The organism is Konateibacter massiliensis (assembly GCF_900184995.1).
GTDB lineage: Bacteria > Bacillota > Clostridia > Lachnospirales > Lachnospiraceae > Lachnotalea > Lachnotalea massiliensis.
In genome coordinates this window covers 5001-62671 of the sequence record NZ_LT860098.1, presented here as the reverse complement: position 1 = coordinate 62671, position 57671 = coordinate 5001, and the positions used below count along the sequence as shown (strand labels likewise).

The following is a 57671-nucleotide window of genomic DNA, read 5'->3' as shown; positions in this document are numbered from 1 at the left end:
TTGGTGGAATGAGGCTTTACACGGCGTAGCAAGAGCAGGTGTAGCAACAGTATTCCCACAGGCAATCGGTCTTGCGGCAACCTTTGATGAAGAGCTTTTAAGTGAAATCGGTGAGGTGGTTTCTACTGAGGGCAGGGCGAAGTTCAACATGCAGCAAAAGTACAATGATACGGATATTTACAAGGGGCTGACCTTCTGGGCACCGAATGTGAACATTTTTCGTGATCCAAGATGGGGAAGAGGACATGAGACCTTTGGTGAGGACCCGTATCTGACATCCAGGCTCGGTGTGAGCTTTATCAAAGCGATGCAGGGAGACCAGGAATTTATGAAGACAGCGGCATGTGCGAAGCATTTTGCGGTTCATTCCGGTCCGGAGGACGTAAGACACAGCTTCAATGCCATTGCAACGCTTCAGGATATGCATGAGACATATCTTCCGGCATTTAAGGCATGTGTGCAGGAGGCTGATGTAGAGAGTGTGATGGGAGCCTACAACCGTCTAAATGGGGAGCCCTGCTGCGGAAGCAAAACCTTGCTGCAGGATATCCTGAGAACCGAGTGGAAGTTTGAGGGACATGTGACGAGCGATTGCTGGGCAATCAAGGATTTTCATGAGTTTCATCATGTGACGAGCAGCCCGGTGGAATCTGTGTCCATGGCAATGAACAACGGCTGCGATTTAAACTGCGGTAACATATTTATTTACTTGAAAAAAGCAGTGGAGGAAGGTATGGTAGAGGAAAGCCGTCTGGATGAGGCAGTCGTAAACCTTCTGGTGACAAGGATGAAGCTTGGACTTTTCGAGGAAAACGGTACGGTGTTTGATCAGCTTGACTATGATTTGGTGGATAGCAAGGCAAATACCGAATTTAACAAAGAAGTGGCAAAGAAAGCACTGGTACTTCTAAAAAATGAAAATAACCTGCTTCCGCTTGATAAGAGTAAAATAAAGACAATCGGTGTCATTGGACCGAATGCCAATAACAGAAAAGCCTTAGTGGGCAACTATGAAGGAACCGCTTCCGAATATGTGACGGTTTTGGAGGGAATCAAGGATTATGCTGGAGATGACATGAGAGTATTCTATTCGGAGGGCTGTCACTTACATAAGGAGCAAATCAGCGGCCTCGGTGAAAAAAATGACCGCGTATCAGAGGTTCGGGCAGTATGCGACAAGAGTGATATTATCGTGGCATGCATGGGCTTGGATGCCGGTTTGGAGGGCGAAGAAGGGGATACCGGAAACGAGTATGCCAGCGGGGATAAGCCAAACATAAGTCTTCCGGGCTTGCAGGAGAAGATTTTAAAGGTGATTTGTGAAAGCAAGAAGCCTGTTATCCTTATTCTTTTGTCAGGAAGCGCTCTTGCGGTTAACTTCGCGGAGGAAAATATTCAGGCAATCATGCAGGGGTGGTATCCGGGGGCACAGGGCGGCAGGGCAATCGCAGAGGTTTTATTCGGAGAAGGCGCACCGGAAGGCAAGCTGCCTGTCACCTTCTATCAGAGCACCAAGGAGCTGCCGGAATTTACGGATTATTCCATGAAGGGCAGAACCTACCGCTATATGACGAAGGAAGCACTCTATCCGTTTGGTTATGGATTGTCCTATACCGATATTGCAGTGACAAAGGCAGCACTTGATAAAGAGATAATCGGCAAGGGCAGTGAAATCACACTGACCGCAAATGTGAAAAATAACAGCAATGCAGCGGGAAGTGAGATCGTTCAGATATATATCCGCTGTGAACGAGAGGATGCACCAAACTTTTCCTTGAAAGGCTTTCGGAAGGTACATCTGGAAGCGGGAGAAGAAAAGGAGATTACGTTTACATTGGCTGCGGACGCGTTCGGTTTGTATGACGAGGAAGCATATTTAAGGCTGTATGAAGGGGAGTACCATATTTATGCCGGTACCTCACAGCCTGATGAGAGAAGCTGTAAACTTACCGGAAAAAGACCGGTTTGCAAGACAATAAAGTGCATGACTGATGAAGTATTATATCATCCGTCCATCTACGAATAGGAGACACTGCATATGGAATGGGAGCAGGCATGGTTAAACTATCATAGGGTAAAAAATGATTTTTGCGCAGGTTATTTTAAAGCAGTTTATACGGCAGAGACCGGTAATGTGATACAGAGCGCAATCGAGGAACTAAGGCTGGCGACAGAGGAGATGTTTGGACAGACAATCATAAAAAGCAGTAATGAAATAGAAGAGGGAATCTGTCTAAAGCTTGTGCAGGAGAAGGAGCTTTTAAACGAAGGCTATCGATTGAGTGAGAAGAACGGATTACTTACCGTCAGTGCAAATACGCAGGTGGGACTTTTGTATGGTGTGTTTGGATTACTCAGACTCGTTATCTTGGGCGATAAACTTGAGAAAGTATCCTATCGCTCTGTGCCGGATAAGGAGCTTCGTATGCTAAATCACTGGGATAATACAGACGGAAGCATCGAGAGAGGATATTCGGGAGATTCGTTTTTCTTTGAAAACGGCGAACTTATTATAAATGAGCGGACAAAAGATTATGCAAGGCTTTTGGCAAGTACGGGCATCAATGCAACCGTGATTAACAATGTAAATGTGAAGAAGAAAGCAACCTATTTTATTACAGAGCCGTACCTAGCCCGCTTGTCAGAACTGGCAGAATTGTTTGCTTCCTATGGGATTAAGCTGTTTTTAAGTCTGAATTATGCAGCCTGCATCGATATCGGAGGGCTTCCGAATGCTGATCCGCTGGACAATCGGGTGATTGCGTGGTGGGAAGAGAGAATGAAAATAGTGTATGATTTTATTCCAAAGCTAGGGGGCTTCTTGGTAAAGGCAGATTCGGAGGGAAGGCCGGGACCCTTTACCTATGGAAGAAATCAGGCGGATGGTGCCAACCTGCTTGGGCGTGCATTGAAGCCCTATGGCGGAATTTTGATATGGCGCTGCTTTGTGTACAACTGTCAGCAGGATTGGAGAGACCGGACAATCGATAGGGCAAGAGCAGCCTATGACTATTTTTATGATTTGGACGGTGCCTTCTTGGATAATGTCATCTTGCAGATTAAAAACGGTCCTCTTGATTTTCAGGTACGTGAGCCCTTTATGCCTTTATTTGGCAAGTTAAAAAAGACACGCCACCTGATGGAAGTTCAGATTGCGCAGGAATATACAGGGCAGCAGATTGATTTGTGCTATTTGATGCCTTGGTTTTTGGAGCTTTTGAAGACGAGAACTTACTGTCAAGAAGAAAGGGATACCATCGGTGACTTGCTGGAAGGAAATTGCTGTAATCAGATGGGATGCGGTATTACAGCGGTTGCAAATACAGGAAATAATCCAAACTGGACTGGAAATGATTTGGCGGCGGCAAATTTCTATGGCTTTGGGAGATTGGCGTGGAGCAGCCGATTGAGTGCCGAGGAAATCGCAAGAGAGTGGATTGTACAGACCTTCTCAGATGAAGCGGAGGTAGTGGATGCCATATCCAAGCTTTTGATGATGTCGTGGAATACCTATGAGAAATATACGTCACCTCTTGGTGTCGGCTTTATGGTGACCCCTCATTATCATTACGGGCCCAATGTCGACGGCTATGAGTATTCAAGATGGGGAACCTATCATAGGGCAGACCATCTTGGAATTGGGGTGGATAGAAGCAAGCAGGGAACCGGCTATGCCGCCCTCTACCACCCGGCTTTGGCAGAGCAGTATGAAAGTGTGAAGACCTGTCCTGATGAGCTGTTGCTGTTTTTTCATCATGTGTCTTATGAGCATATACTGCATAATGGAAAGACTGTAATTCAGCATATTTATGATACTCATTTTGAGGGTATAGAAGACGTTCTGAACATGATATCCATGTGGGAAATGCTTGAAAAATATTTGCTGGAGAAGGAGTTTTGGCGAGTTTTAGAACGTTTCAAAAGACAGCTTGAAAATGCGAAGGAATGGAGAGATCAGATTAATTCTTATTTTTACCGGAAGAGCGGAATTGAGGATAAGCATAGGAGAATGATTTATTAGGAGTGCAAGGAGGCAGGCAAATGCGGCTATCAAGTATTTTTAGTGACGGCATGATTCTACAGAGAGGGAAACCGGCACTGCTGAAGGGGCATGCAAGAGGCAATCAGGTCACCGTTACTTTTGCAGGGAATATATATAAAACGGAACCATTGCAGGGAGACTACTTTGAGATCTCCCTGCCTTCTTTTGATGCCGGAGGACCATATGAAATGGTTATCTACGACGGCGAGCGGACTGTTATATCGGATATCATGATTGGAGATGTATATCTTCTTGGCGGACAGTCTAATATGGAACTGCCTGTCTCACGGACAATGGATGTTTCGGAAGCTTATATTGCAGGCGATGATTATCCCGATATCCGTATGTTTCAGGTGCCAAAGGAATACTGTTTTGAGGGCCCGTGTGAAGTGCTCTCAGACGGAAGCTGGAGAAAAGCAACCGCAAAAAACATTATGGACTTTAGCGCGGCTGGCTATTTTCTGGCAAAAAATCTTTATGAGGCCTATCAGATTCCCATCGGACTTATCCATGCGGCAGTCGGGGGAACTCCGGTTGAGGCTTGGATGAGTGAGGAAGCACTGCTTGAGCTGGGGCTTTGCGAGGAAAGATTAAGGAAAAATAAAGATAAAGAATGGGTGGACAGTGTGATTGCCTCGGACAATGAAAGAATATCCGGCTGGCATAATACTCTTAGAAGCAAGGACAAAGGAATTGCAGAGCACTGGGAGAGACAGGAAAACGCGGCATTTTCCAATACTTTTCTGATACCGGGTATGTGGGAGAATACGGAGCTTGACAGCTACAAGGGAAGCATCTGGTTTGCCAAGGAATTTGAGGTGCCGGAGGAGTGGGAAGGTAAGGAAGTGCTGCTTCGCCTGGGTGCCATCATTGACGGAGATACAACCTATGTAAATGGGGTGATGGTTGGGTATACAGACTACCGCTATCCGCCAAGAAAATATCTTTTGCCGCCAGACCTGCTTCACTCCGGTAAAAATGTTGTGACAATCCATATGTTCAGTGACGCTCAGCCGGGCGGCTTTATGCCCGGAAAAAAATATGGACTGGAATATAGGGGGAAATTTATCTCCTTGGAGGGGGAATGGAAATACAAAATCGGTGTTCCGATGGAGAGACTGGAGCCGCAGACTTTTTTTCAATATGAGCCGGCAGGGCTGTTCAACAAGATGATTGCACCGCTAAAGGGGTTTGGTATTGCGGGGGCTGCATATTATCAAGGTGAGTCGAATAAGAGAGAGCCAAAGGGTTACAGCGAGAAGTTTGAGAAAATGATAGCGGTATGGAGAGAGCAGCTCGGTCAGGGAGAGGTGCCGTTTCTCTATGTTCAGCTCCCCTATTTTGCAGAAGGAAGAGAGGGATGGATAGACGAGGATTGGGAGGCATTGCGAAGAGAACAGAAAAAGGCATTGCGAATACCGAATACGGCGATGATAGATGCCTATGATATAGGAGAATACAATGATTTACACCCGCAGAATAAGATGGAACTTGGAAGAAGACTATTTATGGCGGCGAGAAAACTTATTTATAAGGAAGATATTTTGTACTAAAGTACCAAGAATTTCACACTTATTTCAATAATTCGACATTTTGGTTTCACAATACATAGGCATAATATGGAATATGCTAAAACAACGGAATACAGATTAAGGCACAATATTTTGCAGCAGTGCAAGGCATCTTAATCACGACAGGTATTGATGTGGCAGATAAAGGAGACATGAATTGTGAGAAAAAAAATAAGCGTAAAAATTTTTGGATTAGTGGCAATTTTAATCATGACAGGTTTGTTGAGTAATGTATTGTCCTCATACGCCCTTATGAGTGTAAAGGAAAGGGCGCAGGCAATCTCAACGGACAGCATAGATGCGGTCAGCATATTGGCAGAAACTTCGCGAAGTGTAGAGCGAGTGCAAAAGTTTGCCAATAATTCGATGGGCAATACGACTTCATCGACAGACGGCAGCAACACTGACTATCGCGAAAATATGAATGCGGAGGCGGAGTCTTTAGAGAGCATGTTTGATCAGCTAGAAGCAATTGTGAAAGAATTTAACAATGAAGAAATGACAGCTGCTTTAACTGCATACGAGGAAGCTTACCAGGCATACAGCAGTTCTGTCACAGAGGCTTTTGGTGATACGGGTGAACAAGGTACAGGTGGTGCCGCGAATATGGATGGTGAACAGACACCGATGATGAACGACAGTATGATAGCCGCGACAGAGACGCTGGACACGGCATACACCAACTTAAATACCTTGATTCAAGAACAGGTCGATATGACAAATCAACAATTTGATGTTCAATACCAGATTGCGCATAATATCAATTTAGTTTTATTTATTCTTCTGATAGTAATCGGAATTGTCATCATTCTTGTCACCTTATTTACAATTGTAAAGCCGATTAAGGACGCAAACAAGGCACTTAAGCAGATTATCAAAGAAATAGATGAAGGAGAAGGCGATTTAACGCAGCGCATTGAAATTAAAAGTAAGGATGAAATTGGAAACCTGGTTCTTGGTATTAACAGCTTTATCGAAAGATTACAGATTATCCTGCAAAAGATTCAAGGTGAGTCCTATCATCTGGAGGAGTCTGTTGAATTAGTACTTCAAAAAGTACGCACATCCGACCGAAACGTAACAGATGTGTCCGAGACAATGGAAAATCTGGCAGCAGGCATGCAGGAGGTGTCTTCAACCTCGACTGAGCTTGGAAACGGTGCGACAAGCGTTGCAAATTCTATCGCAAGGATTGCAACTCAGGTAAATGAAGGCTATGTACTTTCCGGTGAGATACAAAAACGCTCTGAAGAATACCGAAGTAATGCAGAAAACGGCAAGATAAATACCACGAGAATCATGTCTGAAATTAAGAGTGTACTGGAAAAATCCATCGATAACAGCAAGTCTGTTATTAAAATACAGGAGCTGACCGATGAAATATTAAATATATCTTCCCAGACAAACCTGCTTGCGTTAAATGCTTCGATTGAGGCGGCAAGGGCAGGAGAAGCAGGAAAGGGCTTTGCGGTTGTGGCAGGAGAAATCAGAGGTCTTGCGGAGAATACAAGGACGACTGCCAACAACATTCAGGATATCAGCTTCATGGTGACGAACGGTGTTGAAAATCTGGCAAGTGATGCCAAGAAAATGCTTGATTTTGTGAATACAGATGTATTAAATGATTACGATAAATTTGTGGATACCGCGGATCATTACCAAGAAGATGCGATGAATATTTATCATATTTTGCAGGAGTTTTCAGAAAGCACGAAAACCTTGGAGGAGACGGTGAGTGAAATGAGCATAGGAATCAATGAAATCGCCACGACCATTGATGAGAGTGCGATGGGTATCACCAATGTGGCAGAAGGCACAAGCAGCCTTGTGGAGGATATCCAGGATATTAACAAGCAGGCGGAAGAAAACCGTATGATTAAGGAAGCACTTTTGAGTGAAGTAAATCAGTTTGCAAATATATAAGGTAAATTTTTAGAAAAATAAGTCCGCTGTTTGTCTGAAATATAAGACGGCAGCGGACTTTACTTGTTTATGGTCTTTTTGCTTCCCCGGTGGAATCCCGGACAATAAATTCCGGTCGAAGCTCAATCCGGCTGATATGAATATCGTGAATCAGACTGTCAAGCAGAACAAAGGCACTTGTGCCAAGCTCTGTGCGGTTTTGCCGGATGGTGGTGAGGGCGGGAGTCAAATACTTGGCGAGCGGAATGTCGTCATAGCCGATTACACTGATGTCCTTTGGAACCTGAAGCCCCCTGTTATTAAGCTCCTTTATCACGCCCGAGGCAATCAGATCACTGGCACAGAGGATGGCGGTTGCCCCGTTTTCGATAAAATGATCCACATGATACTGCGCACAGTCCTCCAGGAAATGTCCGTATGCCATCAAATTTTCATTGGCAGCAAGCTCTGCATACTCCATTGACTGAAGAAAGGCATCCCGTCTTTTGCTCGTAATCATGGAATTTTTCGTACCGTTTAAAAATGCAATTTTCTCATGTCCCAAAGCCTTTAGATGAAGAAGGGCATTTTTGATACCCTCGTAGTTATCTGTTCCGACATAGCCTACATTTTTGTTATCTGCAATGAAATTATCCAGCAAAACGGTTGGAACCTTTGTTGAATCCAATTGTTTTACATAGTCGTCATGTAGCTCAAAACCCAGCAGAAATGCACCGCAGTAGCCGTTTTTAAGCATAAAGGTATCGTACTGCTCCTTTGTCTGCAAGGCAAGATTAGTCGGAACAATGGTCACCTCATAGCTCTTCCGTGCGGCGGCTCGCTCAAAGCCCGAAATAATTTCATAGCCGAACTGGTCGATTGAATCGTAGTTCATATTTTCGACCATGATGCATACTTTTCGGCCATATTGTATATTTTTAGGTTTATACCCTAGTTCAACGGCTGTGTCCAAAACGGATTGCCTCATCGCTTCACTGATGTCGCTTGCGCCGTTTAGTCCCTTGGATACCGTTCCCGGGGAGATACCTAGTTTATTTGCAATGTCTTTAATTGTTGCCATGTTGCCTCCTATATAAATATTTCGTAACCGTTCAGTACCTTCACAGTGAGACGAGAATGAATTGTTATCATATTTCCTAGTTGACAATATAACATAATGGTGATAAAATTGCAATATAAAGTTTCGAAAAGTTTCGAAAACAAAAAACAACATTTAAAAATATACAATATTGGGAGGTTTCAATGGAAGAGAAGAAGTTACAGGAAATTGTGAAACAAAGATATGGAAAAAGCATAGCAAAGTGCAGCAACGAAGAATTATACTTTGCACTGCTGGAGTTTACCAAGACTTCAATCAACTCAAAGGAGAGGAATCGCGGAGAGAGAAAACTCTACTATATATCGGCTGAGTTCCTGATCGGAAAACTGTTGTCGAACAATTTAATCAACCTTGGTCTTTTTGATATCGTGAAGGAAATATTGGAGAAAAACGGAAAAGATATTACAGAGATAGAAGAGGTTGAGCCGGAACCATCTCTTGGAAACGGCGGACTTGGAAGACTTGCGGCATGTTTTTTAGATTCCATCGCAACACTTGGACTGAACGGAGACGGCATCGGACTGAATTATCACTTTGGTCTGTTTAAACAGGAGTTTGAAAATAATCTGCAAAAGGAGACAAAAAATCCATGGATTGAGTCAGAGAGCTGGTTAAATAAAACAAATATCAGTTATGAGGTACCGTTTAAGGATTTTACGGCGGTTTCCAAGCTGTATGAAATTGATGTGACCGGCTATGAAAACGGATGCAACAAACTGCGCCTTTTCGATATCGAGACGATAGACGAATCGATAGTAGGAGAGGGAATTAGCTTTGATAAAGAAAAGATTGCGAAAAACCTGACACTCTTTTTATACCCGGACGACAGTGATGTAGAGGGCTTGCTGCTTCGTATTTATCAGCAGTATTTTATGGTAAGCAACGCGGCACAGCTTATTTTAGATGAATGTGACGAGGCAGGATATGATATCAGCAAACTGCATGAGCATGTAGTAATCCAAATCAATGACACGCATCCGTCCATGGTTATTCCGGAGCTTATCCGTCTGCTGACAGCCAGAGGAATCAAAATGGATAAGGCGATTGAAATTGTATCCAAGACCTGTGCTTACACAAATCACACAATATTGGCAGAGGCACTGGAAAAATGGCCGCTTGCCTACTTAGAAAAGGTAGTTCCGCACCTTGTACCGATTATCAAGGAGTTGGATAAGAGGGTGAAGGCAAAATATAAGGATAAAAAGGTTGCAATCATCGACGAGAATAACAGAGCGCATATGGCACATATGGATATTCACTATGGTTTCAGCGTAAACGGTGTTGCGGCTCTTCATACGGACATTTTAAAGGAAGAGGAATTGAATGCTTTCTATAAAATATATCCGGAAAAATTCAACAATAAAACAAACGGCATCACATTCAGAAGATGGCTTATGCACTGCAATCAGCCATTGACAAAATATATTGAAACATTGATCGGAAACGATTTCAAAAAGGACGCTTCCAAGCTAAAGGACCTCTTAAAATATGAGGATGACAAAAAGGTGCTTGATAAGCTTGAACAAATTAAATATGAAAACAAGCTGGCATTGAAGACATACTTGAAGGAAACACAGGGTGTTGAAATTGATGAAAACTCTGTCTTTGACATTCAGATTAAGCGTCTTCATGAGTATAAACGCCAGCAGATGAATGTTCTATACATCATCTATAAATATTTGGAGATCAAAAAAGGCAATCTTCCGGAAAAGCCAATCACAATGATCTTCGGTGCAAAAGCGGCACCTGCTTATGTGATTGCAAAAGATATTATTCATGTTATACTATGCTTACAGGAGTTAGTGAACAATGATCCACAGGTAAGCCCGTATCTCAAGGTTGTAATGGTAGAAAACTATAACGTGACAAAGGCGGCAAAATTAATTCCGGCATGCGATATTTCAGAGCAGATTTCCCTTGCATCCAAGGAGGCATCTGGAACGGGAAATATGAAGTTTATGCTGAACGGCGCAGTTACACTCGGAACAGAGGACGGAGCAAATGTGGAGATTCATGAGCTGGTAGGCGATGAAAATATCTACATCTTCGGAGAGAAGAGCGAAGAGGTAATTGAGCATTACCGCAAGGGAGACTATGTTTCCAAAGAATACTATGAGAATGATCCGCTCATTCATGAACTCGTAGAATTTATCTTAAGCCGTGATATGCTGCTAATCGGTGAAAAGCAGAACTTAATCCGCTTATACAACGAGCTGATTAACAAGGATTGGTTTATGACCCTGCTGGATATTAAGGAATATATTGCGACAAAGGATAAGATGCTGGAGGACTATCAGGATAGAGAGAGCTGGAATAAAAAGGTGCTGAACAACATTGCACAGGCAGGCTTTTTTTCATCAGACAGAACGATAGCACAATATAACGAGGATATTTGGAATTTATAGAAAATTAAGTTAAGAATAGAGGGATAGGGAGAAGGCGATGAGAATTAAATCAAAAGATATAGCTGATGCATTGGGCATTTCCCCTTCCACCGTATCCCTTGTTTTAAATGACCGGCCGGGCGTGAAGGAGAGTACGAGACGCAAGGTGCTCGCCTATATGGAGCAAATCAGTGAGCAGGAATACAGGCAAAAGGCTCACAGTGACAAAGAGGGCACAGTTGTGATGCTCAATTATATCAAGGAGGGTATGGTGCTGGAGAGAGCGGTAAGCGGTCAATATCCGGCGCCTGCCCAGATTGAGGAAGCGGTGAAGTCGGCAGGCTACCGCTTTTTAAGTCTTGCATTCCGAGAGGGAAAAATGAAGATGGAGACCCTGTTAAAACGCTTGAAAAGTGAACAGGTGAAGGGGATTTATATCATGGCTTCCGATATGCAGCAGGCAGACATCTATCCTTTTTTGCAGCTTAAAATTCCGCTGGTCGTTGGGGATAACCTCTTTAATGAACAAGGAATTGACAGCTTCTTGGTGGACAATCAGGAAGGGATTGCAAGAGGTGTCAATTATCTGATTGAAAAAGGGCACAGCAACATTGTTTATCTGGCAGAAAATATAAAGATTTTTAATTTTTTGGAGCGCAGGGAAGCTTTTATCAGTGAGATGGCAAAAAGGCAGGGCATGGATACAAGCCGAAAGATTCGATATCTGGGCAGTAATGTCGACGAGGTTTACGAGTCTATGAAAAAATATCTGGATGAGGGCCTTAAGAAGACAACCGCTTTTATTTTGGAAAGCTCAGTGGTTTCCCTAGGCGTCAGCCGGGCGATTTTGGAACGGCAGATTCGAATACCGAGAGACATCTCTCTCATCGGTTTTGACGCACTGCCTCCTGTGAGCCTTTTGAAAATAGATTTGACTTTGATAAAAGGAACGCACACGAGAAGGCATCTGGCGGCAATTAAGCATCTGATGCGCAGAATCGAGGACAATGAGACGGAAATTGTCAGAACCTATTACAAGACAAGGCTCTTGGAAGGTGACAGCGTATTTGACAAAACAAAATATATTTACCACACCTGACGTGTTTTTAAAGAAAATTTAAAAACACGTCATTTTTAACAAATTGCCTCCGTCATTTATATGTTTTTAAAGTGGATTTTAACAGAGTAGTAGAAAAATGCGAGGGGGATTGTAACTGAATCTCAAAACAGTTAAGATGAACTCATCAAAAAAAGTGCGCATTTTTTGAATAAAACTTTATTAAGTGAGATAAGGATATTGGAGGAAGGTTATGTCAAAGAAAAATTATGAGGAGCTGTCAAAAAATATTGTAGAGCATGTTGGCGGAGCAGATAATGTAAACTCATTGTTTCACTGCGCAACGCGTCTTCGCTTTCAAGTGAAAGATAAGGCGCAGGTAGATAAGGAAGCCCTGAAAAAGATAAACGGCGTTATCACGGTGATTGACAGCGGCGGACAGATTCAGGTTGTAATCGGAAACCAAGTTGGCGATGTATATGATGAAATAATAAGAAGTACCGGTGTCAAGGGAGAAGCGAATCCTCAGAAGGCTGAAACAGGGGAAAAGAAAAATCCTTTAAATACATTTATGGAGACTATCTCGGGAATTTTTGCACCGGTTCTTGGCGCAATGTGCGGAGCCGGTATGCTGAAAGGTATTTTGATTTTGTGCACCACGATGAATTGGATGAGTGCGGAGAGCGGAACCTATATGATTTTATATGCGGCGGCGGATGGAGTATTTACTTTTATTCCGGTATTCTTAGCTTACACCGCGGCAAAGAAATTCAATGCGGATACATTTGTGTCGGTCGGAATTGCAGCAGCACTTGTCTACCCGAATATGACAGCGGCATTTTCCGCGGGCACAGAGCTTACCTTTATGGGAATCCCGGTTGTTCTGGTAAGCTATACCTCATCGGTTATCCCGATTATTATAGCTGTCTATGTGCTTTCTAAGCTGGAAATTGTGTTAAAGAAAATCCTGCCTGAGGTGTGCAGGAACTTTATGAAGCCATTGTTAAGCTTTGCAATCATGGTTCCGGCAACCTATCTTGCAATAGGACCGATTGCGGATACAGCGGGAAAACTGCTGGCATCAGGCTACACAGGCCTAGTGGCAATCAACCCGGCAATTTCAGGCTTTGTGCTTGGGCTTATCTGGCCGGCGGTTGTTATGTTCGGTCTTCACTGGGGATTTGTGCCGATTGTGTTTAACAATATATCCCAATACGGAAGAGATACGCTGTTTACGATAACAGGGCCAAACAATATGGCACAGGCTGGCGCTGCACTCGGTGTATTTTTAAAGACGAAAGATAAGGAATTAAAATCCCTCTCCGGTTCAGCGGCACTGTCAGCGGTGCTTGCGGGTATCACAGAGCCGGCTATTTACGGAATCACCTTGAAATTTAAGAAACCATTTTTCATCGGAGCGGTGTTCTCCGGTATTGCAGGCGCAATCGTGGCAGTGGTGGGAGCAGGTGCACCCACACTTCTTGGAACAAGTATTTTAACACTTCCGGGCTATATCGGAACAGGTTTTGTGGGATTTTTGATTGCGTGTGCCATCGCCTACTTTGGCTCTGCCATTGTAACCTATTTCTTTGGTTATAGTGATAAAATGCTAGAGAAGGAGTAGTAGTAATACGGAGGATATAAATTGAGTAAATTAAGAATTGATGAAAGTAAGAATATATTGATAAAGGATAATAAGCCATTTTTCTATCTGGCAGACACGATATGGAGCGCTTTTACAAATGTTACCTTAGAGGAATGGGATTATTATCTGAAAAAAAGAAAAATGCAGGGCTTTAACGTATTACAGATTAATACTCTGCCGCAGTGGGACCGCTGTATGTCGGATGTGGGTGTATACCCCTTCCCGACAACGGACGGGCAGCAATTTTCATTTTCCGCCTTCCATGAAGAATATTATGAAAGAGCACGGAAAATGTGTGAAATGGCAGTGGAGCAGGGATTTTTGCTTGCACTCATCGTACTGTGGCTCAACTATGTGCCGGGAACGTGGGGAAGCAGAATGTTTGACAAAAATATTATGCCGAAAGATTTCGTGGCGGAGTATGCAAAGAAGATTGTGCAGGAGTTTGATGAGTATAATCCGATTTATGTCATAAGCGGTGATACTGACTTTGATACGCCGGAGACGATTTCCTATTATAAAACAGCGCTTGATGTCATCTGTGAAAAAAGTCCTGACAGCCTAAAGACACTTCACATTAAGAGAGGTTATGACGTGCTTCCGGCAGAGCTGCTTGATAAAATAGATTTTTATATGTTTCAGTCGGGACATAATAAAAAAGAGCAGGACATGGCATTTCTTCTTCCCGAGAGAATAGCGAAGCAATATCCGAAAAAGCCGATGATAAACGCAGAGCCTTGCTATGAGCAAATGGGTTACAGCAGAGAGGAATACGGAAGATTTCAGGCGGACGACATAAGACGTGCCGCATGGCTTTCTCTTCTGTCGGGAGCCTGTGCAGGTGTGACATACGGTGCACACGGCATATGGAACTGGAATAAATTAAACTGCCCGAAAAATCCGATACTCGGTGAGGGCTTTGACAAACCATACACATGGCAGGAGGCAATTGAATTTCCGGGTGCCTGGGATTATGGGTTTATCAAATATTTACTGGAAGAATATAAGATAAGTACGATGACGCCCGCAAACCAGCTTCTCTTAAACGAGACAGAGCAAATAAGAGTTGCCGAGGCGGACGGAAGATATTTGGTATTTGTCAGACATAATACAAGTGTCGGACTCGCCAGAGAGCTTACCGGATATCGGGCGAGAGCCATTGATCTTCAGACGAGAAGAGTGGCTTTGCTTGATATCGATATAGAAGAAGGCAAGTCTGTTATTCAGATGCACCCATTTTATGAGGACGCACTTCTTATTTTGGAGCCGGTACAAAAGTGAAATAAAAAAGTGTGAGCGTTGCTCACACTTCGCACCCGAGCGAGTTGCGAAGCAACAACTTCTGCTCCGCGAGGTGCGCATAAATATTTTTTATACCATAGGGAAGTTCGGAAAACTTTCCTATGATATAAAAACAGCGGGTTATAAATCTTTCAATCGCTTTGCGAAAGAAAACTTATAACCCGCTATTTCTATAAATCAGAGCCATCCGCCGTCAAGCTGTATGATCTGTCCGGTTAAATAAGAATGTCCGACTGAGATATCATAGACCAAATCTGCGACCTCTGAAGGCTTTGCGAATTTGCCGGCAGGAATTTCTTCTATCAGCGAAGCGCGCTCCTGCCCATCTAAGAATTGGTTCATCTCCGTGTCGATAACGCCGCAGGCAATGGCGTTGACCTGAATATTGCTTGGTGCAAGCTCCTTTGCCAGTGCCTTTGTAAAAGCGTTGACTCCGCCCTTGGAGGCAGAGTAGGCAACCTCGCAGGAAGCCCCGTAAATTCCCCAGACGGAAGAAATATTGATGATTTTTCCCTCTTTTTTATGAACCATTTGAGGGATTGCGTTTTTGGAACAATAAAAAACAGAGGAAAGATTGGTATGGATAACCCGATTCCATTCCTCGGTATTCATATCAGCAAGAAGCCCAACATAAGAAATTCCGGCATTATTTACCAAGATATCAACGCTGCCGTGTTTTGCTTGAATTTCCTCAAACAATCTGTCTGCCTGTGAAGCTTCGCCGAGGTCTCCGATAAAGGCGTGGCAAACACAGTGATATTCCTCTTCCAATAAGTCCTTCAGCTCATAAAGCTCTTTTTCGGATTTGTTTCCCGCAATGATAATCCGCTGGAATCCCTCTTTTGCATATTTTAAAGCAATGGAAGCACCAATGCCTCTCGATGCTCCTGTAATCAGCACTGTTTTTGTATTCATTTGTTAAGTTCCTTTCTTAATACTATAAGAAAACTATTATGCACATTCATTTCTATAAATATTAGCATTATCCTACTATATTATCAATCCTATTAAAGAAAAATATTCAGCTGTTAAAATGCCGAAAAATATTGTAATAAATCCAGAAAATGTTAGAATATATCATATAGTTAGGTAAGTTGGAAGAGGTATATCTATTAAGCGCATTTATATGGATAACAAGGAGGCAACTACATGAGAAGAGGAAACGTGGCGGAATTAATTGACAGGCTGGAGAAGGGGGATCTGACCTGTTATCAGGAAATGGAAGGCACAAATGATAAGCAGCTTAAAATGCTGATGAACTTATCGAAGAGCTACCACGATTATTTTGCAAAGGTGAAGCGCAATATGGAAGATATCACGCAGCGGGGAGATGCGTTGACGGTGGCATATGAGGAGCGTTGCAGCTCAAATAAAAATGTCATGGAGGCAAACGGCGAGATAGCGAGGGCGGCAAGACAGCAGGCGGAATCAGCGGCGGAATGTCTGGAATTTGTGGATGGGTTTCGGGAAGAGTTTAAAGAAATTCTGGCGGATACGGAGGCGCTAAATGAGCGCGGCACGACCATTCAGAAAATCAGCAGGAACGGTGAGGAAGCAGTTCAGAAGTTTTTAAAGCAGAGCATTAATTCCCAACAAAAGTTTTTAGAAATCGCGGAAAAAATAACGATGCTGGAAACCTCTATCAAAGGTATCCATCAGATTATTTCGCTGATTACCTCCATTTCAAACAAGACGAATCTACTCGCACTGAATGCCTCCATTGAAGCGGCGAGGGCAGGGGAAGCCGGAAAAGGCTTTGCAGTTGTGGCAGATGAGGTGACGAATCTGGCAGAGAAGAGCAAAGATGCGACGAGCCAGATAGCAGATGTAATCAATGAAATTCTTGTTGATGTGGAAGGAGTTATGGGGATTATACAGGAGCAGAAGCTGGATGTAGAAAGCCAGACAAGCTCCATCGAAGAGGTAGGGCAGACGATATCTGAGATAACAAGCTCCATCGAAGAGTTTCAGCAGGAGCATGATAACGTGGCAAAAAGGATTAAGCAGATTAATCAGGAAAATAATCAACTGATGTCAGCAATCTCAACAATTGCGGATTTGACCGAGGAATCTGCCTCCACCTGTGAAGTTGTGGCGAACGTGTCGCTGGAGCAAAGCACAAAGGACCGCTTTATCCTAGAGACGCTTAAAACGCTCAATCAGGAAAATGAGCAGACCAATAAGCTTTTGCAGGAAATTAAAGTGATATCGAAGACAGAAAAAAAGAAGAAAATCGGTGTAATCGGATTAGAACAGCAGGAATTTTATCATAATATAGAAAGAGCAGCGAAAAATGCATGTCAGAAGCTCAACTTTGAGGTGGATTGTGATATGCCGAAGCATTATAATATAGAAGAGCAGGCGGCAATCTTTAAGAATATGGTAGAAAAGCAGGTGGACGGCATTATCATAGTACCCGCAGATGCTAAACGCTTTAAGCCTCTGATTGACGAGGCTGTGGATAAGGGGATTAAGGTTATCTGTGTGGATGCCGATGTCAAGGACAGCAAGCGGCACTGCTTTGTCACATCAGACAGTTATAAGGGTGGAAAACTTGCGGGTGAGGTGGCAGGCAAGCAGCTAAAGGGCAGAGGAAAGGTTATTGCGATTCTCTGTGCCAGTGAGGTGCCGACAGTCCAAGAACGCTTTAACGGCTTTGCGGAGGCACTTAGTGAATGGAAAGACATTGAGATTGTGGCAAAGGAAGAGCAGAAAGACACCAACGTCAATACGACAAAGGCGAACATTGAGAGAGCCATAAAGGAGCATCCTGATTTTGACCTTATTTATCTTGTAAACGGGGATGCCATAATCGTGGCGGCGCAGATGTGGCAGAGCAAGGGCTTGAAGCAGAAGATAGTTGCTTTGAGTGCGGGCAGCGATTTGACCCAGTATGTAAAGAAGGGCATTATTACAAGCCAGATATCCCAGCGCAATGCGATGTGGGGCGAGATTGCGGTAAATAAAATGCAGGAGATGTTCAAGGGAAGCCGGATAGACAGCTATGAGGATACCGGTATGTATGAAATTAACATAGGAAATTATAAAATATTTGAGTAGATGACAGGAGATGATAGAATGTATGATTTAATTATAATCGGTTCAGGACCGGCAGGGCTTTCCGCAGCTATCTATGCTCAGCGTGCGGTGCTGAACACACTTGTAATAGAAAAAAATGTAATGAGCGGCGGACAGATTTTGAATACCTATGAGGTGGATAACTATCCAGGCTACAAAGGAATCAACGGTTTTGATCTTGGAATGAAGCTTCGTGAGCATGCGGATGAGCTTGGCTCTACTTTTATCGAAGCAGATGTAAAGGAAATAAGGGTGGAGAACGGCATAAAAACAGTGGTAACAGAGAAGGAGAGCTACGAGGCAAAGACCGTTATCATTGCGACGGGTGCCAGATACAGAAAGCTTGAGGTGCCGGGTGAGGCTGAATTTTCCGGTATGGGTGTTTCCTATTGTGCAACATGTGACGGCGCATTCTTCAGAAATAAGACAACCTGCGTGGTAGGCGGCGGTGACGTTGCGGTGGAGGATGCTATTTTTCTTGCAAGAATGTGTGAAAAGGTATACGTCATCCACAGAAGAGACGAGTTCAGAGCGGCACAAAGCCTGCAAGACAAGCTTTTTGAGATGGAAAACGTGGAGGTTATCTGGGACAGCAAGGTGAAGGAGATAAAAGGAGAGGGCGGAAAGGTCAATGCCCTTGAGATTGTAAATGCAAAGACAGGTGAGGAAAGGTCGATTGCGACGGATGGTGTATTCATTGCGGTAGGTATCATTCCAAATTCCGATGAATTTGAGGGTGCGGTTGCAATGAATGAGCAGAAATATATCATTGCCGGTGAGGAATGTACGACAAATGTGGATGGCATTTATGCAGCGGGTGACATAAGAACGAAAATGTTAAGGCAAATTATTACAGCGGCAAGCGACGGGGCTAATGCAGTTACCTCGGTGCAGAACTATTTAAACTCAATTAAATAAAGGAAAAATGTGGTAATCTCGTCAAATGGTTGACAGCAGGGGCTTAATTTGTTATACTTAATTTCGTAATAAATTTAACAATTATGTAACAAATGAAAGCATGACAAAATGGAGAGTACGATGAATAAGAATAGACTAAAGATTATGACTGGCTGCATTGCGGGTGCAATTGTAATATCCGGCAGTGCATTTACCACACATGCAACAACAATTGGCGCAGATTTACCGACGGCAGGGATCACATTTGCTTTGAATGAGAAGTATGTAAGCAACCCTGAGACGGCGGATGAAGAGATTAAGAAGATTTTGGAACCTTCCGAATATGATAATATCGCCATTGCTCAGGTAAGTTATTATGTAAATATGAGAAGTGAGCCAAACGAAGAGAGTGAAATTTTAGGAAAGATTTATGATAATTCAGCAGCGACGATACTGGAAACAGACGGCGACTGGTATTTAGTAAAATCAGGGAGTGTTACAGGATACATAAAAGCAGAATATTTCGTGACGGGCGAGGAAGCAGAAGCCTTAGCGAAAGAGGTTGGTACGCGTATTGCAAAGGTAAATACCACCACGCTGAAGGTTCGAGATGATGCGAGTCTTGAAGCTACAGTTCAGACACTTGTTCCGATTGAAGAAGAGATGGAAGTCGTGGAGGAGCTGGACGGCTGGGTTAAGGTTAAAATTGATAGTGACGTGCTTGGCTATGTATCGGCTGAGTATGTAGATTTGAGAACCGATTTTGTACAGGCTGAGTCCATTGAAGAGGAACAGGCAAGACTGGCGAAAGAGGAAGCAGAACGAAAAGCAGCGGAAGAAGCAGCAAGAGCGGCAGATGAAGCGGCAAAGAAGAAAGCGGCAGAAAAGGCAGCAAAAGCGAAGACAAGCAGCTCTGCGAGCGCATCAAGTTCATCATCAAGCAGCCAAAGTGAAGCATCAAGCAGTACGGTATCCGGTTCCAGACAGGCAATTGTAAGCTATGCGCTTCAGTTTGTCGGAAATCCTTACGTATGGGGCGGAACAAGCCTGACAAACGGTGCAGATTGCTCCGGATTCACGCAATCTGTATTCGCTGATAACGGAATATCGATACCTAGAACCTCCGGTTCCCAGAGTGGCGGCGGAAGAGAAGTGGCACTCAGCGATATTCAGGCGGGAGATTTATTATTCTATTCCAACGGAAGCTCCATCAACCATGTGGCGCTCTACATAGGAAATGGACAGGTAGTCCATGCCAGTACAGAAAAGACAGGTATTAAGATATCAAATGCATATTATAGAACGCCAAGTAAGGCTGTAAGCTATATCAATTAAGAGGAAAAGGGATGTGTTATTTTAACACATTCCTTTTTGTATGATAGGAAATTGTTCAGAGCCAATTTGGAAAACACATAGTGTTTTCGAGATGTGGCGTATCCACCAAATAAATTTGATAAAGAGTATGTTTAGGAATGCGAGCATTCTACGCATACTCTTTATCAAATTTGCTTGGCTCTGAACAGTTACAAAATATAAACAAAAAATAAAAAAAGCAAAAAAATGAGAAGAAAATTATTGACAAAATATAAAATATACAAGATGCACAAAGTGAAAAAAATGTAATCAAAGGGAGAAAAAAGTCAAGGGATTTTTCGAGAAAACTTATCCACATATAAAAGTGCGTCAAAGGCGAAAAATAGAGTTATACACTGAGTTATCCACATTATCCACATTATTTTAGTGTGGAAAGCGTGTTTTTTAAAAAAAAACAAAAAACAAATGTTTTGTGAAAGTATAATAAATCGTAAGAAAAACGTAAAAACGTATTGACTTTTTTATCGTCAAAATATGGGAGAGAGACCAGAGAAAAAACGAAAGTTGTCAAAATAAAGGAACAAGAGTTTAAAAAAATAGGAAATGCTAGGTTAAACTATTGTAAAATAACTGAAACGTGGTATAATTATAGTACGATATTAAACAAAAGGTAATATTGTAATACAAACAGTAAAGGAGTGGGACATCATGCGTTATAATATTGTAGGCAGAAACATTGATGTAACAGAGGGTTTGAGAAGTGCGGTTCAAGAGAAATTAGGAAAATTAGAAAAGTATTTTACTCCTGATACTGAAGTTCAAGTGACTTTAAGTGTTGAGAAAGACCGACAGAAAATTGAAGTGACCATTCCTGTAAAAGGAAGCATTATCCGTTCCGAGCAGGTAAGTAATGATATGTATGTATCCATCGACTTAGTAGAAGAGATTATCGAAAGACAATTAAAAAAATACAAAAACAAAATCATCGATAGAAAACACGGCGATTCAAACTTTAAGCAGGAATTTATTGACAAAGAGTTTGAGGACAATGATGAGATTAGGATTATCCGTACTAAGAAATTTGGTATGAAGCCTATGTATCCGGAAGATGCATGTATCCAAATGGAATTATTGGGACATAGCTTCTTCGTATTTCGGAATGCTGAGACAGACGAAGTTTGTGTTGTTTATAAGAGAAAGAGCAATACTTACGGCTTGATTGAACCGGAATGTTAAGAAAAGTAAAAGAAATGGCACCCTGTCCGATGTTAGGACAGGGTGTTTTAGCGATTTATGAGACGGAAAGTCACGACAGAAATTTGTTGAATAAAATAATACTTAGTGTTACAATATCCATTAAAGAGTATTTTTAAGAATTTTTTAATAAATTTAATAAAGAAGAAGGCATACCAAAAAAAGTAGCTAATAGGAGTATGAGAATGGGATTTATTCAAAAAATATTTGGAACACACAGCGAAAGAGAATTAAAAATGGTTTATCCGATTGTTGACAAAATCGAAGCGTTGCAGGAGACAATGGCAGCACTGACAGATGAGCAGTTACGAGATAAGACCAAGGAATATAAAAAGAGAGTGGCTGAGGGGGAAACCCTTGACAGTATTTTGCCGGAGGCTTACGCTACAGTGAGAGAGGCGGCAAAAAGAGTTCTGAAGATGGAGCACTACAGAGTACAGCTTATCGGTGGTGTTATACTTCATCAAGGAAGAATTGCAGAGATGAAGACCGGTGAAGGAAAGACGTTAGTTTCCACATTACCGGCTTATTTGAATGCTCTGACCGGAAAAGGTGTACATGTTGTGACAGTCAATGACTATCTGGCACACCGTGATTCCGAGTGGATGGGACAGGTCCATGAGTTTTTGGGACTGACAGTGGGCACTGTTTTGAACTCAATGGAGAATGATGAGAGAAGAGCAGCGTATGCATGCGATATTACCTATGTTACGAACAATGAGTTAGGTTTTGACTATTTGAGAGATAACATGGTTATTTATAAAGAGCAGCTTGTTATGAGAGATTTGAATTATGCCATCATCGATGAGGTTGACTCCGTTTTAATCGATGAGGCGAGAACACCTCTTATCATTTCAGGACAGAGCGGTAAGTCTACCAAGTTATATGAGGCTTGCGACATTTTAGCAAGACAGTTGACACGCGGTGAGGCAAGTGCCGAATTTTCCAAGATGGCAGCCATCATGGGCGAGGAAATTGAGGAGACCGGTGACTTTATTGTAAATGAGAAGGATAAGGTTGTAAACCTTACAGAGGAAGGTGTTGCCAAGGTAGAAAAATTCTTTGGGATTGAAAACCTTGCAGATGCAGAGAATTTGGAGATACAGCATAATATTATCCTGGCACTTCGTGCACATAATCTGATGTTCAGAGATCAGGACTATGTTGTAAAAGATGATCAGGTTTTAATCGTAGATGAGTTTACAGGACGTATTATGCCAGGCAGAAGATATTCAGACGGACTTCACCAGGCGATTGAAGCAAAAGAGCATGTAAAGGTAAAGAGAGAGAGCAAGACATTAGCAAACATTACCTTCCAGAACTTCTTTAATAAGTATGAAAAGAAGTGTGGTATGACAGGTACAGCACTCACGGAGGAGAAAGAATTCCGTGACATCTACGGAATGGACGTTATTGAGATTCCTACCAATATGCCAGTTGTTCGTGATGATAAGCAGGATGCTGTTTATAAGACAAAGAAAGAAAAGCTTCATGCTGTTGTGGAAGAAATCACACAGTCCTATGAGAAGGGACAGCCGGTGCTTGTCGGTACAATCACAATCGAGGCTTCCGAGGAAGTAAGTAATGTGCTGAAAAAGCGCGGCATTCCGCATAAGGTGCTGAATGCGAAGTTCCATGAGCTGGAGGCGGAAATTGTAGCGGAGGCAGGTATTCATAAGGCTGTTACCATTGCAACAAATATGGCAGGCCGTGGTACGGATATTAAGCTTGACGCAGAGTCAAAGGCAGCAGGAGGTCTTAAGATTATCGGTACAGAGCGTCATGAATCAAGACGTATTGACAATCAGTTAAGAGGACGTTCCGGTCGTCAGGGAGATCCGGGTGAATCCAGATTCTTTATCTCACTGGAAGATGATTTGATGAGATTGTTCGGTTCCGAGCGTCTTATGAATATGTTCAATACCCTCGGTGTGCCTGAGAATGAGCAGATTGAGCACAAGATGCTTTCCAATGCAATTGAAAAAGCGCAGATGAAGATAGAGAACAACAACTTTGGTATCAGAAAGAATCTTCTCGAATATGATCAGGTTATGAACGAGCAACGTGAGATTATTTATGCTGAGAGAAGAAGAGTATTAGACGGCGAGAGCATGAGAGAAGTTATCTACAAAATGATAACCGATACTGTTGAGAGTGCTGCTGATATTGTGGTGGCGGATGATAGTGACTCAGAAGAATGGAACTTAACGGAATTAAATTCCTTATTGCTTCCGCTTATTCCACTGAAAGAGCTTACGCCGGAAAAAGTAAGAGGCACAAAAAAGAATGAATTAAAGCATATGTTAAAGGAAATGGCAGTTAAGCTCTATGAAGCAAAAGAAGCAGAATTCCCTGAAACAGAAGCAATTCGGGAATTAGAACGCGTTATTTTACTGAAGGTTATCGATAAAAAATGGATGGATCATATCGACGATATGGACCAGCTTCGTCAGGGTATCGGCTTACAGGCATATGGACAGAAAGATCCATTGGTAGAATATAAATTGAGCGGTTATGAAATGTTTGATGTGATGACAGCAAACATTCGCGAGGAGACCGTGAGACTGCTTATGCATGTGCGTATTGAGCAGAAGGTAGAAAGAGAGCAGGTTGCAAAGGTTACCGGTACAAACAAGGATAATACGGTTGCCAAGGGGCCGGTGCGCCGCGAAAGTACAAAGGTTTATCCAAACGATCCATGCCCGTGCGGAAGCGGCAAGAAATATAAGCAGTGCCATGGCAGGATGCAGGCTTAAATCAAATTTTATATAAGAAAGAAGGTTAGGGAATTGGTAGAACTGGATCAATTTAAAGCGACGCTGAATACCTATACAGAAGGATTAACAGAAGTAAGGGATTCACTTTGAGTTAGACAGGAAGGAAAAGCGCATCGAGGAATTGGAGCGAAACATGGAAGCACCGAATTACTGGGACAATGCGGATAAGGCGCAGGCGGACATGAAGGAGTTAAAAGCTTTGAAGGATGATATTTCAGACTATGCAGAATTAAAAGAGACATACGAAGAAATTGAGACCTTAATTGAGATGGGATATGAAGAGAATGATGAAACTCTTATTCCGGAAATTGAGGAGCTTTTGACAGGCTTTACGAACAAGATGGACAGCGTAAAAATAAGAACTCTTCTGTCAGGAGAATATGATAAAGACGGAGCGATTGTAACGCTCCATGCAGGAGCAGGCGGAACAGAGGCTTGCGACTGGGTAAGCATGCTTTACCGTATGTACAGCAAGTGGGTAGATTCAAAAGGATTTACGCAAGAGGTGCTGGACTATTTAGATGGTGAAGAGGCGGGTATTAAGTCGATTACGTTTCAGGTAAACGGAGAGAATGCCTTTGGTTATTTAAAGAGTGAGAAGGGTGTTCACCGTCTGGTGCGCATCTCACCTTTTAATGCGGCAGGAAAGAGACAGACCTCTTTTGCCTCCTGCGATGTTATGCCGGATATTGAAGAAGATATGGGAATTGAGATAAACGATGACGATTTGCGTATCGACACATACCGCTCAAGCGGTGCCGGAGGACAGCACATCAACAAAACTTCGTCCGCAATACGAATTACACATATTCCTACGGGAGTTGTGGTACAGTGTCAAAATGAGCGTTCCCAGCATAGCAATAAGGATAAAGCGATGCAGATGCTGAAAGCAAAACTCTATCTGTTAAAAGAGCAGGAGAATGCGGAAAAAATTTCAGATATCAGGGGCGAGGTTAAGGAGATTGGCTGGGGTAACCAGATACGTTCTTATGTTATGCAGCCCTACACGATGGTCAAGGATCACAGGACAAATATTGAGTCGGGCAATACAGACAGCGTGATGAATGGCAACATCGATCCTTTTATAAACGGATACTTAAAATGGAATAGCATAAAATCAAACGAGGAGGGTTAAAATGGAAGGCATGAAACCTATTATATTCAAACTGAATAATGAGGATTACGGAATTGACATTTCATTGGTCAATGCAATTGAACCGTCTCAGCAGACAGTGAGAATACCCAACGCACCTAGTCATATTAAAGGAATTATCAATTTGAGAGGGGAAATCATCCCTGTATTTAGTTTGAGAAGTAAATTTAATATGCCGGAAGTGACGAACCAAGATACAGAGCGAAAAATTATCGTGACAAACATTAAAGGTATGCCAATCGCACTTGAGGTAGATATGGTAAGTGAAATTCAAGAGATTGACAAGGCAGATATTACAGCGGTTCCTGATATTGTAAAATCTTATGATACTTTGTACATCAAGGCAATTGCCAAGGTTTCTAAAGAAATTGTTATCATTTTGAATACGGAAAAGCTCATGTCAGATGAAGAACAGGCACATATAGCGCAATTCATGGAAAATCAATAGGATTGGCGATAAAAAGGACAGGAAAGTCACAAGCCTGTCCTTTTTAGTATTTTTGACTCAAAAGTAAAAATAGGTTGCACAGAGCCAGCAATTGTGTTAATATCTTTGTTGGAAATACAAATGTTTTTCGTGTGCAAACAAAGAGGAAGGATTGTATGATAGAAAAAGAAAAATATTATGTAGTAAAGAAAAAAGCAGTTCCTGAAGTATTACTAAAAGTAGTGGAGGCAAAGAGGCTGTTAGACGCACAGAAGGTCATGACGGTTCAGGATGCCACGGAGCGCGTGGGAATCAGCAGAAGCTCTTTTTATAAATATAAGGACGATATTTTTCCATATCATGAAAATACAAAAGGAAAAACGATGACCTTTGTTGTTCAGTTAGATGACGTACCCGGACTTTTGTCTGAGGTGCTGGCGACGATTGCTGAGTATCATGGGAATGTATTGACCATTCACCAGACGATTCCGATTAAGGGAATTGCCATATTAACAATGAGTGTGGATATTTTGCCAGATTCAGGTGATGTAAATGAGATGACAGATAAAATTGAAGGAATCAATGGAATTCATTATTTGAAAATAATGGCTAAGGAGTAGTGAAAAAATGATAAATATTGCAGTGTTAGGATATGGAACAGTAGGCTCAGGTGTGGTGGAAGTTTTAAACACCAACCAGGACAGTATCAATAAAAGAGCAAACGAGGAAATCAATATCAAATATGTTTTGGATTTGAGAGATTTTCCGGAAGATCCGATTCAGGAAAAGATTGTTCATGATTATGATACGATTTTGAATGACAGTGATGTGCAGATTATTGTAGAGGTAATGGGCGGTGTAGAGCCGGCTTATACCTTTGTAAAGAGTGCCCTGCTTGCAGGAAAAAGTGTGTGTACATCAAACAAAGAGTTAGTGGCAAAGCACGGCAGTGAGTTGCTTGAAATTGCGAGAGAGAAAAACATCAATTTCTTGTTTGAGGCGAGCGTTGGCGGCGGAATTCCAATTATCAGACCGTTAAATTCCTCTTTGACAGCAGATGAAATCGATGAGATTACCGGTATCTTAAACGGAACGACTAATTATATATTAAGCAAGATGACCTTTGAAGGGCTTGATTTTGACACCGTTTTAAAGGATGCACAGGACAGAGGTTTTGCGGAGAGAAATCCGGAGGCTGATGTGGAAGGTTATGATGCGTGCAGAAAGATTGCAATTCTTTCCTCGCTCGCCTTTGGCAATCAGGTTGACTATGAGGATATTTATACAGAGGGTATTACGAAAATAACAGCAGAGGACATTAAGTACGCAAAGGAAATGGGAAGAGCGATTAAGCTGCTTGCTTCCAGTAAGCGTGTGGGTGATAGCTTCTATGCGATGGTAGCTCCTTTTCTTATCCCGGCAGAGCATCCTCTATACAGTGTAAATAATGTATTTAACGGAATTTTTGCACATGGAAACGTACTTGGTGATGTCATGTTTTACGGCAGCGGAGCCGGTAAGCTTCCGACAGCGAGTGCGGTTGTGGCGGACGTAGTTGACGCGGCAAAGCATTTGCACCGCAATATTATGCAGCTTTGGAGTAACAAGAAGCTTGAGCTTGCAGATATCAGCACAGCAAAGAGAAGATTTTTTGTCCGCATAAGCGGTGAGGCAGGTGCAAGACTTGCCGAGATAGAGCAGTTATTCGGTAAGGTGGAGGTTATCACTGTTTCAGAATTAAACAATGAGTTTGGATTTGTGACAGGTGTTTTATCCGAAGCTGAATATAAGGAAAAAGAAGAAAAGTGTCAGGGAATTATCAATCGGATTCGCATGGAAGACTAGTTGAGGTGAAATAAAATGAAATATGTAATAGTACTTGGAGACGGAATGGCAGATGAACCACTGGAGGAACTCGGTGGAAAGACTCCGCTTGAATATGCCAACACTCCAAAGTTAGATGAATTGTCAAAGAAGTCGGAAGTAGGGCTTGTAAGCACGATACCATCCGGTATGAGTCCGGGCAGTGACACGGCAAATCTGTCTGTACTTGGATATTTTCCGAGAAAATATTATACGGGACGTTCTCCTCTTGAGGCGCTTAGCATCGGAGTAGACATGAAGGATACCGACATCGCGGTTCGTTGTAATATCGTTACCGTATCGGAGGATGATAAGCCATATGAGGAAAAGACGATTATCGACCACAGCTCCGGCGAGATTACCACAGAGGAAGCTGCTGTTTTATTGGATGCAGTGAAAAAAGAGCTGGCAAATGATGTGTTTTCCTACTATGTGGGAACGAGCTACCGCCATCTTCTTATATGGGATAAGGGTGAGGTAGCAGAGCTTACACCGCCGCATGATATATTAGGAAAAGTGATTGGCGAATATCTTCCGAAGGAAGCAGCTTTGAAGGACATGATGAAGAGAAGCTATGATATTTTAAATCATCATCCAATCAATGAAGACAGAAGAAAAAGAGGATTAAATCCCGCTAACTCGATTTGGTTTTGGGGTGCAGGAACAAGACCGGCATTGTCCTCCTTTGAAGAAAAAAACAAAAAAAGAGGAGCTATGATATCGGCGGTTGACTTACTGAAAGGAATTGCGGTAGGAGCCGGTATGTTGAATATCGAGGTAGAGGGTGCTGACGGAACCTTAGAGACAAACTACGAGGGCAAGGCACAGGCGGCTGTCGATGTTTTGACAAAGCAGGATTATGATTTTGTATACATACATGTAGAGGCACCGGATGAAATGGGGCATCAGGGCAGCGTGGAGAAAAAGGTGAAGGCGATTGAGTACCTTGACCAGCGTGTCATTAAGATTGTATCGGAGAAGCTGGACGAATTAAAGGTAGATTACCGAATGATGGTCCTTCCGGATCACCCGACACCAATCTGCGTGAGAACCCATACAAGCGACCCGGTACCGTATATGCTTTATGACAGTACGGATATTCAGGACCATACTTGGAATTATAACGAAAAAGAGGCGAAGGAAGGCAAAAACTTCATTGCCGAGGGACATACATTAGTTGATTATTTGTTTAGTAAGTAAACTGATAAAAATATCGTTGGGTAAGCTTGCGGAGCAGAAGTTGTTGCTTCGCAACCCGCTCGGGCGCGAAGTGTGAGTAATGCTCACACTTTTTTTGTATTAGAATTATATTTTCAGAAATTAGAAATTTGCCAAATCAATTCCGAGGACAAGAAGCAGAAAATTGCGAAGAACAAAGAAAGCCAATAAAATTCCAAGCCCAATCCATAAATAGATATCCCGGTACTTCATTCCGATTTTAATTTTATGCTTGGAGACATACTCGATGGTATTGCTTATCATATACCAGGCATAGATAGCACCGCAATACAGCACAATCGGATTGTAGCGGAAAGAGCTCAGGAATGAGCCATGCAGCAATGCATGGACAGAACGGGTTCCTCCGCAGCCCGGACAATAGATGCCCGTTAAGGTATAAATAGGGCAAGGCAGCAAAAACAGTCTATAATTTATCGGTGAAAATGGCAGTAAGACCAAAATAAGGACAGAGACGGCTAAAATCGCCCAGCCAATTTGGTAGAGAAATTTATTATCATCAGTATTCATGGGAAGCTCCTTAAGTTAAAGCGGATATTCGTAATCCACTACGCTGCTTACTCATAACCTTATTACCACTTCGTGGTATCTCAGTAGGAGCTTGAACACCTACTGAAACAAGCAAGTTGTACCCCCGCTTGAAGGAGCGGAGAACTTCCTTGATAAGGTTAAACTATCTGTCCTATTATAGTAACACAGTTACGGTTCAACTTGCAATGCTGTGAAATATTCAGATGCAATATTGAGTTTTTAATGGTAGGTATGATATACTAGTAGAAGATTAAAAATCGGATTGGAGTGTAAATACATATGAGCTATAAGTCATCATCAGAATTAAAAGCTTTAGCAAGAGAGAGGTTAAAGGGGAAATATGGTATGCCGATGGGAGCTGTGGTTTTAACGATGTTAATTTCTCTTGCCGCATCTTTTACGAGTACCTTCCTAATCGGAACGGAGACTACCTTAGGCTGGGTTATATACTATCTGATAACCCTTATTGTCTCTCTGCTGACAGTGGTATTGGAAGTCGGTCTGCTGAGATTTTTCCTGAATTTTAATAGGAGTAAAGAGTACCGAATTTCAGATCTTTTCTGGAGCTTCCAGAATCATCCGGATAAAGTTATTCTGTATACCATTCTGGTAAGCCTTTTGGTTTTGGTATGCAGTATCCCTGCAACTGTTTTTGTAGTGTTGTATATTTTTACGCAGCAGGTGATTTTCTTTGTTTTATCCGTTATCGGCTTTATTGGAATGTTGGTGTTAAGTATTATAATCGGACTTATCTATAGTCAGGCAGTCTATCTGTTTGCAGATGAAAATAACAGATCCACAATAGAGACCATGAGAGAAAGCCGCGAGATGATGAAAGGACACAAGGGAAGATTATTCTATCTTAGTATATCCTTTATTGGCTGGTATTTATTATCGGTACTTTCCTGTGGAATTGCTCTGCTTTGGATTGTTCCGTATATCAATTGTACAATGACATATTTTTATATGGATTTAAAGGGTGAGTTCCAAAGCAATATCATAGACGAAAGAATTTAATATCATATTTTCTAGTATATAAAAAATCCCAAGAGTTAGTGTAAAACACTGCTCTTGGGATTTTTTTATCATAAATTACTTTGCAATTCCCTGTGATATGAAAACTATTTATGCGCACTTGCTCGTTTATTATGAAGTCAGATTAAAGATCTGACGGTGTGGGCGGAGCACTATAATCGTAGTCATAATCATAGTCATAAAAATAATCAAAGATATCATCATTATAATAGTCGTTATAATCATATTCCTCATTATCATACAAATCGGTATCAAAAGGAAGGTCTTCCCCATAAATTTCCTTGTAATATGCATTATAGTCCTGTAAAAAGTTCCCCATGGACCCATAAGAGGCAATCATGGTAATTACCATAAAAATAAGAACAAAGGTTGAAACTGCCATACCGACAATCGAAAGAATAACACCAATCAGCGCATTTGTGCTAAGCTTTGTTCCTTTTCCGCGAGATAAAAGCCCGAGGGCAATCGCAATACCCCCAAATATGTAAGAGCCATAGACACAGCAAATGGAGACAATCGCAAGGATACCAAGCACCAAGGTGGCAGTGGCCATTCCGTTCGGTTCATTTTTATCATAATAATTGCTTGTCGGCACAGGTGTATTTTCAGAAGCCGGTTCGTTGTTGTTATAATCCATATTTTCCTCCCGCATGTAACTTAAATTTAAATCTTTAATCTAAATTTTATCATGTCTTGTTCCGAATTACAACTTGAACAGCAAGGAAAATTGTTTTATACTTTTAGAAGGACAAAAGAAAGGGAAGGTTAAATAGGAATATGGATATAATAGCAAAGCTGGCGACAGAGCTGGAAGTCAAAAAATGGCAGGTGGAGGCAGCGGTAAAATTAATTGATGAAGGAAATACAATACCCTTTATTTCCAGATACCGAAAAGAAGCCACCGGCACATTAAATGATGAGGTTCTGCGAAATTTAAATGATAGATTGACGTATCTTCGAAACTTGGAAGAAAAAAAAGAGCAGGTGCTTACGACCATCGAGGAGCAGGGAAAGCTGACCGAGGAGCTGAAAAAGCAAATATTGGAGGCTGAAACCTTGGTCGTTGTGGAGGATTTATATCGTCCTTACCGCCCAAAGAGAAGAACAAGGGCAACGATAGCGAAGGAGAAGGGCTTGGAGCCTCTGGCAAATCTGATTTTGCTCCAAATGACAAAGGAGCCGATTGAAAAGGAAGCAGAAGCCTTTGTTAATCCGGAAAAAGAGGTGGATAGCGTACAGGCAGCGATTGAGGGAGCAAAAGATATCATTGCTGAGTATATATCTGATGAAGCTGACTACCGAATTTATATCCGCGATATTACGATGAAAAAAGGTATGATTTCTTCCACAGCGAAGGATGAAAAAGCAGAATCTGTATTTGAGATGTATTATAATTTCCAGGAGCCGGTTTCTAAGCTGGCTGGGCATCGTGTTCTTGCATTAAACCGCGGAGAAAATGAAAAGATTTTGACCGTTAAAATAGAAGCACCCGAGGAGGATATTTTAAGATATCTGAAAAAGCAGGTAATCAAAGGCAATAACGAAAATACGAGACAGATTCTGGAAGATATCATAGAGGACAGCTATAAACGACTTATCGCACCGGCGGTGGAGCGTGAAATTCGAAATGATTTGACCGAAAAGGCGGAGGATGGTGCAATCAAGGTTTTCGGAAAAAATCTGGAACAGCTTTTGATGCAGCCTCCTATTGTGGGACAGGTAGTGCTTGGTTGGGACCCGGCCTTTCGAACCGGCTGTAAGCTGGCAGTTGTGGATGGAACCGGAAAAGTGCTTGACACAGCTGTGATTTATCCGACTGCACCTCAAAATAAGGTAGCGGAAGCAAAGAGCACGGTAAAAAAGCTTATTGAAAAATACAATATTTCCTTGATATCGGTAGGAAACGGAACTGCCTCCAGAGAATCAGAAATGATAATTGTGGATATGCTAAAAGAAATAAAGGCAAACGTCCAGTACATTATCGTGAACGAAGCAGGAGCCTCTGTTTACTCGGCAAGTAAACTTGCAACGGAGGAATTCCCGAACTTTGATGTGGGACAGAGAAGTGCTGCATCCATTGCCAGAAGATTGCAGGACCCGCTGGCAGAATTGGTAAAAATTGATCCGAAATCCATCGGTGTAGGACAGTACCAGCATGATATGAACCAGAAGAAGCTCAGTGAGGCGCTTGGAGCCGTTGTTGAGGATTCTGTAAATAAAGTAGGTGTGGATTTGAATACGGCATCCGCCTCCTTGCTTGAATATATTTCCGGCATCAGTAAGGTTATCGCGAAAAATATTGTTCTTTACCGCGAGGAAAACGGACGATTTGAGAACAGAAGCGAGCTGAAAAAGGTAGCAAAGCTAGGACCGAAGGCATACGAGCAGTGCGCAGGCTTTATGAGAATACAGGGAGGCAAAAATCCTCTGGATGCCACAAGTGTGCACCCGGAGAGCTACGACGCGGCAAAGGCATTGTTGGAAAAGCTTGGATATAAGCCAAAAGACATTGTGGAAGGAAACTTAAGCGGCTTGTCAAAAAAGATTACAGACTATGAAAAGACGGCAGAGGAGCTTTCAGTTGGCGTAATTACGCTTCAAGATATTGTGAAGGAACTGGAAAAGCCTGCAAGAGACCCGAGAGATGAAATGCCAAAACCGATTCTTCGTACCGATGTGCTGGAGATGAAGGATTTGACACCGGGTATGACGCTGAAGGGAACAGTCCGAAATGTTATTGATTTTGGCGCCTTTGTTGATATCGGGGTTCATCAGGACGGACTCGTTCACATCTCCCAGATGACAGATAAGTTTATCAAGCATCCGCTCGAGGTTGTCAGTGTGGGTGATATTGTGGAAGTGAAGGTTATGAGCGTGGATTTGTCTAAGAAGAGAATACAGCTTACGATGAAAATAAAGTAAAAGGCAGAAATAAAACGAACTCTTACACAGAAAAAGCCTGTTTGTGAGAGTTCGTTTTTGTTTGTATAAACAGAAAAAATAAACCTCCGGCTATGCCGGTGGTCCCACGGTTTTGCTTTAGCTTCAAGCAAAAAACCTCCTATGTTATAATAATTGCGGGTTTAGCCAACCACAAAAAAGACATAGGAGGTATCCAAAATGGATATGAATAGTTTAGCCCATACTAAATGGGAATGCAAGTATCATTTGGTATTTGCACCAAAATACAGAAGACAGATAGTATATGGAAAAATTAAAGCAGATATTGCTCAAATATTAAGTACATTATGTAAGCGTAAAGGAATAGAGATAATGGAAGCAGAATGTTGTGTGGATCATATTCACATGTTAGTTAGAATACCACCCAAATATAGTGTGTCTGAAATAATGGGATATCTAAAAGGAAAAAGTTCACTGATGATATTTGAAAGACATGCTAATCTAAAATATAAGTATGGAAATCGCCATTTTTGGTGTAGAGGATATTATGTAGATACGGTAGGAAAAAATACAAAGAAGATACAAGAATATATTGCAAATCAATTGAAAGAAGATCATGAATCGGATCAAATGACATTGAATGAATATATAGACCCGTTCACGGGTGAGCCAGTACAAAAAAGCAAGAAGTAGTCCCTGAAAGGGGAGCTAGGGAATAAAGCTATAATGAAAGGCTCAAGGAGATTGCAGGAGTAAGGAGGCAATAAAAAAGGCCCTTTAGGGCTGCCTGAGAAGGAAGTGCGGTTGGCAAAACCATCAGGCGCCTCCGGGCGCAAGCAGGGAATAGACCCTTACAGGGTCAGAGCAAGCCACCGGCTAAGCCGGTGGTCTTGACTTTCAAGATGTATTGCTTCATTTCGAGAGCAATGCGCCGGCTATTTGTGGAAATGTGATACCCCTTATCCGTGGGAGTGCCATTTTATCAGCGGAACCTCAATTCAGGCAGATTTGTGCCAAAATGGTCAAATATGGCTGGAACCGGATAAATATTACAGTGTATCCTTTGATATGAACATTGTGGCATTGCCCGGTAATATGAGAAAGAGCTTAACGGTAAATCTGATGACTGTCGAAGAGAAAGAGACGAGAAAATGGTTTGCTTATTATTTTTTACCTACATCCATCCAGCAGACTTTCACAATATCTACAGGAACTATTATGATTCATACGTCGAATAGTAGAGAGAAAGTGGGGCTTGTAATCTGTCTGGAGTATCCGACCAGTGTAAAGTGTGGGCAGTGCAGTTTGTCTATTTTGGAGTTGTAGATTTGGAAAAATATTTTCTGTGCTAAATTTTATGAGCATGCTATAATGTAGCCAGATATAATATTATCTCGAATAGGAATTTCATATAAATTACAGAGTGATTTGTTATAATAAGAGAAAACTGCAAATGGGAGGATAAGGAGTATGAGGAGAAAGCATTGTTACAAGAAAATTGCAAGTATTGCGGCGGGAGTCTGCCTGATTGGAGCAATTGCCCTCACCTGTTCTTTTTTAACAAAACCGTCACCGGAGGCAAAAAAGCAGCCTGTTGTGGAAATGGTTAACAGGGAAGAACAGCATGATTTGGTATACCGTGACTATGGCGCGGATGTAATAAAAGCGGATGCGCATACAGTATTTACAATTGGAGATATCGGCAGTCTTCTGGGAGAATATAGAGAAATAGAAGGAATTTACGCAATTAACCATGACAGCAAGCAGATATACCGTATACCGATAAGTGAGTCTGCGATTGAATATCAAGTGATTGAAGAAGGAAATTATGATGTATATGCAGTGACGCTGGATGGTGATTATATTTATCTCAACCGGTATATCATGCAGGGAGTAACATATAGTGTAGCTGACGACTCGAACGGATTTATGCAGCTTGAGTAGAAAAGAGTAAAAAAGATGAAACTCGACAAGAACTTATGAAGTTCAATGCCGAGTTTCATTTTTATTTCGAAGTGATAGAAAAGCGTTTATGCATGATGTCCGTGATGCTCGCAATTTCCGTGATGTTCCCCGCAGGAGCCATGATGGTGTTCGCCGTGATGATTACATTCTATGTCAGGGTTATAGCTTAGTTTTTCGGCAAGAAGGTCTGATACTGCCTGATCTGCACTGCCTGAAACGCCGCCGTAAAGTGTAATTCCTGCCTCTGCGAGAGCGTTTTGTGCACCCGCACCAATACCGCCGCAGATTAGCGTATCTACCGTGTGCTTTTTCAGAAAATCAGCCAATGCACCATGTCCGCTGCCTTCGGTATCAACGACTGACGTATTTGTAATATTACCGCTTTCAATCTCGTAGAGCTTAAAGCTCTCTGTATGTCCAAAATGCTGGAATATGTTACCGTTTTCATATGTTACTGCTATTTTCATTGTCATTTCCTCCTATATTTTCTGTTTCTTGAGGGCATTGCCTGTTACAGCGCCTGTGACGGCAGCCTTGTCCGCAGCATCCGTCCTGATGTTCGCAAACATGATATTCCCCGCCCTCAATGACGAGAGATAAACCGTTGACAATACATTCCGCCAGTTTTTTTCTTGCATTTGCATAAATAGCCTGGGCGGTGGTCCGCGCGACATCCATCTGCGTGGCACATTGCTCCTGCGTCAAACCTTCTAAGTCAATTAACCGGATTGTCTCGTATTCATCGATTGTCATTCGAACGATATCGCTGTTTTGACTGTTTTCGGGGCTGAAATTAGTGCAGCGCGGCATAGAACAAACTCTGCGCCACTTCCTCGGTCTTGGCATGGTATCACCTCTTATAATTATAATTGACATATGTCAATTATAATTATAAGGGTGTTTTTGGCATATGTCAATAACAGTTTGTCCATTCACGCCTTCAAACCGTCCATTCAGGCTTTTGCTATTTAAAAAGTTTATAAAAATATTATAATTAAGTTATGAAAATTTTAGGCAGGCTATATTCTGCTGTAAATAAAATGCGGCGGAAAAAGTAGATTTGCCTAGAGCGGAAGAGACAAAGGAGGTAAATGGTATTCATGTACAATAAGCTGGTCAAGGTAGCTTTCTCCGGTGTAATTGAGCAGGCAGAAAGTGAAGAGGAAAAGGAGGTAGTGGTATACGGGCTAGAGGTTATGATATCTACGATGGTTGATATTTTATGCATGCTTCTTATCGGGCTTATCAGCCAGAACTTTCTGGGTACTGTTGTATATTTGCTTTGCTTTTGCAGTATTCGATCGATTGCAGGTGGATATCATGCAAATACATATTTAACGTGTCTCTTGTGTTCTATTTTTAGTTATACTTTCATTGTGTTATTAAATCAGTATGTAACGAAGCAGTACAATTGGGTGTTAATTATTATGACAGTTACTTCCTATGTGGTTATAATGATCATATCGCCTATTTTGAACGGGAAACGTATATTTTCAAAGGAAGAGGTGCAGCAGGCAAGGAAGAAGGTAATGGTTATCTTATTCGTTGAACTGTTAGTGACAATAGGTTTGTACCAGCTTAGCTTTGAATTGTACAAGTTTGCAGTTTATGCAATAATAACAGAAGGAGTGTTTGGGATAATGGGAAAAATAAAATATTTGAGTTTAAGTAAAAAGAGCGTGTTAAAAAATGTTATGAGTTTATCTTTGGCGGTGGCGGCATTTTCCGCGTGGGTTCCTTGTGTACTGGTTTTTCATGAGCCAGAGGTACCGAAAGCTTTGAAAGATAAATACGAAAAAAAATAAGAAGATTTTGAAATAAGCATTTTGGAAAAGTTTCTGCGCTGTTAAATTATTTTAGGATTTTAACGCGCAGAAATTTTTATGTAGAAAAATATGGTAGAAAACAATCTATTTATGTATTATAATTGAAAAATAGAAATATACAAGGATAATAGTTAAGTGGGTTGTAGGTGTATTTTGGAGGAGCATTGATGGAGTTTGTTCAATATGCAATAAAAGGCAGTATATCAATAATTGCAGACACTATGATATACTGGATTTTTCTCAACGGAATTTTTGAACGTAAGAGAAAAGGATGGAAAAATGGCTTTGTTTTATCAATGTATGCACTAAGCATTTTGGCACTGAGCTATTTAGGGACATTTGGTTTACCTTCCAGTATAAAATTAATTGTGTTAGTTTTTGTAGGAATAGGAGTTACAAAGCTTTTGTTTCATGCTTTGTGGAAAAATATTGCAGTATATGTAGGAATTTATTTCTTTTGTGTTGCAGTGAGCGATAGCTTGGCAATGGGTATTTTATCCATTAGTCATGGTACGGTAAATTTAGTTGATTTATTTAGCAGTTATGTAATAGTTATTCAAGGGATGATACTATCAAAAATTATTACCTTTATGCTGGCTTTGGTTTTTATTAAAAGATTCGGCAAAGGAACAAACCGTTATTCTGTGTTAGAGGTATGTATTTTACTGCTCCAAGGAGTATCCGGTGTCGCCTGTATTTTAATGGTAATAGAATTCTCCTACTACAAAGTTTCAACATATAAAGTATCCTCCATCTATCTGATTTTTGTATCGCTCTTAATACTTGCTTCTTACGTGGTATTCTATAGTATTTTTGAAAACTATGTAAGAAAGCGTAATGTTGAGCAGGAAGCCATGAAGATACAATTCTACAACCAAGGCCAGTATGATTACTATGAGGCGATGGAAAAAGAAAATATAAACATCAGAAAAATGCATCATGATCTTAAAAACCATTTGCTGGCAATCCAAAGGCTTAGCGTTGAAGATACGGCTTCTTCAGAGATTTATATTCAAAAGTGCTTAGAGGCAGTGGATGGATACAGTGAATTTTATGATACAGGAAATCAATTGGCAGACATTATATTTTATGAGAAGTGCAGTACGGCTAAAATAAGTAATATTAAAACAAAGGTAATGGTACAAAGGAATAGTCTAAATGATATTGAGATGCTGGATTTATGTGCTATACTGACGAACAGTTTTGACAATGCGCTGGAGGCATGCAAGCAATGTGTCGGGGAGCGCTATATTCAGATAAAAGCAATCAGGAATGAGGCAGCAGTCATTATAACGGTCAAAAATAATTATGACCAGGAGCCGGTTATGAATGAAAAAGGAGATTTGATTACGAGCAAGAAGGAAAAAGCAAAGCACGGAATCGGAATGCAGAGTCTCAAGATGGCAGCTGAGAAATACAATGGCAATGTTGAAATCGACATAGACAGGGAAAAGAAAGAATTTTTACTAATCATAATGATACCGGTGACTTACCAAAATACGCTATAAAGAGGGAACAATTATGAAGATTAAAATCGCAATTTGTGATGATAATGAAATTTTTTGTAATCAAATAAAGGAATTCATTTTAAGATACAATAAGGAAAATAAAGCCAATTGCGAGGTAAGTACTTTTTGTAGTGGATTTGATTTGCTGGGACAATATACAGAAGAGTATAAGTTTATCATTCTTGACATTGAGATGGAGGGAATGAACGGAATTGAGACGGCTCTGGAAATTAGAAAGAAAAATCAAAAGGTAATTATATGGTTTTTAACTGTTTCAGAAGCGTACATAATGGAAGGCTATAAGGCAGAGGCGTTTCGCTATCTGTTAAAACCGCTCAGCTATGAAGTATTTGAGGAGCAGTTTACGACAAGTCTCAGTTGGGTGGAGGAAAAATATGTCCGCCCTATTGTTGTAGAATATAAAAATGAGACGTATCATTTGGAGGAAGACGATATTTTATTTATAGAAGTATTTGGGCATAAGTTGATTTTTCATTTACAGGACAAGGCAATCACAAGCATTGATTCGCTGCGAAACATTGAGACAATGCTGAATAAGTCGAGTTTTGTGAGGATTCACAGAAGCTATCTGATAAACCTGAAGAAGGTAAAAACTTTTAACAAGACAGAAATTATCATGCACAATAATGAGAGAGTGCCTATCAGTAAATACAAAGAAAAAGAATTTAAGCAATGTTATACTCAGTTTTGGGGAAAGATAATAGGCTAAAAGTAATATTTTTATCCTATACTTTACAAACCCCGAACCTCTATTTAACAAATCGTTGATATAATAATCGGACACTAGTTAAATGGAGGAAAATATAAACATATGAGAAAACGAGATGTCAAAAATTCTGTAGGGACCGATTTAAAAAAAGGATTTCGGACCATTTTAACGTTATCTTTTATTATCTATACATTTTTATTTTTAACAATTATTGGTATGTATTTTAATTACAGGAATCTGGAAGACAGCAGCCTTGCAATGGTGAGCCAGGTGAATGCGGCAAGAAATACAAATCTTTATATTCAAAATACCATTTATAAAATGTGCTTGTCCGAGGATGCCGAGCAGCAAAAGCAGTTTAGCGATGAGGCAGATGTCTATGACATGCAGATGCAAAAATATTTAAAAAGTATTGTCGGCTTGTTGCCGGCCTATAAGCAAGAAACGGCAAAAATTAAAGAAATTCAGCAGGAAGCGTTTACCTACCGCAGTCAGGCAGTTCTCTTGAGTAGTCAAGACAGAAATCAGGAGGCAACCGCACTTTTGACAGATAATTATTTTTCTAAAATGCAGGAGGTAGACGGCATTTTTGAGGAAATGACCATGAGTACAAACCAAGCATTGAAGCAGAATATTAAGACGGTGGAAATCGGTATTGTATTTCTTTTGGCTTTTTCAGCGGTACTGATAGCTGCAACCATCCGATATTCGGTTATCAAATCAAAGAGGGTAATCAGGAGTATACAAACGCCACTGGAAGAGGTGGGGCTGGCGATGGAAGAGATGTATCAGGGAAATCTGGATTTCAAGCTTTCCTATGAAGCGGATAATGAGCTTGGTATTTTGTCCAACCGTGTGAGGAATACGGGGGAAGAACTGAAAAAATACATAGAAAACATCGACAAGGTGCTAGGGGAACTGTCAAATAAAGATTTTTCAGGAAATGTCGATATGGAATACAAGGGAATGTTTAAGCCTATTGAACATTCTATGAAAGAGATTATTTATGTTTTACATGACGTTTTGGAAACCATCGTCAATACAAGCGGGCTGTTAAACGACAGTGCGAAGGATACAAGTGAAATAGCAAGGGATATGCTGGAAGAGTTTAACAGACAGGCACAGGAGATGCAGCAGTTGTTTGACTATATCGGATTGATTGCCGGCGATATCGGCAGCAATACAAAGGAAGTAGGGGAAGTGTGGGAATGCAGTGAGGAGGTAAAGAAATCACTTGTCTCAAACGAGACAAAGATGGATAATTTGACCGATACGATGTCGGAAATGTTGACCTCCTCGAAACAGATATTTGAGATTATCACAATGATTGAAGAAATTGCGGAGCAGACAAATCTGTTATCGTTTAACGCAGCGATTGAGGCTGCACGGGCAGGAAGTGCAGGAAACGGTTTCGGGGTTGTTGCTTCGGAAATTAAGAAGCTTGCTGAGAACACCGGAGAGGCGGCGGTGCGCACAAAAAGTCTTATTGATAAAAGCAATAAGCTCGTATTCGCCGGAAATGCTGCAGTATCGGAAATAAACAAAAGTCTGGGACAGGTTAGGCAGACGGTCGATATTGTTTCAGAAAAATCCGTGCAGGTTTCAAATGCATCACAGCTTCAGATTGACAAGCTAAATAATCTGAGGGAGGTCATAAATGCTGTTTCCCTTGGTGTGCAGAGTAATCTGCAGCTTGCAGGAAACGTACAGGACAACAGTGAAGGCCTGAAACAAAAATCATGTGAACTCCATAATATGCTGGAGAGTTTTAAGCTGTAAGAAAACCCCCATTTTCCCCAAAGAAATATTTTAAGGAAACAGTAAGGAATATTTAAAGACTATTTGCAAAAAACAATGTAATATTTAAATAAGAAAAAATGCAAATACAAACGAGGGAGAATGATATGAAAAAATTCTATAAAAAACTCATGCTATTAGGTACAGTACTTACAATAGGGCTTTCGCTTGCGGCGTGCGGCGGCAATAAGGAAGCAAGCACAACAACCAACCAGAAGGAATTTGTGTATGTTCCGGAGTATCAGGAGATGGCAGACGGATCGGATATCAGCACGATAACAATCAGCGGAAATACGATTTATTATCTTACATGGTCCTATGACGAGGCAACGCAGACTTCGGTTAACGCTGTGAAAACAATGGAAATTGGAGGAACAGAGAGCAAAACACTGCCGATTGTGCAGGATGAAAACAGTTCAATTTCCACCATCAGCGTAGACAACGAAGGGAACCTTGTGGGAATCTTATATAGCTACACACAAGGAGAAAAAGAAGAGGATTACACCCAAACCTATATTCTGAAGAAATACAGCCCGGACGGCAGCGAGATTTTGTCAATGGATTTGACTCAGATGATGAGCGGTGTTGACAGCGCTTATGTTCAATATCTCGCAATCGACGGCGAAAATAACATTTATCTGTCCAATGGGGATAGTACAATTTGGGTAGTAGATGGTTCCGGAAATGAAGTGTGTACAATCAGTGTTGATTCATGGATTAATTCGATGGGAACAACAAAAGAAGGAAAAGTGGTTGTGGCACTTTACGGTGAAAATGGAATTGTCATGCAGGATGTTGATATAGCGGCAAAGGCTTTAGGAAAAACTTATGAAAATGTTCCGAACTCAAATGGAGGTTTCTCTATTTTAAAGGGTATAGAAAAGGGCTGCTTAATTAGTACAGGAAATACTTTGTTTTCCTACGATTTTGACACACAGACCTCAACCGAAGTGTTAAACTGGATTGACAGCGACATCGACAGCAACTATATCTTGGGAATGGCAGTGCTTGAAGACGGCAGACTTTTTGCGATAACAAGAGAATACAACGGTGATCAAACAAAGTCAGAAATGGTATATTTGACGAAGAAAAAATCTTCCGAGGTAGCAGAAAAAACAATTTTAACATACGGAAGCCTCTACATGAGCTCCAATGTAAGAAAAGCGATTATTGACTTTAATAAGACGAATGAGAAATACCGTATTCAGCCAAAGGAATACGGAACAGAAGATTATACAACGGGTATTGCCCAGCTTAACTCTGATATTGTATCGGGAAAATCACCGGACATCATTGACTTGTCAAACGGAGGCACCAGACAGTATATGGCAAAGGGTGTGCTGGAGGACTTATATCCTTATATGGATAAGGATAGTGAGGTAAAAAAAGAAAATTACGTGCAATCTGCTTTGAAGGCATATGAGAAGGACGGAAAATTATATGCTGTGATGCCTAGCTTTGCTGTCAATACCATTATCGGAAAGACATCCGATGTGGGCAGTGAAATGGGATGGACGATTGATGACCTGATTGCCCTTGTAAACAGTAAGCCAGAGGGAACACAGGTATTTGACTATGGGACAAAGGAAAGTGTTTTATCTACTCTGTGTATATTTGGAATGGATCAGTTAGTTGACTGGAATACAGGAGAATGCCGTTTTAATGGTGAAGATTTTATCAAGATGTTGGATTTTGCAAACAGTTTTGTCAGCGAAAGCGAATATACCTATGATGAAAACGAGCCTAGCACACCGAACAAGATAAGAAACGGACAGCTTTTGCTCACGATGACAAGCATAGATGCAGTGTCCTCCTATCAGGTGTACGAGGAAATGTACAATGAACCGATTACCTGCATCGGCTATCCGACAAGCGAAGGTTCAGGCTCCTCTATGACTTCATCGGATATACTGATTGGTATTTCATCCAAGTCAAAGAACAAGGACGGCGCATGGGAGTTTGTTCGTACCTTTATGACAGCAGATTATCAGACGAATAATAATTCATGGGGCTTCCCAACCTTAAAATCAGCTCTTGAAGAGAATTTTAAGCAAGCGATGACAGACGATACGTATGATGACGGAACCGGTAATATGGTGAAAAGTACGAAAATGTCATGGGGCTTTCAGGACGATACCATGATTGATGTATATGCGGCAACACAGGAACAGGTTGATGCGGTGAGAAACTTGATTGAAAACGCGAATTCGGTTTATGAGTATAATGATTCTATGTACGCGATAATTTCGGAGGAGTCAGCACCTTTCTTTGCGGGACAAAAGACTGCAAAGGATGTTGCAGATGTCATTCAAAGCAGAATACAAATTTATGTAAATGAGAATAGATAAGGTGGTAAACAAATGAAGTTATACAACAGGCAAAGTAAGGGACTTCATGGAAATGGTAAAAAACGCCGCTTGGGCTTGGTGCTATATTTAGCACCAAGTCTGACTGGCGTTTCCCTATTCTTTATCCTCCCCTTCATTGTAGTTTTATATTACGCCATGATAGACAATCCGATTAACGCGGAGTTTGTCTTTTTGGATAATTTTATAAATGTAATCGGAAATGGGGCATTTCAGCTTGCAGCATTCAATACCCTGAAGTTTTCACTGATTGCGGTTCCGCTTGCCGTTATTTTGTCGTTGGGGCTTGCGATGCTTTTGGATCACAAAATTCCTTACCGCAGCCAGTTTCGAACTTTCTTCTTAACACCCATGATGGTTCCGGTTGCCTCTGTGGTTCTTATCTTTCAGGTTATTTTTCATTTTAACGGAGCGATGAATGATGCGCTTGCTGTGTTTGGCGTCAGTAAAATAGACTGGTTTAAGTCGGCGTACGCACAGGTAGTTATCATTATTTTATTTTTGTGGAAAAACCTTGGATACAACATGATATTATTTATGGCAGCGCTTGGAAGCATTCCGAAGGATATTCTGGAGGTAGCATATTTGGAGAGTGCATCCCCATGGCAGATATTTATTCATATCAAAATACGGTATTTGTCCTCGACTATCTTGTTTGTGACGATTTTGTCCCTTATCAGCTCCTTTAAGGTGTTTAGGGAAATATACCTATTAACAGGTGACTATCCGTATGACAGCCTGTATATGCTGCAGCATTTTATGAATAATACATTTAAGAGCTTGGATTATCAGAAGCTTTCGTCGGCAGCAATCATCATGTCAATTGTGATGATTATTATCATAGGTGCTTTATTTATTACAGAGAATCGTTTTGGAAAGGATATGGAGGAATGAAAGAGAGCAAAGTTAAATTGTATATCGGAACCGCAGTGGCAGCTATTATTGCCGTACTGTTTCTGATGCCGATTATATTGACAATAAGCAATTCCTTTATGTCTGCTTCAGAAATATCCTCAAACTACGGAACTGTCTTTGAAACAACGGAAAAAGGCGGAAAGGTATTTATATCGCAGAAGGTAAATCTTAAATTTATTCCCGATATGGTGTCCTTTAGCCAGTATATCACGGTGCTGTTAAAGAGCCCGGAATATTTGCTGAAATTTTGGAACTCTGTTGTTCTGGTTGTGCCGATTGTGGTATTTCAGCTAATTGTGGCATCACTCACCTCCTATGGCTTTACGAGGCTGACGGGAAGATTGAAGGAAATGGTATTCTTTTCATATATTATTCTCATGCTGATGCCTTATCAGGTTACATTGGTTCCAAACTATCTGGTCTCCAGTTGGTTACATATCATAAATACAAATTGGGCAATCTGGCTTCCGGGTGTTTTTTCACCTTTTGCCGTATTTTTGCTCACGAAGTTTATGAGAAGAATTCCAAAGGGAGTAATCGAGGCGGCTCAGATTGACGGAGCAGGGGAATGGCAGATATTTCGCACGATATGTATGCCCCTTTGCAAGGGAGCGCTTTGCTCGGTGGCAATTTTGGTGTTTATTGACTATTGGAACATGGTTGAGCAGCCGCTTATCTTATTGGCAGATTCGGAGATGCATCCTCTTTCCATCTTCTTGTCAAAGATTAACAGTGGTGAGATCGGACTGGCATTTGCAGTTGCAACCATATATATGGTGCCGTGTCTTTTAGTATTTTTATACGGGGAAGATTATCTGGTAGAGGGAATTACCTATCAAGGTGGAATTAAAGGATAAGAGAGGACGAAAAAGATGGAGACGTTTGGAAATAAGAGAAGGGAATGGGTAAAAAATGCAGCAATCATCTTCTTATCAGTTATGCTGGTTTTGACCTTTTTCTCAAATACAATTATGAATTACTCATTGCCGGAGGTTGCAACACAGGTGGTTACATCTGGTTCAATTACGACGAAGGTGCGTGGAAGCGGCGCTGTGGGTGTGAGTGAGCCATACAATGTATCAATTAAGGAGAGCCGTGTCATTAAAGCGGTTTCCGTAAAAGAGGGCGATGTAGTGGAAAAGGGAGCCATATTGTTTGAGCTGGAAGACAGTGAAAGCACGGAGCTGAAAGAGGCGGAAGCGGCATTATCCCAATTAATCTTAGATTATCAGAAGAGCATATTAAACGGTGACACTTCTTTAAATAAAGTAAATCAGATTGAAAACGGTCAGATTACCGATATGACAACCATGCAGCAGAAGGTAGAGGCGGCTAAAAATGCGGTGAAGGCAGCGGAGGATGCTGTTGCAGCGAGAACCGCAGATGTGGCGGCAATCCAGAAGGAGATTGACTTGCTGAACAATACCTCGGTTGATACTTCAGATGAAAAAGAGGCTGTTTCGAATGCGGAAGATGCTTTAAAACAAGCAGAAAAGGATGTGCTTAAAAAATATGGCTTATCAGGTGAAGAGGTAAGTGATGTTCAGAGTAGGTACAATGCGGCAAAAACTGAATATGAGACGAAAAAAGCTTTATATGAACAAGCCAAAGAAGATGCAGATAAAAATCCTACCGATTCAGGGCTGCAGACGAGTAAATCAGATGCTGAGAAGGAAATGAATGCTGCTAAAGTTGAGTATGATAAAATAAAAGATGCAAAAGATCTACTGAAGAAATACAATAAGGCGAAAGATAAATTAGAAGCTGCAACTAAAAAATTAGAGGAGAAGGAAAGCAGCAATGAAATAAAGGATCAGATTGCAGATTTGAGCAATCAGTTAATTGAAGCAAATGACCAACTGGCAAAGGCAAATGCAACGCTTACCGAGGCACAGTCCAATCAGGAGGATATTCTCAAGTCAGTACTTGAGGAGGTAGACCTTGGCGGACAAAATGATAAGATAAGAGAGCAGCAGGAATTGGTAGAAAAGCTAAAAAGTCAGGCGGTAGGAGCGACAATAGAAGCGCCGGTAGCGGGAACCGTGACAAGTCTCAGCAAGGTAGCAGGAGAGACGACAACACCGGATGAGGCATTGGCAGTTATCAAGGTTGCAGAAAAAGGTTATAGCATGAGCTTTTCCGTTACAGAGCAGCAGGCAAGGAGCGTAAAGGTCGGCGATACAGCGGAGATTTCCGATTCTTGGAACTATGACGGGGTTACGGTAACACTTGCCTCTATCAAGCCGGATACAGCGAGCGGCGGTAAAAACAAATTGTTGACCTTCGATGTGGCAGGAGAAGTTCAGGAAGGACAGCAGCTAAATGTATCAGTCGGAAATAAGAGTGCAAACTATGATTTGATTGTGCCAACCAGCGCGATCAGAGAGGATAAAAACGGTAAGTTTATATTAACCGTTGAATCGAAGAACAGTCCGCTTGGAAACCGCTATATTGCAACGAGAGTTGATGTGGAGGCATTGGCGTCAGATGATACACAGACAGCGGTATCAGCTGCACTTTATGGCTATGAGTATGTCATCACAACATCAACAAAGCCGGTAGAAGCAGGAAAACAAGTCAGACTGGCAGATAATTAAGGAGAGTGAGGCAAAATGAGAAAGTTCATGGAAGGCTTCACCCGAAACGTTACAAAGAAGCAGATAGGACTAACGATTGTTGCAGCAGTGTCCTTCCTGGTATTTATTATTCTACAAATCGTATCGGTGTGTCTGGTGAATTCCCTTGCACCCCAGCAGGCGGCAGAGCGTTGGGACAGCACAGGGAAGTCGGCACAGATAAGTAGTTTTATTTCGGATGATACAACTGTCACACCGAAGCAGTTGGTGGATGTAGAGCATGGCATTGAAGCGGCACTTACAGAAGTGTCAATTACGGCGGAAAATGAAAATGCAAGACTTTGGATAGATGCCTACAGCGCAAGAGGAGAGCTTACCGTGGAAAGCGCTCAGACATCCATCACCGCAACGGCAATCGGAGTAGGAGGAGACTTCTTTTTCTTCCACCCGTTAAAGCTGGTGAGTGGTTCCTATTTTTCAGATGAGGACTTGATGAAGGATTATATCATTTTAGATGAAGATGCGGCGTGGCAGCTCTTTGGCTCCAATGATATAGAGGGAATGCAGGTCACCATTAACGGAATGCCTCATATTGTGCGAGGGGTGATTGAGCGAGGCGAAGGGAGAATGAACGATAAGGCAGGAAACGGCAAGGTGACGTTTTATGTTTCCTATGATAGCTTAAATAAATATGCGGCTGTCGAGGGAATTAACACCTATGAAGTTGTGATGCCGAATCCTATTTCCGAATTTGCACTGTCTACGGTAAAAGAAAAACTGGGCTTGGAAGAGGATAGCGTACAGTTGGTGGAAAACTCAAAGAGATATTCGATGCTTCCCCTTCTCACGGTGCTTTCTGAGTTTGGAGTGCGCTCGATGAATCAAAAGGCAATTATCTATCCGTATTGGGAGAATGTGGCAAGGGGATATGAGGATATCGTAGCATTTCTTTTGCTTTGGAAAATTATTTTTCTGCTCATACCTTTGACACTGCTTGTTATATATGTGATATTCCGATATCGCCATCGAACATGGAATATGAGGACAATTCTTGATAAACTGGAAGGCCTGAAGGAAAAGCTGATTGAGAAGTATCAAAACAGGAAAAAGGGCGTCGAGAAGAAAACATTTCATGTGACACGTCGAAAATTCAAAAATCTTACAAAAAAAGAGCGTTGACAAATTTAAGAATTAGAAGTAGTATAAGGATGTAAATTAAATATGGAAATTCTTCGGGGCAGGGTGATGCGAGAGCAAATTCCCGACCGACGGTGATACACATTTTGTGGCAAGTCCGTGAGCTGCTTCGGCAGTTGAGTGAGGTGAGAATCCTACACCGACAGTACAGTCTGGATGAGAGAAGAAAGCTTTTTTAGTATAAAACTAAGCATAGAAATCTTTTTAGTGCCCCCAATTATTGTTGAGGGCACTTTTTTATGCGCACCTCGCGGAGTTGAAGTCATTGCTACTCAACCCGCTCGGGCGCGGAGAATGTTCTAAGGCACATTCAATTATGCGGTAGTCCGTTCGAATTTCCTCGAAGCTTTATGAAAAGAAGGAGAATGATTATGAGTAACAACACAAAAACAATAACAAACAACCAATCATCGGCAAAGGTGAGAAAGATGGTGCAGATTGCAATGCTTTCAGCGGTTTCTGTCATATTAATGCTATTTGAGATACCACTATTTTTTGCGCCGAGCTTTTACAAAATTGATTTGAGTGAAGTACCTGTATTAATCGGAGCATTTGCGATGGGGCCTCTTGCGGGTGTGATTATTGAGCTTGTTAAAATTGCCTTGAACCTCGTTATAACAGGAAGTCTGACTGCCGGTGTCGGTGAGTTTGCCAATTTTTTAATCGGCTGCTCCTTTGTGGTACCAAGTGCAGTGATATATAAGAGAATGAAAAGCAAAAAGGGTGCTGTAATCGGCATGGCAGTGGGTACATTTTTCATGACGATAATCGGAGGCATTTTAAATGCATTTTTATTGCTGCCGGTCTATGCTACTGCATTCGGAATGCCTCTCACCGCATTAGTTGAGATGGGCTCTGCGGTAAATCATTTCATTACGAACTTACCTACCTTCGTGCTTTTTGCGGTAGTACCGTTTAACCTGCTGAAAGGTGTTGTTGTTTCCTTTGTCGTTGCACTCATCTACAAGAAAATAAGCATAATTTTGAAGTAAGATAATTTTTTAACGTAATCTTACGTTTCTATTAAGTTTTTGTAAAAATTGGAAATGATATTGACAGAAAGAACTCAATGTATTATTGTATTAAGTGTTTAGTACAATGATACATTGAGTTTTTTGTGTTTTCATATCATAGGAAATTTCCTATTATATAAAAAAATATTATATGCACCACGCCGAGAGGAAGCAGTTGCTTCGCAACCCGCTCGGGCGCGAAGAATGTGCACAGCATATTCTTTGTTGTATAGTAATAATTTAGGAGGGAGGAAGAAAAGTGAGCGCACTTGTAGACGTAAAAAATATATGTAAAATCTATAACCCGGGCGAAAATGAAGTGAGGGCATTGGATGACGTATCGCTGAGTATCGATAAAGGAGAATATGTGGCAATCATAGGACAGTCAGGTTCAGGTAAATCTACATTGATGAATGTGTTGGGGTGTCTGGATGTTCCCACTTCAGGAAGCTATTATTTAAACGGTTCAAATGTTTCTGAATTAACAGATGATGAGCTGTCTGATATTCGAAATTTAGAAATCGGTTTTATTTTCCAAGGTTTCAATTTGATACCAAATTTGACGGCAATTGAAAATGTGGAGCTTCCGCTTATATATAGGGGAGTAGGAAAAAAAGAAAGACACCATCTGGCGGAGGAAGCACTTCAAATGGTGGGTTTATCAAACCGAATGGACCACAAACCATCGGAAATGTCCGGAGGTCAGCAGCAGAGAGTTGCCATAGCGCGAGCAATAGCAGCGAAGCCACCCGTTATACTGGCAGATGAGCCGACCGGTAACCTTGATTCGGCATCCAGCAAAGAAATCATTAAGATTTTAAAAAGCTTACATAGAGACGGAAGAACTGTTATTTTAATCACGCATGATAACGATATAGCAGACCAGGCAAAGCGAGTAATCCGAATTATCGATGGTAAGATAGAAAAAGACTATATAAATGAACACTTTGAAGAAGAATAGGGCAGAGGAAGGAATGGTAAGAGTTATGTTTAAGAAGAAAAAAAATGATACGGCAGAATTGCAGGAAATAAAGCCTGCGAAGAAAAAAAATAAAAAACTTATCAGAAGAATTATAATAGGACTTGTCATCATTGTAGTTTTGGCACTGCTTATTTTGCCAAATATGTTTGCACCGGAGGTCCTTCCGACTGTGACAACACAGAAGGCGATAATCGGTGATATTGAGCAGGTGTTGTCGACAAGCGGCTCCGTGGAGAGCGAGGAGACAAAAACATATTATGCTGATGTAAGTGCAAAAATTACGGAGTTTAACGTAGAAAAAGGTTCCAATGTTCATGCAGGTGACCTGCTTGTGGCATATGATACACAGGCATTGGAAAACCAGTATAAGCAGCAGGAGCTGCAAAACAATGCAAGCAAGGCTGACTATGCACAGGCGTTGGCCGACTCTAACAAAAATGCAACCAAATACCAAAACTCCTCAAATGATGTTACGATATTGGAGCAGCAGGTAGAGGATCAGCAAAATTATGTGGAAAGTCTTCAGATGAGTCTTAATGATGAAGCGAATTATGTATCTGATTTACAGACTAAATTAGCGGAGTATCAGGCAAGCTTAGAAGAATATACCGCTGCAAACAAGACCTCCAAGATTGAAAAATATACAGAAAAAATTAAGGATGCTAAAGAAAAAATCAAAGCTTCCAATAATTATACAACGGATTTAAACAATAATTTAATTTCGGCACAAAGTGAACTGGCAACCTTGCAGTCCAACCTGTCTGAGCAAAAGTCAATTAAAGCTTCCACAGAGGAAGGTGTACTGACAGGAAATGAAAAAACGCAAAAGTCAGCAACGACGGAAGTATCTGGTCTGACATTGGAGCAGGCACAGCTTGGACTTGAAAAAGCAAAGGTAGGAATCAGCGCAGAGTTTAACGGTATTATAACGGATGTTCAGGCAGCACAGGGTGCAACTGTGGCAGAGGGAACAAGTCTGTTTACCGTGGCAAGCAATGAGGATGTACGAATCACCGTGGCACTCACCAAGTATGATTTAGAAGATGTAAAAGAAGGTCAGAGCGCAGATATTACATTAGGCGGCAGCGATTATACGGGAACCGTTACGAAGATAAGCAGAGTAGCGACTACAAATGCCGCAGGCGCATCAGTTATCAATGCAGAAATTCATATAGACAATCCGGATGACAATATCTATCTGGGAGTGGAAGCGAAAGTAAAAATTAATGTGGGAAGTGCTTCCAATGTAGTTTTAGTGCCGGTAGAATGTGTTAATACAGATAAAGACGGTTCCTTCTGCTATGTGGTGGAAAACGGCGTCGTAGTGAAGAAGGCTGTAACAACCGGACTTAGCTCGGATGAGTATATAGAAATAAAAGAAGGAATCAGCGAAGGCGAAGAGGTTATCAGTGAGATTACAACCGATATCACAGAGGGAACAGCAGTCACAGTGATACCGGCGGATAGCAGTGCAGCAGGAGATGCGGCAACTGAGGAGACAACAGATACAACTGCCAAGGACGAAGCGGTAAGTGAGACGACAACCTCCGATACGACAGAGGACACAACAAATTCTGAGACTTCTGACGAAACACAGACGGATTCAGCGCCGGTACAAGAATAATCTAGAAGTATAGGTAGCGATGGTTCAGGAAGGAGAAAGCACATGGCACAACTTTTAGAGTATTTGAAAATGGCAATTGATAATTTGAGATCCAACAAAGGGCGTTCCCTGCTCACAATGCTTGGAATTATCATCGGTATTTCCTCTGTTATCATGATTATCGGCATCGGTAACGGAGTGTCGTCGCAAGTTACAGATGAGTTAAACAGTATGGCAGGTGGCCAGGTATATGTTTATCTTAATGATTCAAAAGCACAAGAGAGCGATTATATCACGCAGGAGGATATTGATGCAATCAAGGAAAAGGTTCCTCTTATAAAGGGTATCACCCCTACCCTGTACCTTTCCGGTACAGCACTTGGAAGCAAAGGAAACTTTGATGCATCGGTATCCACCGGCACAAGTGACATGCAATATTTTTTAACAAATGAAAAGATAGTAAAAGGAAGATTCTATTCGGAGGATGACTTTTTATCCGCAAGAAAAGTGTGCGTAATATCAGAAAAAGATGCAATTAAGCTCTTTGGTACCTCGGATGTTGTCGGTATGAGTATTGAGGTGACAATGTACAATATCACGCAGGAGCTTCAAATTGTAGGTGTGACGAGAGTGGAGTCCAGCGGAATGCTTGATTCATTTATGTATACATCGGATTCCATCAGCGTTTATGCACCATACAGTATGCTGGAATCGGCATATGGATTTTATTTTGGAGATTTTTCCTCGATTTATGCAATCACGGACAGTCCAGATGATTCAAGAGACATGGTTTCCTCTATCGTTAAAATATTGGAAGCCAGACATAACAACCGTGGGGAAGAAATATATCTTCTTCAAAATGCGGCAGACCAAATCGGCAGTATTACATCTGTTTTAAGCCTTATTACAGTGTTTATTATATTTGTTGCCGCAATCTCTCTTCTTGTCGGCGGTATTGGTGTTATGAATATCATGCTCGTTTCTGTGACGGAGAGAACGAGGGAAATCGGTATCCGAAAAGCGCTCGGAGCGAGAACAAGATCAATTATGATGCAGTTCCTTTCTGAGTCTGCAATTATAACTCTTTGTGGAGGATTGATTGGAATTGTGCTTGGAGTCCTGGGGGCCTATGGTGTATGCTCTCTGCCGATGATTGGCATTGCGCCAAAAATTCAATTCTCAACTGTTGCACTTGCAACCTTGTTTTCATCAGCGGTCGGAATTTTCTTTGGAATTTATCCGGCGAGAAAAGCGGCAAAGCTAAGTCCGATCGAAGCGTTGAGAAGAAATTAGTAAGACATAAAATAAAATCAGAATACACGGCTAAGCCTTGTGAATCAGATGAATTCCGTCTGATTTGCAGGGCTTAGTTGCTTGTCATACAAATTTTACTGTGCTATAATCAGTCTGTAAAAGGGAGGAATTTCTATGAAAGAGATAAAAATAGATACCAAGATAAATGTAGGAGACATGTATAACTTCTATCTCCACCATACTTACAGCGGAATTGGCGGACTAATCAGTATCGTGTTCGGATTGGCGATGTTTGTTGTAGCTGCCTACACTTATGGCGATGTTCCGCAAGGGCACAGTGTCATTTATATTATATTCGGCTTCTTCTTTTTGTTTTTTAACCCGATTAATTATTATTTGAAGGCTGTCAAGGTAGTTAAGACGACGCCTACCTATAAAGAGCCGATTTCCTATCACTTTCATGATGAGGGAATCACAACGAGCCAAAAGGAAGAAAGCACCACAATAAAGTGGGAGGATGTTCAGCAAATAACAGCTTCCAGACGAAGTGTACTGATCTATATGACGAAGCAGAGGGCAAATATTATTCCGAGACGTGCCATCGGTGAAAACTATGAAGATTTTGCAGCGGTGGTGACAGAGAAATTGGAGCCGTCCAAGATTAAGTTAAAACAGCTAAAATGAAACGGAGCGGTGATAGATGATTCAGATTGAGACGAATTCAGCAAAAGAGACATATGAATTGGGGAAAAAGCTGGGAGAAGAGGTAAGGCCGGGAGATGTATTTTCCCTTATCGGAGATTTGGGTGTCGGAAAGACAGTTTTTACGCAGGGGTTTGCGAGAGGGCTTGGAATAGAGGAGCCGATCAGCAGTCCCACGTTTACTATAATCCAGATATATGAGGAAGGAAGGCTTCCGTTATATCATTTTGACGTGTACCGTATCGGTGATGTGGAAGAGATGGAAGAAGTGGGATATGAAGATTATTTTTACGGGGGAGGCGTCTGCCTCATTGAATGGGCAAATCTGATTGAGGAAATACTTCCTAAGGATATAAAGGAAATCAGAATTGAGAAGGATTTGGAGAAGGGCTTTGACTACCGGAAAATAACAATAAGTGATTGAGGAGAACGACTATGAAGATTTTAGCCATAGACAGCTCGGGACTTGTAGCCTCCGCAGCGATAATAGAAGATGAAACGATGGTGGCAGAATACACCATTAATCATAAAAAGACACATTCCCAGACCCTGCTTCCGATGATTGATGAGATTGTAAAAATAACAGATACAAATCTGGAGGACATTGATGCGATTGCAGTTGCGGGGGGACCTGGATCCTTTACAGGGTTGCGCATTGGCTCTGCGACGGCAAAAGGGCTTGGACTGGCATTGAATAAACCGCTCATATCAGTCCCGACCGTAGACGGTTTGGCATACAATCTGTACGGGACAGACAAGGTGATATGTCCGATTATGGATGCAAAAAGAAATCAGGTTTACACAGGGCTTTATGAATTTAAGGATGATGTTTTTCATATTATAGAAGAACAGATGGCAGTATCCATTGAGGAGATTATCGGGAAGCTCAACAAAATTGGGCGCCCTGTTATTTTTGCAGGGGATGGCATTCCGGTTTATGCACAGACGATAAAGGATACACTAACAGTAGCTTATTCGTTTGCTCCGGCACATCTGAATAAGCAGAGGGCGGCATCTATAGGCACATTGGCAAAGCAGTATCTTATCGAAGGAAAAACAGAGCCGGCAGAAGAGCATAAGCCGGATTATTTAAGATTATCTCAGGCGGAGAGAGAGCGTTTGGAAAGGGAAGCATGATAGAAATCAGATTGATGAGAGAGGATGACATTATACAGGTCAATGAGATTGAGAAGGCTGTATTTTCCATGCCTTGGTCAATTGAGGATTTGAGGGCTTCTCTGGCACAGAAAGGCAGCATTTATGTAGTGGCATGTGACGGATCGCGTGTAGTCGGTTACTGCGGTCTCTGGAATATTGTAGGAGAAGGAAACATTAACAATGTAGCCGTAGATAAGGAGTACAGAGGCAGGCATATCGCATTTGACATGCTTTTGAAATTAATCGAGATTGGGAATAAGGAAGGGGTGGAGGCTTACACGCTTGAGGTTCGAGAAAGCAATGAAACCGCCATTCACTTATATAAAAAGCTTGGATTTACAGAAGAAGGAATACGCAAAAATTACTATGAGCACCCGGCGGAAAATGCAATTATCATGTGGTATCGTCCATAGGCCTTTCGTATTTTTTGCTATTTTGAGAAACTATTTCCACTATATTTATTTTGAATTTCAATGTATACTATAATATATCAAGATAACTCTGTAATAGGAAACTTAACAGGGAGGAAAGTATATGCGTAAATTTATAAATAAAAACAAGCAGCAGATAAAAAGTGTGCATTGTAATCTTTGTGGAAAACAGATTAAAATAGAAAAAGGCATCATCACAGAAGGGGTAGCCGCTGTGGAACAGCACTGGGGATATTTTTCGGAGAAAGATGGACAGGTTCACTCCTTTGATTTATGTGAAGATTGCTACGATATGCTGACAGAAAAATTTGTACTTCCGGTTGCGGTAACAAACGAGAAAGAATTATTATAACGATACGAAGAGGAATATATTATGCTAGAAGTATGTTTGCTGGGAACAGGCGGAATGATGCCGTTGCCAAGACGAAGACTGACATCGTTGATGACCAGATACAACGGCAGCAGCGTTTTGATTGATTGCGGCGAAGGAACGCAGATTGCGATAAAGGACAAGGGATGGAGTTTTAAGCCTATTGATGTAATATGTTTTACACACTATCATGCCGATCACATCAGCGGTTTGCCGGGACTTCTCCTCACAATGGGGAATGCCGAGAGAAGCGAACCGTTGACGTTGATAGGCCCAAAGGGCTTGGAGCGGGTTGTAAATGCCCTGCGCGTCATTGCACCGGAGCTGCCTTTTTCAATTAATTTTATTGAGCTGTCACAGGAAACCGAGACAATCGAGCTAAACGGATATATCATCTGTGCCTACAAGGTGAAACACAATGTGACCTGCTATGGGTATAGCCTTGAGATACCGAGGGCAGGAAAGTTTCAGCTTGAAAAAGCTATCAGTCAGGAGATTCCGAAGCAATACTGGAACAAGCTTCAAAAAGGCGAGGTTATAACGGACGGAGATACTACGTATTATCCTGAGATGGTAATGGGCAAGCAAAGAAAAGGCATCAAGCTTTCGTACTGTACCGACACAAGACCGACCAAGTCAATTGTGGAACATAGCTATGAGGCAGATTTGTTTATATGCGAAGGAATGTACGGAGAAAAGGGGAAAGAGGAAAAGGCAGCAGAATACAAGCACATGACCTTTGTGGAGGCAGCTAATCTGGCTAGCAAGGCAAAAGTGCAGGAAATGTGGCTGACTCATTTCAGTCCGTCGCTCGTGAGACCGGAAGAATTTATGGATGAGGTAAGAGCAATATTTCCAAGGGCAAAGGCAGGAAAAGACGGAAAGACAATCGAGCTTGCGTTTGCGGAGGATGAAGAGTAGGACGAAGTGGTAATAAGGTTATGAGTAAGTAGCGTAGCGGATTACGAATATCCGCTTTGACTTAAGAAAGGACAAAAGAACCGAAATAACGATGGATAAGGAAAATATATTAATATTAGGAATCGAAACCTCCTGTGATGAGACGGCGGCAGCAGTTGTCCGAAACGGCAGGGAGGTATTGTCAAATGTGATATCTTCACAGATTGAACTGCATAAACTGTACGGAGGAGTCGTACCGGAGATTGCGTCCAGAAAGCATATTGAAAAGATTAATCAGGTGATTGAGGAAGCGTTGGAAAATGCAAGCGTGACGCTGGATGACATCGACGCAATCGGTGTAACCTATGGCCCGGGACTTGTCGGGGCGCTCTTAGTCGGAGTGGCAGAGGCAAAGGCGATCAGCTATGCAAAAAATATAGATTTAGTAGGCGTTCATCATATAAGCGGGCATATTTCCGCTAACTATATCGAACACCCTGAGTTGGAACCGCCGTTTATGTGTCTTGTTGTGTCAGGAGGACACACTTATTTAATGCTTGTCAAGGAGTACGGAAAATATGAGGTGATTGGCAGAACGAGGGACGACGCAGCAGGAGAAGCGTTTGATAAGGTGGCAAGAGCCATCGGTTTAGGATATCCGGGCGGACCTAAAATTGATAAACTCGCGAAAGAAGGGAATCCTGATGCGATAAAATTTCCGCGGGCACATATCGAAGAGAACGAATATGATTTTAGCTTCAGCGGAGTCAAGTCGGCAGTATTAAATTATATCAATAGCTGCCAGATGAAAAATATAGAAATAAACGAAGCCGATATTGCGGCATCCTTCCAAAAGGCAGTGGTGGAGGTATTGGTAAACAATGCCGTC

General features: G+C 41.6%; 49 protein-coding genes and 1 riboswitch (2 of these 50 cut by a window edge). Of the genes, 43 read left to right on the top strand and 6 right to left on the bottom strand.

Annotated features, from left to right (window positions below):
* The 4 genes from CTY48_RS01675 to CTY48_RS01660 all read left to right on the top strand — a co-directional run.
* A protein-coding gene (locus CTY48_RS01675; RefSeq protein WP_099466786.1) for a glycoside hydrolase family 3 C-terminal domain-containing protein crosses the window boundary here: on the top strand, window positions 1–2026 show its 3' portion. It extends 146 nt beyond the left edge of the window; the window shows 2026 of its 2172 coding nt (coding positions 147–2172); the start codon falls outside the window, past its left edge; it ends in the stop codon at window positions 2024–2026.
* Window positions 2027–2038: 12 nt separating this feature from the next.
* On the top strand, window positions 2039–4021 hold the full coding sequence (locus CTY48_RS01670; protein ID WP_236354680.1) for an alpha-glucuronidase family glycosyl hydrolase: 1983 nt from the start codon (window positions 2039–2041) through the stop codon (window positions 4019–4021).
* A 20-nt stretch (window positions 4022–4041) separates the two neighbouring features.
* Entirely contained in the window at window positions 4042–5595 is a 1554-nt protein-coding gene (locus CTY48_RS01665) for a sialate O-acetylesterase (RefSeq protein WP_099466784.1), read from the top strand.
* Window positions 5596–5772: 177 nt separating this feature from the next.
* The gene (locus CTY48_RS01660) at window positions 5773–7536 is read left to right on the top strand and encodes a methyl-accepting chemotaxis protein (RefSeq protein WP_099466783.1); all 1764 of its coding nucleotides are present in this window, start codon (window positions 5773–5775) and stop codon (window positions 7534–7536) included.
* Between the two features lie 67 nt (window positions 7537–7603).
* On the opposite strand, the gene CTY48_RS01655 is transcribed toward CTY48_RS01660, so the two are convergent.
* The gene (locus CTY48_RS01655; protein WP_099466782.1) at window positions 7604–8596 is read right to left on the bottom strand and encodes a LacI family DNA-binding transcriptional regulator; all 993 of its coding nucleotides are present in this window, start codon (window positions 8594–8596) and stop codon (window positions 7604–7606) included.
* 182 nt (window positions 8597–8778) lie between these two features.
* Between CTY48_RS01655 and CTY48_RS01650 the strand changes: the two genes are divergently transcribed.
* The 4 genes from CTY48_RS01650 to CTY48_RS01635 all read left to right on the top strand — a co-directional run bounded on the left by CTY48_RS01650 (window position 8779) and on the right by CTY48_RS01635 (window position 15002).
* On the top strand, window positions 8779–11040 hold the full coding sequence (locus tag CTY48_RS01650; RefSeq protein ID WP_099466781.1) for a glycogen/starch/alpha-glucan phosphorylase: 2262 nt from the start codon (window positions 8779–8781) through the stop codon (window positions 11038–11040).
* Window positions 11041–11077: 37 nt separating this feature from the next.
* Window positions 11078–12118: a LacI family DNA-binding transcriptional regulator gene (locus CTY48_RS01645; RefSeq protein WP_099466780.1), complete on the top strand. Its 1041-nt coding sequence runs from the start codon at window positions 11078–11080 to the stop codon at window positions 12116–12118.
* A 211-nt stretch (window positions 12119–12329) separates the two neighbouring features.
* Window positions 12330–13700 (top strand): PTS transporter subunit EIIC, encoded by a 1371-nt coding sequence (locus CTY48_RS01640; protein ID WP_099466779.1) that lies wholly within the window; start codon window positions 12330–12332, stop codon window positions 13698–13700.
* Between the two features lie 21 nt (window positions 13701–13721).
* Window positions 13722–15002 (top strand): apiosidase-like domain-containing protein, encoded by a 1281-nt coding sequence (locus CTY48_RS01635; RefSeq protein ID WP_099466778.1) that lies wholly within the window; start codon window positions 13722–13724, stop codon window positions 15000–15002.
* Window positions 15003–15200: 198 nt separating this feature from the next.
* Here the strand turns inward: CTY48_RS01635 and ymfI are convergent, their stop codons facing one another.
* Window positions 15201–15938 carry an elongation factor P 5-aminopentanone reductase gene (gene ymfI, locus CTY48_RS01630; RefSeq protein ID WP_099466777.1) on the bottom strand — a complete coding sequence of 246 codons (738 nt, stop codon included), beginning with the start codon at window positions 15936–15938 and terminating at the stop codon, window positions 15201–15203.
* A 234-nt stretch (window positions 15939–16172) separates the two neighbouring features.
* On the opposite strand from ymfI, the gene CTY48_RS01625 reads away from it, so the two are divergent.
* The 10 genes from CTY48_RS01625 (at window position 16173) to CTY48_RS01580 (ending at window position 28986) form a co-directional block, all read left to right on the top strand.
* A complete protein-coding gene (locus tag CTY48_RS01625) occupies window positions 16173–18083 on the top strand; it encodes a substrate-binding domain-containing protein (RefSeq protein ID WP_099466776.1) in 1911 nt (636 codons plus the stop codon).
* A gap of 18 nt (window positions 18084–18101) precedes the next feature.
* Window positions 18102–19019 carry a thioredoxin-disulfide reductase gene (gene trxB / locus CTY48_RS01620; RefSeq protein ID WP_236354677.1) on the top strand — a complete coding sequence of 306 codons (918 nt, stop codon included), beginning with the start codon at window positions 18102–18104 and terminating at the stop codon, window positions 19017–19019.
* A 120-nt stretch (window positions 19020–19139) separates the two neighbouring features.
* Entirely contained in the window at window positions 19140–20333 is a 1194-nt protein-coding gene (locus tag CTY48_RS01615) for a C40 family peptidase (RefSeq protein WP_099466774.1), read from the top strand.
* Between the two features lie 687 nt (window positions 20334–21020).
* Window positions 21021–21548, top strand: a complete 528-nt coding sequence (gene hpf, locus CTY48_RS01610) for a ribosome hibernation-promoting factor, HPF/YfiA family (RefSeq protein WP_099466773.1) — start codon at window positions 21021–21023, stop codon at window positions 21546–21548.
* A gap of 203 nt (window positions 21549–21751) precedes the next feature.
* A complete protein-coding gene (gene secA / locus CTY48_RS01605; RefSeq protein WP_099466772.1) occupies window positions 21752–24322 on the top strand; it encodes a preprotein translocase subunit SecA in 2571 nt (856 codons plus the stop codon).
* Window positions 24323–24355: 33 nt separating this feature from the next.
* A protein-coding gene (prfB, locus tag CTY48_RS01600) for a peptide chain release factor 2 (protein WP_099466771.1) occupies window positions 24356–25478 on the top strand; the annotation gives its coding sequence in 2 pieces (ribosomal slippage) (window positions 24356–24430 and window positions 24432–25478; 1122 coding nt in all).
* Between the two features lies 1 nt (window position 25479).
* Window positions 25480–25944, top strand: coding sequence for a chemotaxis protein CheW (locus tag CTY48_RS01595; protein ID WP_099466770.1), 465 nt, complete (start codon window positions 25480–25482; stop codon window positions 25942–25944).
* Between the two features lie 155 nt (window positions 25945–26099).
* Window positions 26100–26543, top strand: coding sequence for an ACT domain-containing protein (locus tag CTY48_RS01590; protein WP_099466769.1), 444 nt, complete (start codon window positions 26100–26102; stop codon window positions 26541–26543).
* Window positions 26544–26550: 7 nt separating this feature from the next.
* A complete protein-coding gene (locus CTY48_RS01585; protein WP_099466768.1) occupies window positions 26551–27768 on the top strand; it encodes a homoserine dehydrogenase in 1218 nt (405 codons plus the stop codon).
* A 15-nt stretch (window positions 27769–27783) separates the two neighbouring features.
* On the top strand, window positions 27784–28986 hold the full coding sequence (locus CTY48_RS01580) for a cofactor-independent phosphoglycerate mutase (RefSeq protein ID WP_099466767.1): 1203 nt from the start codon (window positions 27784–27786) through the stop codon (window positions 28984–28986).
* A 120-nt stretch (window positions 28987–29106) separates the two neighbouring features.
* Here the strand turns inward: CTY48_RS01580 and CTY48_RS01575 are convergent, their stop codons facing one another.
* Window positions 29107–29532 (bottom strand): DUF2752 domain-containing protein, encoded by a 426-nt coding sequence (locus CTY48_RS01575; RefSeq protein ID WP_099466766.1) that lies wholly within the window; start codon window positions 29530–29532, stop codon window positions 29107–29109.
* Between the two features lie 300 nt (window positions 29533–29832).
* On the opposite strand from CTY48_RS01575, the gene CTY48_RS01570 reads away from it, so the two are divergent.
* Window positions 29833–30570 carry a DUF975 family protein gene (locus CTY48_RS01570; protein ID WP_099466765.1) on the top strand — a complete coding sequence of 246 codons (738 nt, stop codon included), beginning with the start codon at window positions 29833–29835 and terminating at the stop codon, window positions 30568–30570.
* A gap of 142 nt (window positions 30571–30712) precedes the next feature.
* Here the strand turns inward: CTY48_RS01570 and CTY48_RS01565 are convergent, their stop codons facing one another.
* Complete coding sequence (locus CTY48_RS01565) at window positions 30713–31225, bottom strand: DUF4190 domain-containing protein (protein ID WP_099466764.1); 513 nt, start codon at window positions 31223–31225, stop codon at window positions 30713–30715.
* Window positions 31226–31365: 140 nt separating this feature from the next.
* Here CTY48_RS01565 and CTY48_RS01560 point away from each other — a divergent pair, with 140 nt between their 5' ends.
* From CTY48_RS01560 to CTY48_RS01545, 4 genes are all read left to right on the top strand, one after another.
* Window positions 31366–33510 (top strand): Tex family protein, encoded by a 2145-nt coding sequence (locus tag CTY48_RS01560; RefSeq protein WP_099466763.1) that lies wholly within the window; start codon window positions 31366–31368, stop codon window positions 33508–33510.
* Between the two features lie 198 nt (window positions 33511–33708).
* Window positions 33709–34182: an IS200/IS605 family transposase gene (tnpA, locus tag CTY48_RS01555; RefSeq protein WP_099466475.1), complete on the top strand. Its 474-nt coding sequence runs from the start codon at window positions 33709–33711 to the stop codon at window positions 34180–34182.
* A gap of 246 nt (window positions 34183–34428) precedes the next feature.
* The gene (locus CTY48_RS01550; protein ID WP_099466762.1) at window positions 34429–34815 is read left to right on the top strand and encodes a hypothetical protein; all 387 of its coding nucleotides are present in this window, start codon (window positions 34429–34431) and stop codon (window positions 34813–34815) included.
* A 144-nt stretch (window positions 34816–34959) separates the two neighbouring features.
* The gene (locus tag CTY48_RS01545) at window positions 34960–35433 is read left to right on the top strand and encodes a hypothetical protein (RefSeq protein ID WP_099466761.1); all 474 of its coding nucleotides are present in this window, start codon (window positions 34960–34962) and stop codon (window positions 35431–35433) included.
* Between the two features lie 86 nt (window positions 35434–35519).
* Here the strand turns inward: CTY48_RS01545 and CTY48_RS01540 are convergent, their stop codons facing one another.
* Together CTY48_RS01540 and CTY48_RS01535 are read right to left on the bottom strand one after the other, a co-directional pair.
* A complete protein-coding gene (locus tag CTY48_RS01540) occupies window positions 35520–35921 on the bottom strand; it encodes a NifB/NifX family molybdenum-iron cluster-binding protein (protein WP_099466760.1) in 402 nt (133 codons plus the stop codon).
* Window positions 35899–36300 carry a DUF134 domain-containing protein gene (locus CTY48_RS01535; RefSeq protein WP_099466759.1) on the bottom strand — a complete coding sequence of 134 codons (402 nt, stop codon included), beginning with the start codon at window positions 36298–36300 and terminating at the stop codon, window positions 35899–35901. Before CTY48_RS01535 ends, CTY48_RS01540 begins: the two co-directional genes overlap by 23 nt.
* Window positions 36301–36554: 254 nt before the next feature.
* On the opposite strand from CTY48_RS01535, the gene CTY48_RS01530 reads away from it, so the two are divergent.
* The 20 genes from CTY48_RS01530 to tsaD form a co-directional block, all read left to right on the top strand.
* Complete coding sequence (locus tag CTY48_RS01530; RefSeq protein ID WP_180272613.1) at window positions 36555–37259, top strand: AgrD family cyclic lactone autoinducer peptide; 705 nt, start codon at window positions 36555–36557, stop codon at window positions 37257–37259.
* A 188-nt stretch (window positions 37260–37447) separates the two neighbouring features.
* On the top strand, window positions 37448–38788 hold the full coding sequence (locus tag CTY48_RS01525) for an ATP-binding protein (RefSeq protein WP_099466757.1): 1341 nt from the start codon (window positions 37448–37450) through the stop codon (window positions 38786–38788).
* A 13-nt stretch (window positions 38789–38801) separates the two neighbouring features.
* Window positions 38802–39518 (top strand): LytR/AlgR family response regulator transcription factor, encoded by a 717-nt coding sequence (locus CTY48_RS01520; RefSeq protein ID WP_099466756.1) that lies wholly within the window; start codon window positions 38802–38804, stop codon window positions 39516–39518.
* Between the two features lie 102 nt (window positions 39519–39620).
* Entirely contained in the window at window positions 39621–41297 is a 1677-nt protein-coding gene (locus CTY48_RS01515; protein WP_099466755.1) for a methyl-accepting chemotaxis protein, read from the top strand.
* 125 nt (window positions 41298–41422) lie between these two features.
* Window positions 41423–43663, top strand: coding sequence for an ABC transporter substrate-binding protein (locus tag CTY48_RS01510; RefSeq protein WP_180272612.1), 2241 nt, complete (start codon window positions 41423–41425; stop codon window positions 43661–43663).
* A gap of 12 nt (window positions 43664–43675) precedes the next feature.
* Entirely contained in the window at window positions 43676–44575 is a 900-nt protein-coding gene (locus CTY48_RS01505) for a carbohydrate ABC transporter permease (RefSeq protein ID WP_099466753.1), read from the top strand.
* Window positions 44572–45453, top strand: a complete 882-nt coding sequence (locus tag CTY48_RS01500) for a carbohydrate ABC transporter permease (RefSeq protein ID WP_099466752.1) — start codon at window positions 44572–44574, stop codon at window positions 45451–45453. Before CTY48_RS01505 ends, CTY48_RS01500 begins: the two co-directional genes overlap by 4 nt.
* Window positions 45454–45468: 15 nt before the next feature.
* Window positions 45469–47193, top strand: a complete 1725-nt coding sequence (locus tag CTY48_RS01495; protein ID WP_099466751.1) for an HlyD family efflux transporter periplasmic adaptor subunit — start codon at window positions 45469–45471, stop codon at window positions 47191–47193.
* Between the two features lie 15 nt (window positions 47194–47208).
* Window positions 47209–48351 (top strand): ABC transporter permease, encoded by a 1143-nt coding sequence (locus CTY48_RS01490; protein WP_099466750.1) that lies wholly within the window; start codon window positions 47209–47211, stop codon window positions 48349–48351.
* Between the two features lie 45 nt (window positions 48352–48396).
* Window positions 48397–48541: riboswitch (FMN riboswitch) on the top strand.
* A 199-nt stretch (window positions 48542–48740) separates the two neighbouring features.
* Window positions 48741–49361, top strand: coding sequence for an ECF transporter S component (locus CTY48_RS01485; RefSeq protein ID WP_099466749.1), 621 nt, complete (start codon window positions 48741–48743; stop codon window positions 49359–49361).
* 280 nt (window positions 49362–49641) lie between these two features.
* Window positions 49642–50343, top strand: a complete 702-nt coding sequence (locus CTY48_RS01480) for an ABC transporter ATP-binding protein (protein WP_099466748.1) — start codon at window positions 49642–49644, stop codon at window positions 50341–50343.
* A 25-nt stretch (window positions 50344–50368) separates the two neighbouring features.
* Window positions 50369–51988: an efflux RND transporter periplasmic adaptor subunit gene (locus tag CTY48_RS01475; RefSeq protein WP_180272611.1), complete on the top strand. Its 1620-nt coding sequence runs from the start codon at window positions 50369–50371 to the stop codon at window positions 51986–51988.
* A 42-nt stretch (window positions 51989–52030) separates the two neighbouring features.
* Window positions 52031–53260, top strand: coding sequence for an ABC transporter permease (locus tag CTY48_RS01470; RefSeq protein WP_099466746.1), 1230 nt, complete (start codon window positions 52031–52033; stop codon window positions 53258–53260).
* A gap of 135 nt (window positions 53261–53395) precedes the next feature.
* The gene (locus CTY48_RS01465; protein WP_099466745.1) at window positions 53396–53905 is read left to right on the top strand and encodes a YcxB family protein; all 510 of its coding nucleotides are present in this window, start codon (window positions 53396–53398) and stop codon (window positions 53903–53905) included.
* A 19-nt stretch (window positions 53906–53924) separates the two neighbouring features.
* Entirely contained in the window at window positions 53925–54347 is a 423-nt protein-coding gene (tsaE, locus tag CTY48_RS01460) for a tRNA (adenosine(37)-N6)-threonylcarbamoyltransferase complex ATPase subunit type 1 TsaE (RefSeq protein WP_408609833.1), read from the top strand.
* An 11-nt stretch (window positions 54348–54358) separates the two neighbouring features.
* Entirely contained in the window at window positions 54359–55060 is a 702-nt protein-coding gene (gene tsaB, locus CTY48_RS01455) for a tRNA (adenosine(37)-N6)-threonylcarbamoyltransferase complex dimerization subunit type 1 TsaB (protein ID WP_099466743.1), read from the top strand.
* Complete coding sequence (gene rimI / locus CTY48_RS01450; protein WP_099466742.1) at window positions 55057–55494, top strand: ribosomal protein S18-alanine N-acetyltransferase; 438 nt, start codon at window positions 55057–55059, stop codon at window positions 55492–55494. The genes tsaB and rimI overlap by 4 nt, the downstream gene beginning before the upstream one ends.
* A 121-nt stretch (window positions 55495–55615) precedes the next feature.
* A complete protein-coding gene (locus CTY48_RS01445) occupies window positions 55616–55864 on the top strand; it encodes a hypothetical protein (protein ID WP_099466741.1) in 249 nt (82 codons plus the stop codon).
* A gap of 21 nt (window positions 55865–55885) precedes the next feature.
* Window positions 55886–56803: a ribonuclease Z gene (locus CTY48_RS01440; protein WP_099466740.1), complete on the top strand. Its 918-nt coding sequence runs from the start codon at window positions 55886–55888 to the stop codon at window positions 56801–56803.
* A 91-nt stretch (window positions 56804–56894) separates the two neighbouring features.
* On the top strand, window positions 56895–57671 hold the 5' portion of the coding sequence (gene tsaD / locus CTY48_RS01435; RefSeq protein ID WP_099466739.1) for a tRNA (adenosine(37)-N6)-threonylcarbamoyltransferase complex transferase subunit TsaD. The gene runs 249 nt beyond the window's last position; the window shows 777 of its 1026 coding nt (coding positions 1–777); its start codon is at window positions 56895–56897; its stop codon lies off the right edge, out of view.

Bases quoted from the DNA above. Each gene is read 5' to 3' on its own strand.
- CTY48_RS01440 (WP_099466740.1), top strand. From the start codon at position 55,886: ATGCTAGAAGTATGTTTGCTGGGAACAGGCGGAATGATGCCGTTGCCA.
- CTY48_RS01655 (WP_099466782.1), bottom strand. From the start codon at position 8,596: ATGGCAACAATTAAAGACATTGCAAATAAACTAGGTATCTCCCCGGGA.
- CTY48_RS01615 (WP_099466774.1), top strand. From the start codon at position 19,140: ATGAATAAGAATAGACTAAAGATTATGACTGGCTGCATTGCGGGTGCA.
- CTY48_RS01505 (WP_099466753.1), top strand. From the start codon at position 43,676: ATGAAGTTATACAACAGGCAAAGTAAGGGACTTCATGGAAATGGTAAA.
- CTY48_RS01500 (WP_099466752.1), top strand. From the start codon at position 44,572: ATGAAAGAGAGCAAAGTTAAATTGTATATCGGAACCGCAGTGGCAGCT.
- tsaB (WP_099466743.1), top strand. From the start codon at position 54,359: ATGAAGATTTTAGCCATAGACAGCTCGGGACTTGTAGCCTCCGCAGCG.
- CTY48_RS01510 (WP_180272612.1), top strand. From the start codon at position 41,423: ATGAAAAAATTCTATAAAAAACTCATGCTATTAGGTACAGTACTTACA.
- CTY48_RS01580 (WP_099466767.1), top strand. From the start codon at position 27,784: ATGAAATATGTAATAGTACTTGGAGACGGAATGGCAGATGAACCACTG.
- CTY48_RS01595 (WP_099466770.1), top strand. From the start codon at position 25,480: ATGGAAGGCATGAAACCTATTATATTCAAACTGAATAATGAGGATTAC.
- CTY48_RS01590 (WP_099466769.1), top strand. From the start codon at position 26,100: ATGATAGAAAAAGAAAAATATTATGTAGTAAAGAAAAAAGCAGTTCCT.
- CTY48_RS01540 (WP_099466760.1), bottom strand. From the start codon at position 35,921: ATGAAAATAGCAGTAACATATGAAAACGGTAACATATTCCAGCATTTT.
- CTY48_RS01465 (WP_099466745.1), top strand. From the start codon at position 53,396: ATGAAAGAGATAAAAATAGATACCAAGATAAATGTAGGAGACATGTAT.
- secA (WP_099466772.1), top strand. From the start codon at position 21,752: ATGGGATTTATTCAAAAAATATTTGGAACACACAGCGAAAGAGAATTA.
- CTY48_RS01535 (WP_099466759.1), bottom strand. From the start codon at position 36,300: ATGCCAAGACCGAGGAAGTGGCGCAGAGTTTGTTCTATGCCGCGCTGC.
- CTY48_RS01495 (WP_099466751.1), top strand. From the start codon at position 45,469: ATGGAGACGTTTGGAAATAAGAGAAGGGAATGGGTAAAAAATGCAGCA.
- CTY48_RS01650 (WP_099466781.1), top strand. From the start codon at position 8,779: ATGGAAGAGAAGAAGTTACAGGAAATTGTGAAACAAAGATATGGAAAA.
- CTY48_RS01545 (WP_099466761.1), top strand. From the start codon at position 34,960: ATGAGGAGAAAGCATTGTTACAAGAAAATTGCAAGTATTGCGGCGGGA.
- CTY48_RS01665 (WP_099466784.1), top strand. From the start codon at position 4,042: ATGCGGCTATCAAGTATTTTTAGTGACGGCATGATTCTACAGAGAGGG.
- CTY48_RS01625 (WP_099466776.1), top strand. From the start codon at position 16,173: ATGAGAAGAGGAAACGTGGCGGAATTAATTGACAGGCTGGAGAAGGGG.
- CTY48_RS01475 (WP_180272611.1), top strand. From the start codon at position 50,369: ATGTTTAAGAAGAAAAAAAATGATACGGCAGAATTGCAGGAAATAAAG.
- CTY48_RS01645 (WP_099466780.1), top strand. From the start codon at position 11,078: ATGAGAATTAAATCAAAAGATATAGCTGATGCATTGGGCATTTCCCCT.
- CTY48_RS01585 (WP_099466768.1), top strand. From the start codon at position 26,551: ATGATAAATATTGCAGTGTTAGGATATGGAACAGTAGGCTCAGGTGTG.
- CTY48_RS01560 (WP_099466763.1), top strand. From the start codon at position 31,366: ATGGATATAATAGCAAAGCTGGCGACAGAGCTGGAAGTCAAAAAATGG.
- CTY48_RS01470 (WP_099466746.1), top strand. From the start codon at position 52,031: ATGGCACAACTTTTAGAGTATTTGAAAATGGCAATTGATAATTTGAGA.
- CTY48_RS01575 (WP_099466766.1), bottom strand. From the start codon at position 29,532: ATGAATACTGATGATAATAAATTTCTCTACCAAATTGGCTGGGCGATT.
- tnpA (WP_099466475.1), top strand. From the start codon at position 33,709: ATGGATATGAATAGTTTAGCCCATACTAAATGGGAATGCAAGTATCAT.
- CTY48_RS01485 (WP_099466749.1), top strand. From the start codon at position 48,741: ATGAGTAACAACACAAAAACAATAACAAACAACCAATCATCGGCAAAG.
- CTY48_RS01445 (WP_099466741.1), top strand. From the start codon at position 55,616: ATGCGTAAATTTATAAATAAAAACAAGCAGCAGATAAAAAGTGTGCAT.
- CTY48_RS01640 (WP_099466779.1), top strand. From the start codon at position 12,330: ATGTCAAAGAAAAATTATGAGGAGCTGTCAAAAAATATTGTAGAGCAT.
- CTY48_RS01565 (WP_099466764.1), bottom strand. From the start codon at position 31,225: ATGGATTATAACAACAACGAACCGGCTTCTGAAAATACACCTGTGCCG.
- CTY48_RS01530 (WP_180272613.1), top strand. From the start codon at position 36,555: ATGTACAATAAGCTGGTCAAGGTAGCTTTCTCCGGTGTAATTGAGCAG.
- CTY48_RS01525 (WP_099466757.1), top strand. From the start codon at position 37,448: ATGGAGTTTGTTCAATATGCAATAAAAGGCAGTATATCAATAATTGCA.
- CTY48_RS01515 (WP_099466755.1), top strand. From the start codon at position 39,621: ATGAGAAAACGAGATGTCAAAAATTCTGTAGGGACCGATTTAAAAAAA.
- hpf (WP_099466773.1), top strand. From the start codon at position 21,021: ATGCGTTATAATATTGTAGGCAGAAACATTGATGTAACAGAGGGTTTG.
- CTY48_RS01670 (WP_236354680.1), top strand. From the start codon at position 2,039: ATGGAATGGGAGCAGGCATGGTTAAACTATCATAGGGTAAAAAATGAT.
- ymfI (WP_099466777.1), bottom strand. From the start codon at position 15,938: ATGAATACAAAAACAGTGCTGATTACAGGAGCATCGAGAGGCATTGGT.
- CTY48_RS01520 (WP_099466756.1), top strand. From the start codon at position 38,802: ATGAAGATTAAAATCGCAATTTGTGATGATAATGAAATTTTTTGTAAT.
- CTY48_RS01570 (WP_099466765.1), top strand. From the start codon at position 29,833: ATGAGCTATAAGTCATCATCAGAATTAAAAGCTTTAGCAAGAGAGAGG.
- rimI (WP_099466742.1), top strand. From the start codon at position 55,057: ATGATAGAAATCAGATTGATGAGAGAGGATGACATTATACAGGTCAAT.
- CTY48_RS01490 (WP_099466750.1), top strand. From the start codon at position 47,209: ATGAGAAAGTTCATGGAAGGCTTCACCCGAAACGTTACAAAGAAGCAG.
- trxB (WP_236354677.1), top strand. From the start codon at position 18,102: ATGTATGATTTAATTATAATCGGTTCAGGACCGGCAGGGCTTTCCGCA.